Here is a 45,985-nt window from a genome sequence, read left to right on the forward strand (position 1 = left end):
CTTTTAATATTCTGTCAAGCTTCTTTTAAAATTTGTTTCAACAAGTTAACTGGGTTAGTTATATGTAATCTACATATAAGTTGTCCTGTCCGTCTTGATGAGGGCGTATTATAGAGATTTTATACTCAGTGTCAACCGCTTTTATTAATGTTTTTAGGTTTATTTTGAGAGGTGAATAAATTTCTATTTTTTTCAATGGGTTATGGTTTTATCTTAATTATCCTTTTAAAAACTAGCGCGAGGTATAACCTAGTTCACTACCTTTTAATAATAGGAATCTTTGTTTCATTCTTACGATTGGAGCTTTCCTTTATGCAATCTGTCGATACTTTTTCCAATCAAATTGCCACTCCTACTTTTAATTGTTGATATTTATATAAGTAGCACTATATAGAAGCTAAGTTACTTATATTCGCATGGATTCACATGCTGTCTTCAATATTGTGACTTATCTTATATAGTGCCTTATCTAAGAATACCTTCATTATATAACATAGCTTTTGCCTATTACTCGTTATCGCTTAATCCCTTGGTATGTAGTGTTGAGAGATGGTTTTTGCTATAATAGATATTTTACTGCATTACTTATATATGTTGGCTGTTGTATTATTCTTATAGCGAAATGAACTTTGCTACAATGCTATGAATTAACCGGCTTTTAGCCCTATATCAGCTCTAGCATACATAGTCATAGTAAGACTCTAGGTAATGCGTCCCTTTCACAACATATCACGATGATTAGATATAATTGATGTGGTCTCACGGTTATATGATTGATGGTTGCAGTCATCACTGCCAACGGACCCAATAATAGGCGAATAGATTATGGTAGCGATTACTTTACCCGATGGTAGTGTAAAAGACTTTGAAGGTCATACAACAGTCATGGAAGTGGCGCAAAGTATTGGGACAGGACTCGCTAAGGCGACAGTTGCTGGACGAGTAAATGGTCATCTAGTAGATGCACATGATCCTATTGTTGCTGATGCCAATGTTGAAATCGTGACGCCAAAAGATGATGACGGTGTTGATATTATCCGTCACTCATGTGCTCACCTATTAGGTCATGCGGTTAAGCAGTTATATCCCGATGTGAAGATGGTCATTGGTCCTGTTATTGATGATGGCTTTTATTACGATATCTTTAGTGAAACACCATTTACGCCTGAGCATATGGAAGCGATCGAAAAGCGCATGATGGCGCTGATCAAGCAGGATTATGACGTTATCAAAAAGATGACGCCGCGTGCCGAGGCGATTGAGATATTTGAGTCACGTAATGAAGACTATAAATTAAAACTTATTAATGATATGCCAGGCGAAGAAGCGTTTGGTTTATATCATCATCAAGAATACGTCGATATGTGCCGTGGCCCGCATGTGCCAAATACACGCTTTTTGAAAGTATTCAAATTAACCAAAATGTCAGGTGCTTACTGGCGCGGCGATGCCAAAAACGAGCAACTGCAACGTATTTATGGTACAGCGTGGGCAGATAAAAAGCAGCTAAAAGCTTATATACAGCGTATCGAAGAAGCAGAAAAGCGTGACCATCGCAAAATTGGTAAAGCCTTGAACCTATTTCATATGCAAGAGCAAGCGCCAGGCATGGTGTTCTGGCATGCAAATGGCTGGACGATTTATCAAGTACTTGAGCAGTATATGCGCAAAGTACAATACGATAACGGTTACGAAGAGATTAAAACACCTCAAATCGTCGATCGCAGCCTGTGGGAGCGTTCGGGACATTGGGGTAACTATGCAACCAATATGTTCACGACTTCTAGTGAAAACCGTGATTATGCTGTAAAGCCGATGAATTGTCCTTGCCATGTGCAAGTGTTCAATCAAGGCCTAAAGTCTTACCGTGATTTACCATTACGTATGGCTGAGTTTGGCTCTTGTCATCGTAACGAGCCATCAGGTTCATTACATGGTTTGATGCGCGTACGTGGTTTTACTCAAGATGATGCGCATATCTTCTGTACGCAAGCTCAAATTCAACAGGAAGTTGCTGACTTTATTAAGCTAACGCTTGCTGTCTATGAAGATTTTGGCTTTGACAATATCATTATGAAGCTGTCTACTCGTCCTGAAAAACGTGTTGGTAGTGATGAGTCTTGGGATTTTGCAGAAAAGGCGTTAGCAGATGCGCTTGATAGCTCAGGGCTAGACTGGGATTACCTACCTGGTGAAGGTGCATTCTACGGACCAAAGATTGAGTTTAGTCTAAAAGATTCGTTAGGACGCATTTGGCAGTGCGGCACGATTCAGGTTGATCCAAACATGCCTGATCGTCTCGATGCCGAGTTTGTTAATGAGCAAAATGACCGTGAAGTACCTATTATGTTGCACCGTGCAATCTTAGGTTCGTTTGAGCGTTTCATCGGTATTTTGATCGAAAACTACGCGGGTTGGATGCCAGTATGGCTAGCACCGCAGCAAGTTGTGGTCATGAATATTACTGATAAACAAGCGGATGCATGTGAAAACGTGGTTAGTGAGCTTAAAAATGTAGGTTTGCGCGCTATTAGCGACTTGCGTAACGAAAAGATTGGATTTAAGATACGAGAGAAAACATTAGAACGTATTCCCTATATGCTAGTATTAGGGGATAAAGAAGTTGAATCGGGCAGTGTTAACGTCCGAACTCGCGAAGGTGAAAACCTTGGCGTCATGAGTATTTCTGAATTTATTACATTAGTACAGAACGCTGTCAGTAAAAAAGGCCGACAGACCCCAAAAACAGATGAGGAGTAATACCTATTAAACAGTCCAACCGTTTGAACATCAACGAAGATATCAATGTCAAAGAAGTCCGTCTCGTCAAAGAAGATGGCGAGCAAATGGGCGTGGTTGATATCGCAACCGCGATGAAAGCGGCACGTGATGAAAATCTAGATTTGGTTGAATTAGTTCCTGAAGCTAAGCCGCCAGTATGTAAGATCATGGATTACAAACATTTCCTTTATGATCAAAAGCAAAAGGCTAAAGAAGCTAAGAAAAACCAAAAGCAGACTCAGCTCAAAGAGATGAAGCTCCGTCCTAGTACTGAAGAGGCCGATTATCAGGTTAAACTGAGAAAAATCGTGAGCTTCTTAGAAGACCAAGACAAAGTCAAAATCAGCATCCGTTTCCGCGGACGTGAAATGGCGCACCAAGATATCGGTCGCAAACAACTTGATCGTATCATTGAAGATACGGCTGATATCTCAAATGTCGAACAGTACCCTAAGATGGAAGGTCGTCAGATGGGTATGCTGCTTGGACCCACTAAGAAAAAGTAATCTGAATTATTGGATTCCTTTGAGTGGTCGCTATTAATCTATATAGCTGTTTATAACTCTAACCATCAATATGCTGCGGGATATTGATGGTTTTTTATTATTTGGGCTCAAAAACGGATGTAATGAACATAGCTATACTAAACATAATAGCCTAGCATCATTGACTGACGCTATTTTACAAAATCTACCTTCTCAACTTTCTGATTACACGGTAATCTAAAGGTCTATTTTATATTTACTAATCAGCATTTAGCGATAATGAATAACTGTTTTATAAAATCTAATATGAGCCAAAGACAATTTATAAGTGTATAAAAACAATATCTACCACGGCTGCTAGAGTCGTTAACAACAAACACTTCCTTTCTCCGATATCAGAGGATATTTCATGCAAGAATTGACGCCGCCAGAAAACGCCACAACTCCTAGTATCTCGCTAACAGCACCTGAACCTGTGAAAGAAATACAGAAAAGTGAAGCAGATCAGATGGTCAAATTGGATGAAAACCAGATTCCTGAGCTCGATGCCAAGGTTGATGCTTTTGTTGATCATGTACTTACTAATTCTGTGCATAGCGATGAATTTCGTCAAAACGTTCAATCTATCCATAACTTAGGTACCAAAGAGATTCGTGAATCTGCACAAGTATCTAATCGAATGTTAGATTTACCAGCAAAAAGTCTGAATGACAGTTTGTTTGACAACTCCCCTATTGCCAAATCGCTAACAGAGCTTCGCGGTATTGTCGAAGACTTAGATCCAAGTAAAAAAGAGCTAACCAACTCACGCAAACTATTTGGTCTTATTCCATTTGGTAACAAAGTGCAAGATTATTTCCGTCAATATGAGTCGGCACAATCACATATCAATGCGGTTGTTACCAGTCTCTATAATGGTAAAGACGAACTGCTCAAAGACAATGCAATGATTGAGCAAGAAAAAGTCAATATGTGGGAGCTGATGCAGTCTATTCGTCAATATGTCTATGTTGGCAAAAAGATTGATGAGCAACTAGAGCAAAAGGTTTACGCAATAGAAGCAACAGATCCAGAAAAGGCTCGCATCATTAAAGAAGAGATGTTGTTTTACGTCCGTCAAAAAAACACGGACTTTCTAACTCAGTTAGCAGTGAATGTACAAGGTTACTTGGCGCTTGATACCATTCGTCGTAATAACTTAGAGCTGATTAAAGGTGTTGATCGCGCAACCACGACGACTGTATCTGCACTGCGCACGGCTGTTGTTGTTGCCCAAGCGATGACCAATCAAAAATTGGTATTAGATCAAATCACTGCGTTAAATAAAACCACCAGTAGTTTGATTGAATCAACCTCAGCAATGCTCAAGCGTCAGTCAGGTGAAATCCATGAGCAAGCGACCAGCAGTAGCATTGAGCTTGATAAGCTACAAAATGCCTTCAATAATGTTTATGACACTATGGATATGATTAGTAATTATAAAATTGAAGCGCTAGATAACATGAAGCAAACGGTCAATACTTTGACCACGGAAGTAGATAAAGCACAAAAATACTTGGATAAATCAAATCAGACTACAGTATTAGAAGTCTCAAAAGAGCTGGATAGTAAAAAAATCACTAACCAGTCAAGCAATGTCGATATCGATATTTGATTTGTCTCTATAGCGGTCGTTAGTAAACTGACCACTTTTTGCTATCAGATACACATAAGACAATTGACGCAAGATATTGCAACGTCGTTCGTGTTAAGATAGCCACTATTAATAATTTTAAAAATAGATACGGTAATTTATGAGTTGGAATGATCCAAACGCCTCAAGTGAGGCAAAAAGATACGACAATCCTATCCCTAGTCGTGAGCTGATACTCAGCACGATTGCTGAGCATGGTGAAGTCACACATCAACAGTTGGCAAAAGCCTTTAACATCGATGATCCTGATCAGTTTGATGCTTTGGGCAATCGCCTAAAAGCGATGGCGCGTGATGGACAAGTAAACCGAGAAGGTCGTCCTTATCGTTATCGTACGGTGACCAAGCAAGATATCGTTTCAGGTACAGTGTCTGCACATCCAAAAGGTTTTGGATTTGTGGTGTTAAGTGATATGCCAGATTTGTTTTTGCATGAAAAACAAATGCGTTGGGTATTCAATGGCGACACGGTAGCAGCTGTTGGTACTTCAACAGACAATCGTGGACGTACCGAGGGCCGCATCGTTGATGTTGTCGAACGTCGTCAAAATAATTTTATTGGTACACTTGCTCGTGATGAAGACGGCTACTGCGTCGAGCTTGGTAGTCCAAATAGTCATCAACCGATTACGGTTACTGATGACAATGTGCAAGCGTTTGATGTCAAACAAGGCGCGCCTGTTAAAGTAGATATCATTGATTGGCCAAACCAGCATGAATTTGCCACTGGTAAAATCACTGAAGTGCTATCTGATGATAATGATCGTGAGTTGATTATTGAAACGACTCTGCTCAACTATGATATTCCATCAGATTTTAGTGAGGCTGCGCTTAAGCAAGCTGATGACTATAAAGAACCAACTGAGAAAGATATAAAAGGTCGTACAGATTTACGTCATCTACCACTTGTCACTATCGATGGTGAAGATGCACGTGACTTTGATGATGCTGTATTTGCTGAAAAACGTTCAGGCGGTAATTATCGCGTGGTCGTTGCGATTGCAGACGTTAGCCATTATGTGACACCGAACTCACCGCTTGACCAAGATGCTTATGAGCGAGGTACATCTGTGTACTTCCCTCATCGCGTGATTCCAATGTTGCCTGAGGTACTATCCAATGGTCTATGTTCACTGAACCCAGACCTAGATCGCTTGTGCATGGTTGCTGATATCAAAATATCGCGCGCAGGTAAAGTGACCGGCTATGAGTTCTATCCATCAGTGATACACTCGCAAGCACGCTTGACCTATAATCAAGTGAACGATTATTTCGTTAATCCAACTGATAAACGCTTGCCTAAGTCGTTGACTGGTAATAAAGACGTTAAAAAATCTATCAATACGCTACATCAATTGTATGAGTTATTGCTCAAGAAACGTGAAGAACGTCATGCAATGGAATTTGAAACGGTTGAAACGTATATTAAGTTCAACGAGAAAGGCGGAATTGAAGCGATTTTACCGCGTACTCGTGGTGACTCTCAAAAGCTTATCGAAGAATGTATGCTCCTTGCTAACACTTGTGCCGCAAACTTCGCACTTAAACATGAGCTACCAGTCTTATATCGTAACCATGATAAGCCTGATGGTGAGAAGTCGATGCGTATTCATGAGTATGCGAAAAACTTTGGCTTACCATTCCCAGAAGAGAATCCGACTCAAGCAGATTATCAGCGGATTATCGAAGCGACCAAAGATAGACCAGATGCGATTAGTATTCATAGCATGCTACTTCGTTCGATGATGCAAGCAAACTATGCACCTGACAATATTGGTCACTTTGGTCTGGCCTATGACGAATATAGCCACTTTACTTCACCTATTCGCCGTTACCCAGATCTCATGCTGCATCGCGGTATTAAAGCTCAAGTAACGAATAGCAAGCAGCCAGTCATGGACTTCTCGCTTGAAGGTGCTGGTACGCAAACGTCAGATACAGAACGCCGTGCAGAAAAAGCATCACGCTTTGTAGAGTCTTGGCTCAAGTGTCACTATATGAAAGACCATGTCGGTGAAGAGTTCGAAGGCGTGGTAACGACAGTTACTAGCTTTGGTCTATTTGTGACGCTAACTGACTTATATATCGATGGTTTGGTCCATATCTCAAACGTTGGCGATGATTTCTTTGTCTATGATGAACAGCAACAGCAGCTCATCGGTAAGGATAAAGGCACACTATTCGGGCTTGGCGATTCGGTAAAAGTACAAGTCGCTGGGGTCAACATGGACCTGTTGCAGATTGATTTTGATCTAAAAGAAAAACTGCAGTCTAGCGCTATGAACCAGACCAAAAAACAGCCTGCTAAAAAAGAGCAGCCTAAAAAAACCCCTGCGAAAAGAAGTAGTAATCGCAGAGGGTCTAGTAAAAAAAGTTAAGCGTAGACTGATATCAACATACCAATATTATAATACAATAAAAAGGCTAACGTGTTCGTTAGCCTTTTTTGTGCTTTGTACCTTTCAACTATCAATGATATAGCTACTTATTGAGCCTATTGTGCATCGTCTAATTGAGCGACACGCTCTTGCTCAGCTTGTTGTGCTTGGTTAATTTTGCTAGTAGCACTATCTACGATTGCTTTTGGCTGTTGACTAAGTGGCTGGCTAGTAATATCTGTTTCAGAGGCAACTATTGTAGTTTCAGTCTGTTCAGCGGCTACGCTACTGGCTGCAACCTCTCTGTGTTGTTCGTGACTATTACCGTTAATAATATTGAAGCCAAGCAACGCTACGATACCAATTACTGCAAAAATAATAACGTGTTTCATTTCCATAAAAAGTCCCTTATTTGAATAACCACCAAATATAGACTTTGTTGCACTTTTTATGCCTAAATTTTATTTAACGTCTAATACCTATTCTTGCGGGCTATTATTATTCAATAAATCAGTCTCATCTGAGCTTTGAGCAATTTCTTGTTCAACCTTTTCCATCAGCTTATCGTCAGGACGGGCATCGAGTACATCATTGGCGCTGCGACCTTGTAAAATAGTCTTAGCTCGAGCCTTTGCCTGCTTTTTATCTTGGTCATCCGACTGATTGTTTTCATTCTGATTGTTTTCAGCAGATTCAGGAGTAGTTGGGGTAACGGTTAGATCAGATTGAGTGTTATCTGCACTACCTCGTATGTGTTCAAAAGCTTTCTCTAACTTATTGTTAAAGCGTAGACGATAGATCGGTTCAGGTAAGCTAAAGCCTTCATTTTCTAGTGCATGTTTGGTTTCACGAATAGCGATACTGCGGGCTTTAGCAAAGTCGGTTTCTGATTGATCTACCCAAATCTGAAACTCCAAAACAATATTAGAATCACCCACATTAGTAATGATAGCAATTGCCTTAGGCTCATCTAAAACAAACGTTAGCGTATGTATCGCATCTAATCCTACTTTAATCGCTGCTAATGGATCATCATTGGCATCAACGCCCAATTCAAAAGTAAATCGCCGCTCAGGGTTTTTGGTATAATTTAGGATTGTACCTTTAAAAACTTCAGAATTAGGAATACGTAGTTGATTGCCATCTAATGTCATCAGTATCGTCGCGCGCGAGGTCAAACGAACCACAATGCCCTCCTGCCCATTAATCACAATATGATCGCGGGCGCGAAAAGGTTGGCGAATACTCAGCATTAATGAGGCAATGTAATTTTCGATCGTATCTTTGACTGCGAAACCAACCGCAATACCAATAACACCTGCCCCGCCAAGCAATGTACCTAAAATAGTCTCTGCGCCTATCAGACTTAGTCCTAGAATAAGACCAAAAATAATAAAAATGACTTTGACCGTTTGTGACAATAGCTCAGCGACAAATGGATTGGGCGTCAGACGTTGCCACATCTTTTTGCGATTAGATAACCAACTGCCAAACCATGCGACCAAACCAAATATGACAAAACCAACCAATAGTAGCGGTAGCGCTTTCACAAGATTGATCACTTGCGCCTTTAGACCTTGATAGACCGTTGAGACATTCTCTTGAACATCAAGCGTGCGATTAATTCTGTCTTCTACAGTGACGACATCTGTTATACGGTTGGTTAAATTAATTGCTTGCTGTGCTTTTCTTTCGTTAGCCGTCTCTCCCGTTAGGGTAACGACCCCTTGGGTAACACTAATATTGACAGCTTGTAGGCCTTCGATTTCAGAGAAGATACTGCTGATACGTTGACGGATGTCATTGTCTTTCTGCGGTGTAGGTGTGGTTTCGATTTGAGCATTGTTAGTGCTTTCGCCACTGATTACTGGCGGTGGGGCAGACGTTGGCAATGAGCTGTCAGGTTCTGCAATCTCCCCTGTTGATATCTCATTTTCTGATGTAGCAGAATTATCGTTAGATACGCTTTCCTCTGTTGTGTCTACACCTTCAGCCGTCTCTAAACCTAACGCTGCTGCAATGCCAGAAGTTTCTTCATCGGCAGCATGCGCTGAAAAAGCAAAAAGGATACTTATTAGCAACATCATTTGACCCCACGCTTTTATAGAACTGCGTACTATTGGACGGTCAATATAAGTGGCCATAAGCATCCTTTGTTTTTTAAGATTCTTTCTCGCTTAGCTGGTTGCTGATAATTAGCTGTCTGACTTTGACTATCTACCTTTAATTATCTAAGTAAAGCTGCGCTTCGCTCAAGTTCAGCGTACCTTCATAGATAGCTCGGCCAGTGATGATACCTTCAATACAATCACCATACGGCTTTAACAGCTCAATATCTTTTATATCGGTAACGCCACCTGATGCAATCACAGGTAAACCGCCTTCACGCGCCAAGTTAACAGTTTGCTCAACGTTGACACCTTGCATCATACCGTCACGAGCGATATCCGTATAAACAATTGATGACACGCCTACATCGGCAAAACGCTTGGCAAGCTCGGTCGCTTTGGTATCAGTCACGTTTGCCCAGCCATGAGTGGCTACCATACCGTCTTTGGCATCGATACCAACGATGATATGCCCTGCAAATTCACGGCAAGCCTCGGCGACAAAATCAGGATCTTCGACGGCTTTTGTACCGATAATGATATATGTCAAACCTGCAGTAATATACTGCTCGATAGTGTTCATATTACGTACACCGCCACCTAGCTGAATTGGCAAGTTCGGATAGGCTTTAGTGATGTCATTGACCACTTGTCTATGTACTGGTACGCCATCAAAAGCACCATTCAAATCAACCAAATGTAAGCGACGCGCGCCTTCATCTACCCAACGCGCTGCCATGGCAACTGGATCATCAGAGAACACCGTATCATCTTCCATACGGCCTTGTTTTAAACGTACACACTTGCCATCTTTTAAATCAATAGCTGGGATAATGACAGGCACAGCACACATATAGCATTCCTTATAAAGCACAAGATTGGCAATAAAGTTAGTAAATTAAAATTTTGAGAATGAAACGTCATCGAAGAATCAAATAACGAGAGAACATGTTGCTTGAAAGTAGCATAAATCATAGACAGATCGAAAACCAAGACATTGCCAGGTTAGCAATCTGTTTGAATACAAATAAAAAAAACAGAAACTAGAAAATCATAACCATAAGTTTTAGTAAATAGAATTACTACCAACAATCGTTAAATTGTATTACTGACTGGCAATTTTAGGTCAATTTAGCGTATAATCCTAGGTAAATTTTTATTTGTTTCTATGTGATAGTAACCATGTGTTACGCTTTTTGTTGAGTTGTTACGACTCACTAATACAACATGGTGATCAGGATGGATCGAGCAATCGCTCAATAGACCAATAAAATATTGGCTAAGAAATTGCTAAAAAGGGCTATCTGAAAAATCTCAACCAATAGTCTCTAAACCATCGATTCTGCGGTATTTAACCTCAATTAGATGTCTTGCAAGTCCCTATCACTAGCTAACTATATTAAAACCGTTACGATTAAAACTATAGCAGCTTGTAATAAGTGATGTTTGCTTATCAATTGCTTAGCTAGTTTGTCTCTTAATCAGTATATCATCTACCTTAATAGATCGTTATTTGGTCACACTCTTATTATATTGAATATCTTTAAACGGTATTAGTGAACGAGAGACGGTCAAACATACTGGTGTTACAAGTTTTAAATTTCAATGAAACGTGTGATAAAGCCATTTTACTCAAACCAATCTCTTTTAGCCATGCGCTGTAGCGATTGTTTTTGACGAAACGGTTTTAGCATACACCTTGGTAGCCAGTCGCCACTTTGGTAATTCGAATAAGACGTTAACGTGTTGTTAAGGAGTCTAAGGTCAGCGTTAATACTCTTACTAGTAGTTATGATCATGTATTGTTTTCACAGAGCTTTCATCCCTATTTTGCTATAAAAGAAATAGACGATTGAAGGCTTTATTGAGTGATACAAATGTTCATGCTATCGATATACCAAACAGGACGTCTGGTATCGTTTTAGACTATGGACTAAGTTTTCGCTTATGATTACCATCAAAAAAGGTTTGGATTTGCCCATCACTGGTGAACCCTCCCGCGAGATATCTGAGCACCAACCGACACATGTAGCACTTGTTGGCTATGATTATGTGGGTATGAAGCCCACTATGAATGTCAAAGAAGGTGACATTGTAGCCAAAGGTCAGCCCGTTTTTGAAGACAAAAAACGTGTTGGCGTGATCTACACTGCCCCTGCTGCCGGTAAGGTCGTCGCTGTTAAACGTGGCGAACGTCGAGTGTTTGAGAGTCTTGTGATTGCGGTCGACCCAAATGGTGAAGAAGTAGACTTTGAGCGCTATGACTCACAGCAGCTTGCTGACCTAGACTCTGAAGTCGTTGAAACCCAACTGATTGCCTCTGGCGAATGGACAGCGTTCCGTACGCGTCCTTATAGCCGCGCACCTGAAATCGGCGCTCGTCCACATGCCATCTTTGTCACAGCGATGGATACCAATCCACTCGCCGCTGACCCAATGCTTGTGATCAATGAGCAGCTACAAGCGTTCAATGATGGACTTGCTGTATTATCTACGCTTAGTCCAAAGACCTTTGTATGCCATCATGGCGATACCCAACTGACGCCAGTTGCGAAAACTGCAGCGAATAACGTCACTGAGTATCATGGTTTTGCTGGTAAGCATCCAGCTGGTCTTGCTGGTACGCACATTCATTTCTTGCATCCTATCAGCCGCGGTGTGACCGTATGGACGATTGGTTATCAAGACGTGATCGCAATCGGTAAATTGTTTACGACAGGTCGTCTATATACGCGCCGCATGGTGAGCTTGGCAGGACCTGCTGTCACTAACCCGCATTTGGTTATGACTGAACGTGGTGCTGATATTACTGCATTAACCAAAGGTAAGTTGGCTGCTGGCGAGAACCGTATCATTTCAGGTTCAGTACTGTCTGGTCGCAAAGTGTTTGAAAACATCGCATATATTGGTCGTTTTCACAATCAGATCAGCGTATTGACTGAAGGCCGTGAGCGTCCCGCATTCCACTTCTTTTCTCCAGGTAAAAACCGCTTCTCAAAACTGCCTATCTACATCTCGCAGTTTTTTGGTGGCAAAAAATACAACTTTACCACCACAAGTAACGGCTCACCACGAGCCATGGTACCAATCGGTGTCTATGAAGAAGTCATGCCACAAGATTACCTACCAACTCAATTATTACGTGCATTGATTGTTGAAGACATCATTAGCGCAGTAGATTTGGGTGTGCTTGAACTGGACGAAGAAGATTTGGCACTATGCACCTTTGTATCTCCTGGCAAATATGAATTCGGTGATATTTTGCGTGATAACTTAACGCGCATTGAGCTGGAGGGCTAACCACGATGAAATTTTTACACAATATGTTCGATCGTATGGAGCCATCTTTCACCAAAGGCGGCAAACACGAAAAGTACTACGCTATTTTTGAGATGTTTGATACGTTCTTACGTCAACCAAGCTCAACTACCTATGCGTCATCGCATGTACGTGACGGCATTGACTTAAAACGTATTATGATTACCGTATGGCTATGTACCTTCCCAGCGATGTTTTGGGGTATGTACAACATCGGTCATCAAGCACTAACCGCTATCGCTCAGCTTGGCTTGCAGCCTGAAGGCTGGCGTACTGTGATCACTAGCATGGCAGGCTATAACCCAGATAGTATTTGGGCAAGCTTTGTTTATGGTGCGATGCAGTTTTTACCTATTTATATCGTGACGTTTGCAGTAGGTATTCTCTGTGAGATTATCTTTGCTGTTGTCCGCGGACACGAAGTTAACGAGGGTTTCTTTGTAACTTCAGTTCTATTTGCATTATGTCTACCACCTGATATTCCTTTATGGCAAGTTGCCTTAGGTATTATCTTCGGTGTAGTCGTTGCAAAAGAAGTGTTCGGTGGTACGGGTAAAAACTTCCTTAACCCTGCCCTATCGGGTCGTGCATTCCTATACTTTGCTTATCCAGCCTATATGTCTGGTGACTCAGTATGGACGGCAGTAGACGGTTTCTCAGGCGCGACACCACTTGGCCTTGCAGCTCTTGGTGTGGTTCCTCAGGATTTCGTTGATGTCTATGGTAATGCGATTACTTGGAGTGATGCATTCTTAGGTAACATGCAAGGTAGTATCGGTGAAGTATCGACACTCGCTATCCTTATGGGTGCGGCAGTGTTGCTATGGACGCGTATTGCTTCTTGGCGCATTATGGCAGGTTGTGTGGTCGGTCTGATTGCCACCTCGCTTGTATTCAACATGATTGGCTCTGAAGACAACATGATGATGAGCTTGCCGTTCTACTGGCACTTAGTTATTGGTGGCTTCGCTTTCGGTGCTGTATTTATGGCAACTGATCCAGTATCAGCTGCACATACAAACAAAGGTCGCTGGGCTTACGGTATCCTAATTGGTTTTATGACTGTATTGATTCGCGTCATCAACCCTGCTTTCCCAGAAGGCATCATGCTGGCCATTCTATTCGCCAACTTATTTGCTCCATTGTTTGATTACTTTGTGACTCAAGCAAATATTAAACGCCAAACCGCTCGGAGGGTTCGCTATGTCCAAGCCCAAAAGTAATAACGCGAAAACCATCAGTGTGGCTTTGACGCTATGCTTGGTGTGTTCAGTATTGGTCTCAGCAGTGGCTGTTGGTCTAAAGCCTGCACAAATTGAAAATGCACGTCTAGACCGTAACAAGAATATCTTGGTTGCTGCTGATCTATACGATGCTGAATCTGATACTGCAGATGATGTCGCTGAACGATTCAAAGATTTTGACGTAGAAATTATTGACTTAAACGAAGGTAGTTATGTCGATGATGCGACACTAGCAGAGGCAGGTATTCCTGATCGTAATGCTTATGACGCCAGTCAAGCGACGAAAAACCAAGCATTAAGTGAAGACTTGGGTGACAACGATCCTGCTGGTATTGGTCGTAAACCAAAATATGCCAAAGTCTATGTCAAAAGCGATGACGCAGGTCAGCCAGAAACGGTTGTATTACCAATTCAAGGCTACGGTCTATGGGGTACTATCTATGGTTTCTTAACGCTCGAAAGTGATATGAATACCATCAAAGGTATCAGTTTCTACGAGCATAAAGAAACCCCGGGTCTTGGTGCTCGCATTGAAGAGCCAGAATGGCGTGCAAAGTGGAGCGGTATCGAGTCTTATGACGAGAATGGCAACGTTGCCACTGGTGTAACCAAAGCTGGTAATCCAAAAGAGAACTGGGTTGATGGCATCAGCGGTGCAACATTGACTAGCCGCGGCGTTAGCAACATGATTCAATTTTGGTTAGGCGAGCAAGGTTATAAGCCTTATTTAGACACGCTACGTGAAAAGAGTGGCCAAACGGTTGAAGATGCAGACACACAAGCAAATCAACCAAAGCCGGCAGCTCAACCTGAAACCGAATTGGCAGCCAAGCTACCAGTAGCAAACGGCAAGGAGGCATAACATGGCTGACACTAAAAGCATTTTAACCACGCCTATCTTTGATAATAACCCTATTGCCCTACAGATCCTTGGTATCTGTTCGGCATTGGCTGTCACCACCAGCATGGCTAACGCTATGGTCATGTGTGTGGCATTGACCTTGGTAACGGCATTTTCAAGCTTCTTTATCTCGATCATCCGTAAACAGATTCCATCAAGCATTCGTATCATCGTACAGATGACAATTATTGCTTCGTTGGTTATCTTGGTTGATCAGGTACTAAAAGCAGTCGCTTATGACGTCAGTAAAGGTCTATCTGTCTTCGTTGGTCTGATCATCACTAACTGTATCGTTATGGGCCGTGCTGAAGCATTTGCTATGAGCAATCCACCAATCCCAAGCTTTTTAGATGGTATTGGTAACGGTCTTGGTTACTCAGCAGTACTGCTATTCGTTGCAACTATCCGTGAACTATTGGGTGCTGGCACTTGGTTCGGTATGACTATCTTGCAGCCAGTCACTGATGGCGGTTGGTACATACCAAACGGTCTATTACTATTACCACCTTCAGCGTTCTTTATCATTGGTTTGTTCATCGCTATCGTCCGTATCTGGAAGCCAGAACAAGTTGAAGAAGCTGAGTTTGTAATGAAGCCGCAGTCTAAAGGCATGGCACATGGAGGCGGTCACTAATGGGACATTATGTTAGTTTATTTATAACCTCAGTCTTTATTGAGAACATGGCGCTTGCCTACTTCTTAGGCATGTGTACTTTTTTGGCCGTATCCAAAAAAGTCTCTACAGCGATTGGTCTAGGTGTTGCGGTTGTTGTCGTGATGGCAATTACCGTTCCACTAAACAACTTACTATTCCAGTTCATTCTAAAAGATGGTGCGCTGGCATGGGCAGGTTTCCCTGATATCGACTTGAGCTTCTTAGGATTGCTAAGTTATATCGGTTTGATTGCAGCCACCGTACAGATCCTAGAAATGTTCTTGGACAAGTTTGTACCGAGTCTATATAACGCACTTGGGGTATTCTTACCACTAATCACCGTAAACTGTGCCATCTTGGGTGGTGTACTATTTATGGTTGAGCGTGATTATAACTTTGGTGAATCTGTTGTCTATGGTGTGGGTGCAGGCTTCGGTTGGGCACTTGCTATTACAGCATTGGCGGGTATCCGTGAAAAGCTAAAATACTCAGACATTCCAGCTCCGCTGCGTGGTCTTGGTATTACTTTTATCACGGTTGGTCTTATGTCGCTCGGCTTTATGTCGTTCGGTGGTATGTCCATCTAAACCGCTAAGCTCAAAGCTTTCATTAGCTATTTGACTTATTTAATTCATTTATTCGGTAGAGGTTTGGGTACAGCATAGATTATGCCCCCACACCCCTACCCCATAGATTAAGGATACCTACCATGGATTACGCTACGGCGATTGGTGGCGTTGCTATGTTTACCTTGATCATCATGGGCCTCGTCGCTATTATTTTGGCGGCGCGCTCAAGACTGGTCAGTTCAGGCGATGTCACTATCCATATTAATGATAATCCCGATAATGATGTGGTGACACCAGCTGGCGGCAAACTACTACAAACGCTAGCGGGCGAAGGTATATTTTTATCTTCAGCTTGTGGTGGTGGTGGTACTTGTGCGCAGTGTCGTTGCCGCGTTATTGAAGGTGGTGGTTCTATTTTGCCCACCGAAGAAGGCTATTTTACTCAAGGTGAAATTCGCAATCACATGCGCTTGGCTTGTCAGGTAGCTGTTAAGCAAGACATGAAAATTGAGATTGATCCTGAGTTCTTTGATGTACAAAAATGGGAATGTGAAGTTATCTCTAACGATAACGTTGCTACCTTCATTAAAGAGCTGGTACTAAAAATTCCAGAAGGCGAAGAAGTAAACTTCCGCGCTGGTGGTTATGTACAGTTGGAAGCGCCACCGCATGAAGTACACTACAAAGACTTTGTGGTTGATGAAGAGTATAGAGAAGACTGGGAAAAATTCGGCATCTTCAACTATGTTTCAAAAGTTGATGAGCCAGTTATCCGTGCTTACTCAATGGCTAACTATCCTGAAGAGAAAGGCCTCATCAAATTTAATATTCGTATCGCAAGTCCACCACCACGTGGTCCTGACGGTATCCCACCAGGCAAAATGTCTTCATGGGTATTTAGCTTAGTACCTGGTGACAAAGTAACGGTTTCAGGTCCTTATGGTGAATTCTTTGCCAAGAAGACCGAAGCTGAAATGATCTTTGTCGGTGGTGGTGCTGGTATGGCCCCAATGCGCTCACATATCTTTGATCAGCTCAAACGCCTGAATACTGATCGTAAGATTAGCTTCTGGTATGGTGCTCGTTCTATCCGTGAGATGTTCTACGTTGAAGACTATGATCAGCTAGAAGAAGAGTTCGATAACTTTGAGTGGCATGTTGCACTGTCTGACCCACTACCAGAAGATAACTGGGAAGGTCCAACAGGCTTTATCCACAACGTATTGCTCGAAAACTATCTGAAAGATCATCCAAACCCAGAAGATTGTGAATACTACATGTGTGGGCCACCGATGATGAACGCTGCCGTAATCGACATGCTACACAGCATGGGCGTGGAAGACGAAAACATCATGCTTGATGATTTCGGTGGTTAAGTTAGAAGATTAATCTGACACAACAAATCTAAGAATAAAAAAGAGAGTCTCAATTGAGGCTCTTTTTTTGTGCGATTTCTACACCTAGTGGTGGTGGCTTTAAAGGCTACAAATCTAGCTAGTAGAGTCGCTTTATTATCCTATATCATGGACTATCTAAAAATTGAGAAAGGACTCTTATGAAAACGAAATACAAAGATCTGACCATTTGGATTACAGGTGCTTCTAGCGGTATTGGACAAGCATTAGCCGTTGCGTTCGCCAAGCGCGGCGCTAGAATTATTCTAAGTGGACGTGACAGCGATAAGTTAGAGGTGGTTAAAAATAGCTGCAAACGTACTAACAAACATATTGTCATTCCTTTTGATATTGCTGATGCCAATCAAACCAAAGAAGCCTACGCTACTGCTAAAGCTCAGACTGGAAAAATCGATTGGCTCATCAATAATGCTGGCATCAGTCAACGCTCACTTATCATGGACACGGCTGAAGAAGTTGAACGCCAACTCATGGAAATAGATTACTTTGCCCAGACGCGTCTTACTAGGTTGGTGTTGCCTGATATGATTGCACAAGGCGGTGGCAAAGTAGTGATGGTTTCAAGTGTGGCAGGTTTATTAGGCACACAATATCGCGGTGCTTATGGGGCAGCCAAGGCAGCGCTGCATATGTGGGCAAATAGTTTGCGGGCTGAGCTACATGACCAAGGCATAGAAGTAGCTACGATATTCCCAGGGTTTATCCAGACCAATGTCTCTATTAATGCGTTGACTGGCGACGGTAGCGCACAGGGTACGATGGATGAAGCGACTAATAACGGCTTGACTACAACTGAATTTGCTAAACAAGTTGTTAAGGCGCTTACCAAAGGAGAGGAATATATCATCGTCGCTGGGCGCAAAGAAAAGCTGGCCACGCGGGTCAACCGCATCTCTCCACCAAAACTCTATAAGCTCATACGTGAGTCAGAAGTGAAATAAGCCGCTCAACCGAACGAATTGTCGCTGAATAGTGCGTTCGTTGGTATTTTGGGGTTTAAGGGGTGTAAAATGAGCGTGGCTTGTTTTACACCCTACTCATTTCTACGCCATACCGAAAATATTATGAAAAACACAATATCCAGCTCAACCTCCAAAAGAACTATGCACCTTACCTTAGTAAGCGTCGTTGGTCTTGCCAGTATTTTAGGTCTTAGTGCTTGCCAGCAAACCCCGGACTATAATTATCTGATCGGTGAGACGATGGGGACGAGCTATCATATTAGCTATCAGTTGCCTGATGATGCAGACGAAGCTGCCATACAAGCTGCGGTAGACGAACGCTTAAAACAAATTAACGATAGTATGTCGACTTATCAAAACGACTCAACGATATCTACATTCAATCGTTTGGGCAAAGACAAACCTATTACTATCGATGCTGATTTTAGTCGCGTGTTAGATGTGTCACAAACTGTTTATCAACAATCTGGCGGCGCTTTTGATCCTACCGTTATGCCATTAGTAAATACCTGGGGCTTTGGAAGCACCATGACTGTTGAGCGTCTGCAAAGTCCACCGACCGCCGTTGAGATTGCACAAGCCGAAGCACTGGTAGATTTTGAGAGCATTATAAAAAAAGACAATACTATCTACAAAACCAAAGACGGCGTTGGTTTAGATTTTTCTGCTGTTGCCAAAGGTTATGGTGTCGATGTCATCGCTGACGTACTGAGAGATGATTATCAGATTCGTAATTATATGGTTGAGATTGGCGGTGAAATTGCCACTTCTGGTGTGAATAATCAGCAGCAGCCATGGCAAATTGCTATTGACGCCCCTATTGAAGGCAGCACTGTCAGCGAGCGTCAAACCATATCTGCTATTCGCCAACCAAGAAATACAGCAAGCCAAATGCATTTAGCCACCTCTGGCAACTATCGAAACTCTGTCATATTCGACGGCAAACGCTATAGCCATACTATTGATCCGACAACGGGCAACCCTATTGCAGGCGGCGCCCCTTCAGTCACTGTCGCCGCAGATTCTGTTGCGTTGGCGGATGCATGGGCAACCGCTCTTACCGCAATGCCTTACCAAAAAGCGCTAGACGTTGCTAAAACGCAAAATCTAGCAGCCATGTTCGTCGTACTAGCTGATGATATAGAGGAAAGCGGCTCTAACGAAACACCTAATGACAACATTGACGACTGGCAAGTGGTACAGACCCCAGCGATGCAAGCTTTACGTGCTGACAAAAAGCTTTAATCATATTCTAAGGCTTTAAAGTTACTGGTGAGTGATAGATGTGAAACAAGAGAATACGTTAACGCATAACGAGTTGCACTAAAATTTGTTATACTATTATACAGTTGTTATTAAAGGTGCTTAACTGTCGTTAACTCAAGTAGCACTACTAATGACTGCCCTACTTTTAAAAACGAGGTTTCCTCTATGCTTAGCCAACTGCTTCCTATGCTTGCCATTACCTTCACCGTGTTTGTCCTATTCTTCATTTTTATGGGCGTCGGTTATATGGTCAAAAAAAAGCCGCTTAGAGGATCTTGTGGCGGTGTTGCCAAATTGATGGGCGATGAAAATTGCTCGTTTTGTGGCAATGATCCCAATAAGTGCGATTCATTGATTGCTGAGCAACAAGAGAATGCCTTAAGAGCTGCTCAATTGGGTAAATCAGTTTAAAAGACTATTAGTTACCATATGCTGGTAGCATTTACTTAACATATGTTCTTATAATAGCGTCAAGTCATCCAAAAGTGACTTGGCGCTATTTTTGTTGTTCGATAAAACTTCCTATTATCGCAATCTCTTATTATCACTGCTCTAAGGCAGTAATTCGAAGTAACCACACCTACATTTTGACTAACCTGCCTACCAACTTATCAAAGTCAGTTCAGCAAATTGTATGTCTTACGCGCTACACATATTTTTCGGTCTGATTTACGATATGGTTTACCGTCTGGGTAAATGCTCTCTGGTGTTATTTTATAAGCGGCTATTTTTTAGCGCTGATGAATAACGTGTTCTTTTCCGCTGTTATCGTTGTGCTGCTATGTCTACCTCGTCCAATCTATCTTCTACATCTGGTCTACCCTCGTCACGCTTTACCTTTTGGTTGGTGCTGTGTGCCATGGTTCTGCTAGCCATCAATATGCGTGCACCTATTGTCGCGCTAGGTTCTATTGCCCCAGTGGTCAAAGACGCGCTTGATATCTCTGAGTTCCAGATAGGTTGGTTAGGGGCTATTCCTATGCTGAGCTTTGCCATTGGCGCTTTGATTTCTCCAGCAATTGGTAAGCGGTTCGGGCTAGAGAATACGCTGATTGCCATGATTGGGCTGTTGACGGTAGGGATGGTTATTCGTACTGCTATCCCGACATGGGGTGGGTTTCTCATTGGTACCTTGTTGCTTACCCTCGCCATCGGCTTCGCTAATACGTTAGCAGCGCCTGTTATCAAACAGCGTACCCCGCAACATATTCCGCTGATTACTGGTCTGTTAAGTCTCACGATGACCATAGCAGCAGGTATTGTCGCAGGTGTGGTACTCCCATTATCTGAACAGGTAGGTTGGCAGTGGGCTTTGGGTGGTTGGACGATTTTAAGTATTTTTGCTTTTGTAATTTGGCTATTCTTGCGGGTTCGTTTGGGTTCATCTAACCATCAAGCAGTTATCCCTGCTGCATTAGACGCTTCTGAAATCTCCATGTGGCGAACCACCTTTGCGTGGCAGATAGCTATTTTTATGGGATTACAGTCTTTGCTGTTTTACACCATCGCCAGTTTTTTACCGTCAATTTGGGTTAGCAAAGGGTTATCGGCTGTCAGTGCAGGGCAAATGAATGCCGTGTTCCAGTTTATGGCGCCTATTTCTATTTTAAGCCTAACGTGGCTGGTCAATCGCGGTCGTCCTATTCAAGCGCTAGCAGTGTTTGCCGCTGTGCTAAATGTCGTTGGTATATTGGGCGTCAGTTACCTCTCAACTGACTTAGCGTGGCTATGGTCGGGCATGATGGGCATGGGCTGTGCGGCAATTTTTACCCTTTGTATGATGTTGTTCTCTATGCGCACCTATACGACCAATCAAGCAAGTGAGCTGTCAGGTATGGCTCAAGCAGTCGGTTATGTCATTGCGTTTTTTGGACCGTTAGGTACAGGCTGGCTGCATGAAATGACAGATAGCTGGAGTATGCCACTTTTTATCCTGCTGATACTGATGATTGCCAACGTAGTGATTGCTTGGCTTGTTAGTCGTCCAGTGATGGTCGATGGCAAAACTATTTGAGTTGAAGCAGTCTTTTGCAATTAGCCTTTGCTGTCTACAAGACTATGATTGCTAAAGCGCAATAAAGCGGTCTTAAATTAACCTTAGGGCAATATTGGTCGCTGTCTTATTTTGCTACACTGGCTTGATTGCACATAGGACACAACACTCATGATAAAAATTCCTACTCATTTTGCTCAGCGCTTGCCTGCTATTGTCACACTTACAGCTGTCATAGCTATCAGTGGCTGCCAAAAAGAGGCTGAAACTACCGCTGCTAATGATACGCAGAGTACCAATACTGAAACGATCAACAGCCAAACCAGCACTGCGCCAGTAGCAACTGAAGCTGCATCGTCAACTGAACAACAGATCAATTCGCCACTGACGATATTGGCGCTTGGTGACTCACTGACTGAAGGGCTAGGAGTCGATGGTGACGCCAACTACCCTGCGCAGTTAGAAGCCAGCCTAAAAGAGCTCGGCTATACCAATGCCAAGGTCATCAACTCAGGCTTGAGTGGTGAAACCAGCACTGGTTTGGTCAATCGCTTGGATTGGGTGGCGCAAACTGAACCTGATATTACTATCTTGACGATTGGTGCCAATGATGCCATGCGTGGCCTAGATGTAGCGACCATTGAGGAGAATATCCGTACTGCAGTTAAGCGTCTGCAAGATAATGGCAGTGAGGTCATCTTGGGCGGCATGTCGATCTATGACAATCTAGGCAATGACTATGTTTCCGCGTTTTCAGACATCTACCCTCGTGTGGCAGAAGATATGAATGTCCCTCTTATTCCTTTCTTTTTAGAAGGTGTGGGCGGTGATCCTGATCTCAACCAAGCAGATGCCATTCACCCGACCAAAGATGGTTATACGATTATCGTCAATGACAATATCCTACCTATCTTAAAGCCTGAGCTTAAAAAGCTGCAAGCCAGCAATACCGCTGATGCAACAGCGTCAACAACTACTAACGCGTCAACTGAGACCACGAAATGACCTCATCAAATTCAGCTGATACAGCGCCGCCTAGCACAACAGAAAAAGCCTTATTGACCGCCACGCATTTAAACAAAACTGTGCAAGTCGGTGAACAAACATTATCCATCATTAAAGATGTGAACGTTTATATTAATGCAGGCGAGTTTGTGGTCATCATGGGCAAATCTGGCTCTGGTAAATCGACCTTATTAGGACTATTAGCGGCATTAGATTACCCAGACAATGGCACTGTCGAGCTGGCAGGTCAAATGCTCAGTAGCCTTGATGAAGACGCACTAGCAGCTATCCGTCAGCGTGACATGGGCTTTGTGTTTCAGTCATTTCACCTATTGCCAACCTTAACGGTAGCTGAAAATATTGCATTTCCACTTGATATCGCACGGCAGCCAAACCCTGCACGAGTCGATGAGTTAATCGACGCTGTTGGACTCGGTCACAGACGAGACAGTTTGCCCAACCAATTATCTGGCGGTGAGCAGCAACGTACTGCTGTCGCTCGCGCATTGGTGTCGCATCCAAAAATCGTATTCGCTGATGAACCTACAGGCAACTTGGATGAGCAAAACGCCGACCAAGTGATGCAGCTGTTGTTGGATTTAAGACAAAAAGTTGGCTCGGCATTGGTGGTCGTGACCCATGACCCTGCATTAGCTGACATGGCAGACCGCGTCATTACGATGCATGATGGCATCATAGATGGATCAGCTGCTAATGGATAAACCTTCTATAGACACCAATGGTAGCACCGACGCTATGACGCAAGACAAAAGTAGCAATCCTTTTAGTGCTCGTACATTAGGCGCACAGGCTTTGTCTCGCAGTTGGTGGCGACGCTGGGTATACCCGCTGCTGTTTTTGCTCACATTGATGCTATCGCTAGCCACTTATCTGACCTTGGACTCTATCCAACAGTCAGTAAACACCTATGTCAATGACAACCAGCTGGCACTCGTCGGTGGCGACTTAATACTAGAAAGTAAGCAAGATTGGCCTGAGGAAGTCTTGGCGCAAGTCCAGACGTTGCCTGATAGCCAAACGGTCTATGATTATCAGTTCAATGCCATGCTAGTCGCAGCCGACCAAACACTATTGGCGCGTATCAAAGGCGTAAGCGACGCTTATCCTCTATACGGTAACGTCGAGCTGGCGTCAGGCAAGCCACTATCCGAGCAGCTGAGTACCGATAGCGTGGTCGTCGCGCCGGAAGTATTGAGAAGCCTGAACGTCGATATCGGTGACAACATCACTATTGGTGAGGGGAAATTTACCATCAGTGATGAGTTAATTAGAGAGCCAGATCGCCCGCTGACCGCCTTTGGCTTCGGTGGTCGCGTCATGATGCAGCAAGACGCATTAGAATCAACCAACCTCATGGGGCAACGCAGCCGAGTCAGTTACCAAATCGAGATGGCAGGTACGCCTGAAGCGATCGCCACTCAGCGTGAGCAGCTGACACAGATGCTGGTCAATTATCCTGAGATTGAGCTATCTGACTCTACCTCAGAGGAGACATCTGTCTCACGCATCTCTGACAATGTATTGATGTTCTTAAAATTGCTAGTCATTGCTGTTCTATTATTATCTGCGGTTGCCATGTATGGGGTGATTACTGCGTTTGTGTCCAAGCAGCAATCCAACGATGCCATACGCATGGCGCTGGGTGAGACCAACCGTTCGATTAAACGTAGCTATTATTGGCTGCTATTAATCATGGCAGCTTTGGCCTGCGTCGCTGCCGTGTCACTGAGCCTTGTACTGCTCAAGATTGGTCAACCGTATCTGACGGCCATACTGCCAGCAGATTTGGGACTGGCTATCAATCCGATTAGTATCTTCAAAACCATCGTCATCGCCCTTGTCATGACCCTACTCATTACCCAGCGTAGTCTACGCGCACTTGATGGTACAAAGCCTGCGGTACTGCTAAATCAAGCGTCTGATCAATCATCAAAACGCCTGTCTTGGCAGCAGCGGATACCATTCTTACGCTATGGATTATTACTCATCGGACTCTACGCCTTCCTCGCTTACGAGGTGAATTCTTTAACGTTAGGGGCACAGATACTGGTTGGGTTGATTGTATTCATTGCGGTATTTTGGGCATTGGCACGTGGTTGGCTCAAGCTACTAGCGCGCATCGCCACTGGCAAAAAAATCAGCTGGATGCAGCGCATTGCGATTCATAATCTGGCGCGCAAAGGCAATCAATCAGCGCTATTCTTTGTGACACTATCATTATCCGTTGCGGTATTGACCCTTATCACGTCGATCAATCACAGTATCAATGAGCAGTTTATCAATGCCTATCCTGAAGACGCGCCAAATCTGTTTTTATTGGATGTGCAGACCGAGCAGCACGATAAGATCGACAGTATTATCAAAGAACCTGTCACTTATTATCCAGTGATTCGCGCACGTATCGGTACGGCTAATGGCGTGGAGCCGAAAGATATCGACGCGCCAGAAGGCGAAGACGACCCTACTCGGGTGTTCAATTTGAGTTATGCTGATACCATCATGGACACAGAGTTCATTACTGAATCGCTGACTGACGATGCGCTGTATACCCCGATTGAAAATCAAGATCATAGCGCCTCTGCCCTTGAGCAAGTGCAGCCATTATCTATTTTGGATACGGCAGCCGAGATGCTAAACGTCGGTATGGGCGATCAGATCAGCTTTAATATTCAAGGGATTGAGCTGATTGGAGAGATTACCAGTATTCGCTCGCGTTTCGAGCGTGGTCCGAGTCCGTTTTTCTACTTTTTGTTTGAGCCTAAGATACTGACTAGCGCACCGCAAATTCAGTTTGCGACGGCGCATGTCTCTGCTGATGATATCCCTGAATTGCAAGGTAATCTGGTACGCGAGTTCCCCGCTGTGACCAGCATCGACGGTACGATTATCGCTGAGCAAGTCCAAGGATTAGTCGCGCAGATGAGCCGCTTGGTGTATATCTTTACTTTGCTTGCTTTGCTGACTGGCATCATGGTGCTCATCAGCTCGCTACTGTCTACTTCACAAGATCGTATGAAAGAGAGTGCGTCGTTTAGACTACTCGGTATGCAAAAGCGTGACTTGTATATGCTCAATATTTTAGAGCTGGGTGTGCTTGGAATTAGCGCAGCGACATTTGCCGTGATTATCGCTACTGGCGGTGCTTGGCTGGCGGTTACTCAGTGGTTTAATCTGCGCTTTAGTGTGCCGTGGGCAAACTTAGGACTTGGCGGTATTGCGTTAGTGGCTTTGCTATTTGCCATTGCCATTATTTATGTGAAATTGGTGGTTGGGCGCGGGATTATGGCGCGGGTCAGGGCGATGGTTTAAGCGTATTGGATTTTGGCTTTAAACGAAAAACCCCTTAATAGGGGTTTTTTAGTTCTATATTATCTATCAGTTTGGATGCAGTGGTAGCTAGTTCGCTAAGAGTAATTTTTTTATTAGGGCTAGACTGCTTTTATCTACGTCAGGTTAAACTCAAGAAATATTAAGTTCATACTCTTTCATTTAAATACTCTTTGAACAGTTTAAAGTGACCTTTCACCTGTCTTTTAACATTCTTAGATTTATGCACTTCTGAAACCCTGAAGACGTAACTAATATAATTTCTTTTGCCTATATAGGTAAACCTAGAATGAAGCGTTCTTCTATAAATTTTAGTGCCGTTCTGATTATTATTTTCTTCAAGTTTCCTGTAATGTGCTGAACGCATGCGAATAGCTTTTCTCAATTTACGGTTATATCTAGAAATACCTGTATCTCTGAGAAATACTTGCTCGCCATCGTATAATAACCCTAAATACTGAAGTTTACTTGGATGGTTGTAACTAACGTTATTAATATCATAGTCCACAACTCCATTTTTGAAAGCAACTCTTTGAGTCTTTTTGCTATTGAGCTGGATTTTTAATTTCGCTATTTCATTGAGTATGAAATTCGTGAGGTGAGGTTCATATTCTTTTCTTACAATAAAAATCATGTCATCACTGTATCTAAAATATTTACCATTAATGCTTTCCAAATAGTTGTTTATATTTTTATCAAAATCCATCATATAAATATTTGATAATAATCCACTTAGAGAAGAGCCTTGAGGTATTCCTTTTAGAGATGTGTTAGTACTAATTAATCCTTTACCTCTAACCCTACTTCGGAAATCTTTGGAGTTACAAAGCACCCTATGACGTTTATGTAAAGTTTTGGAGTTTAAAGAGAGTCCAAACTCATCGTAAAGTAATACTTTATCCACAGCTGCAAATCTAGTAAGAGATTTATAAATTTTATAGTGATCATCTGGTAAACGACCCTCACCTAATAGTAAGCGCCAGTTATCTATAAGTATTTGATGATCAAGGTTATCGAAAAACTTCGAGACATCGTAGCATAGTACAATACAATTTTTTTGTTGAGAAATGATAGAAAAAACATCTCTACTGAAATGAATATTGCATTTAGAAACTACTTTATTATTGATGACTCTTTCCACTTTCCTATAAGCTAAAATGCAATCTTCTAAACCATTTCTAGAGAGATAATCCTCGTAAGGCCCTTCTAGCAATTTCGCATAATATGCATATATATCACTATCAAAATGACTGGCATAACTTATGAGTCTAGTTTTAGATTTGGTGACAGCATATTTCTTAGCTTTTTTATATGAAATAAATGGATAAAGAGAAGACGACATAAGTCTAGGTGAACTGATGACAGGTTTATAGTTTAATTTAGGATGTAGATAGCTTTTCTCAATTTTTTTATCGATTAAATCGTACGATATGAAAGGATAAAAAGAGTGCTGAATGATGTTAGAAGGGTGTGTGACATAGTCGTATAAATAGGCAGGTGAACGCTTTTCATCAAAATGTAAATAATTACGTTCTTTTTGCTTATTTTTAAAAAAAGATTTGTCTATTGAGCTCATTAGCTTATTGCCAACTTAAGAGGGTCGGATGACTGTAATCCTTAACTTCTTTAGAAGCACCCCTCAAAAGTCTACGTCTCCTTCTAAAACTACAAAGGCGACCTCCTCGCGGTACAGTCCAACATGTAAGAGGAAATGCGATATGCTCAACATAATAATCTTGATAAATATACTGGTCGTATACATAACAAATGATTATACAGCGGCTCAAATTAGCATTCTAACGTTAGAATGGTCATTTGGGACGTTCATCCGAAAATTGACATATGCAACCATCTAAGCTAAACCTAGATGCACGTCTATTCTCAAATATTTCCCTATTTTTGTCAAGAAATATCTATTTGAGAACGTAGGTAGAATTCGTAATAGTGAATAAATGATGTGGTAAATTGCATAAGTTACTAAACTTGCTTATCAGAAAACCATATTTTTCTTAGGTCAGCATAAAAAATAATTAAATACAAAATTCTAAGCTAGAACACCTTTTTTACTTCACTCAACGTACAAGAATATAAACCAATATCAGCCATGCAGTTTGCTTATTTATTGGGGGGATTACCTAGCCCTCATTTGCTATACTAACCTAACTTTTATCAATCAAATTTTTTCTTATACATTCCTCCAAAACAGCACGGTAGTCTTATGAAATTCTCAAAGTTCGGTCAAAAATTCACCCAGCCCACTGGCATCTCACAATTAATGGACGATCTAGGCGATGCGCTAAAAAGCGATCAGCCAGTCAACATGCTGGGTGGTGGCAACCCTGCCAAAATTGATGCCGTGAATGAGTTGTTTCTGGAGACTTATAAAGCGCTTGGTAATGACAATGACGCAGGTGTGCCCAATAGTAGCGCCATTGTTAGCATGGCGAACTACTCTAATCCACAAGGGGATGCCGCCTTTATCAATGCCTTGGTTGGCTTCTTTAACCGTCATTATGACTGGAACCTGACAGCAGAAAACATCGCCCTGACCAATGGCTCACAGAACGCGTTTTTCTACCTGTTTAACCTATTTGGTGGCGCTTTCACTAATGAGAAGAATGAGTCTGTCGACAAATCTATCCTGCTGCCATTGACCCCTGAGTATATCGGCTATAGCGATGTGCATGTCGAAGGTCAGCATTTCACAGCCGTACTGCCACATATCGATGAAGTAACTCATGATGGCGCAGAAGGCTTCTTTAAGTATCGTGTGGACTTTGATGCATTAGAGAACTTGCCAGCGCTACAGGAAGGTCGTGTCGGCGCGATTTGCTGCTCACGCCCAACCAACCCAACTGGCAACGTGTTGACCGATGACGAAATGGCGCATCTGGCCGAGATTGCCAAACGCTATGACATACCGCTTATCATCGATAATGCCTATGGTATGCCCTTCCCTAACATCATCTACTCTGATGTTAACCTAACATGGGACGACAATACGATTCTATGCTTTAGCCTATCTAAGATTGGCCTGCCTGGCATGCGTACGGGGATTATCGTGGCGACTCCTGAAGTCATCGCTGCTGTTAGCTCGATGAATGCCGTGGTCAATCTAGCGCCGACGCGTTTTGGTGCCGCGATTGCCACGCCATTAGTAGAAAACGACCGTATCAAGCAATTATCAGATGACGATATCAAGCCGTTTTATCAACAGCAGGCGAGCCTAGCTGTGAAGCTGTTAAAAGAAGCATTGGGGGATTACCCACTGATGATTCATAAGCCTGAAGGCGCAATTTTCTTATGGTTATGGTTTAAAGACTTACCGATTACCACGGTTGAGCTATACGATATTTTAAAAGAAAAAGGTACACTCATCGTACCAAGTCAGTACTTCTTCCCTGGTGTCGATGTCAGCGATTATCAGCACGCGCATGAGTGTATTCGTATGAGTATTGCGGCTGATGAGCAGACACTGACTGATGGTATTAAAGTGATCGGTGAAGTGGTACGTGAGTTGTATGATGAAGCCAAAAAATAAGATTGGCTGCTAAAATAATAATTTCAAATAGCAAAAAAAACGGACTTTAATAGTCCGTTTTTTTATGGCGTTTGGTCAATGAAGTCGATTTGTTGGTTGGTCGAAATATGGTCGTCCATTTATTTAAGCCATAAAGCACATAAGATAGCATACAAGTATTGATCAAATCACGAATACTCGCGATAATCTGTTTACGGTTTAAACCCGTCAGACCTAGCGATTCAATCGTCTCTCGATTGTCCAAGTACTCACCCAACAGCGCAATACAAGTCACAACGATCACAGCGATAAATGACCGAATACCTTGGCTTTTGATGATAGGTCGCAGCAGCACTAGACACATCAAATACACACCGACACCGACATAGATATGCAAGGCATCTTTCGCCAGCCCTGTCGCTTCGATAATACTCATTTTAAAGGCGGTAAAATCCACGATATATTCCAAATATAAGCGAGCATAAAAAAGGCAGATTATACAATTGATAATCTACCTTCTACTACATTAAATAGTCACTTCACGTCTATCAACTGCTTACACATTCCACTCTACAAAGTTCTTGAGCAGTTGCAAGCCCGCAGTGTGGCTTTTTTCTGGATGGAACTGGGTGGCAAATAGATTGTCTTGGATCACACTGGCACAGAACGGTTTACCATAGTCACATACCGCCGCCACTTGTGAGCGATCGGCAGGCTCACAGTAATAACTATGTACAAAATAGAAGTGGGCATGGTATTCGATACCATCCCAGAGCGGATGGTCCAAATCCATACCGCTAATGGTGTTCCAGCCCATATGCGGTACTTTTATCGTCGCACCCTGCTTGTCTTTCCACGTAGGGTTAAACGCTTCTACAGTACCGTTTAAGATACCCAAACAGTCCGTGCCACCATTTTCAGCTGACTGCTCAAACAACGCCTGCATGCCTACACAGATGGCCATAACGGGCTTGTTAAATACAGCGTCGCGTATGACCTCATCAATGCCTGCCTCGTGCATACCAACGATACAGTCACGCATCGCACCCACACCAGGAAAGACAATCTTGTCTGCCGCCGCGACGACTTTTGGGTCATTGGTGATAGATACTTCTGCTCCGACTACCGATAGGGCTTTGCTAGCAGAGTGCAGGTTGCCCATACCATAATCTAATAGTGCTACTTTAGTGACTTTAGCCATTAAAAAGCCTCTTTAGTAGATGGCAAGGTGTTTAGCGCACGCTCATCATATTCACAAGCCATACGTAACGCACGAGCAAAGGCTTTAAAGGTTGATTCGATTTGGTGATGGCTGTTTTTGCCTTTGAGGTTATCCAAATGCACCGTCATCCATGAGTGGTTGACGAACCCATAAAAGAACTCACTGAACAAATCAACATCGAAATTACCCACATGCGAGCGAGTAAAAGGAATCTCCATATGCAGACCTGGACGGCCTGATAGATCGACAACCGCACGGCTAAGCGACTCATCGAGTGGCGCATAAAAATGCCCATAACGACGGATGCCTTTTTTATCACCCAGCGCTTTGTTGAATGCTTGCCCAAGCGTAATACCAGTGTCTTCCACACTATGGTGATCATCAATAAAGGTGTCGCCATTACATTTAATCTCTAAGTCAAACAAACCGTGACGCTTGATTTGATCAATCATATGATCCAAAAATGGTACGCCAGTATCGACCGTGCCTTTACCTGTACCATCAAGATTAACGGTACAAGAAATTTGCGTTTCGGCTGTATTACGCTCAACGGTCGCGATACGTTCAGGGCGACCATATAGGTTTACGTTTTTTGACTCAGTTTGCTCAGGTGTGGCAGCAGTCGTCGTTGCATTGGCTGTCATGGCTACTCTCTATCAGTTTTTTATCAGTGAAAAGCGGTCAATAAATAAGGCAAAAATATGCCCAAAATATTTTACTAGTGTCTGGGTCCGCCCCTAGCAAAAATGTATTAGAAAATGATATATACAAAAGATATCAACATATTAGGGCTTATATACCCTACATATTATATAACCTCATCATAGCAAACCCTAACATTTACTGCCACGACCAAGCGGTAAACCACGCACAAAATCACTTCATTCTGCTAAAATAGTGTGTTCAGTATTATCAATCATCACTCGCACTGACTTTAAAGACCTTTACTTGCGGCACTACACGCTATGACACCGTGCTGTGCCATGTCATACTGCTATTTTATATGATAAAAACCATCTGTTTATAGGAACTGCTATGCCTTTAGAAGCGATCGCCATTAATAGTTTGGATGCGCCACTTATCAAAAAACCTGCTCGCGACAATGAACTGTCAGAGCGCTTGCAGGCATTATACGATAGCGATGATGCGCAGCCTGATGGTCTAGAAGTACTAGATATCGTTAAGCAAGGGTTTCAACGTGGACAGTATCTCTATGTCGGTATGTTCAATGACAAGCCTATCGCTGCGGTCGCTTGCTTTGATGATGGGCAAACCAATGCTAAGCGTCTGCAATATCTCACCGTGCATCCAGAGAACCGTAAACGTGCTATCGATGCTAAGTTTATTAAATTGGTCTATGATTGCGAAGTAAAAAAAGGCGTACGTGAATTTGTCCCTGCGGACGCTGATATTCATCGCATCATGAGCGAGTACGAACTATTACGTGTAAAGGACTAAATCGAGTGCTAAAACGATTAATTTTGCCAATATCTGATTATTTATCGTCTTTTATCAGATATTATGCAAAAACAGCTTGACAGAAGCGCGTATATTTAGTTTAATAGCGACCTCAACGAAGACGGCTCGATAGCTCAGTAGGTAGAGCAACGGATTGAAAATCCGTGTGTCGGCAGTTCGATCCTGCCTCGAGCCACCATTCGTTAATAGAATTCTAAAAGCCCTGAACAGCAATGTTCGGGGCTTTTTTTATTAGCAAGTTTTACTGTATTCTTTAGCGTTCATTCTATCCATGCACTTCTCTTACGCCTATAGCCGACCACGCAAAAGTAAATCACAGCGCTCACGCGAATCCAAGTCATAGATAGTCGCGCGGTAATCAATACCATGACGCCCTTCAAAAAATATCACTCGATCACCCACTGCTAAAAAACAAGACGTGCGCGCATCGTAGATAAAGCCATCTATCACAAATGCCAAATCACGATCTATCTCGCGTACCGTATAAGTTTCACTTTGTGGGACTAAACGTTCAAACCACGCGCTATGAGCAGTCGTATTGGCTAGTACGCTTATTGTTAGCAACAGCCATACTGCCGATATATTGCTAGGTAATAAAAAACGGTTCGGCTTCGTGACACTTATCTTATTTCTGAACATAACATTTCTCGTAGCGCTCATCATATTAATAGCTTTCATACGTCTCAAAGCTAACTTTATCATAACCATTTTCACTTATCGCTTTTGATGCTAAATACCTACTGTCACGGTTGTATAACATTTCTATCCTGTTTTCTAAACAGCTTGGCTCAGTATACTCAATAACCATATATGAGTAGATAAAAATAATAGGTCAGAGATATGAGAGAGTTTGATTACGACTTGGATTATAAGCATTTAGATTTGCGCGCTCAGCCTGAGTTGTACCGTGTCGGTCGCGGTGAGCAAGGCGTATTACTGGTAGAACCTTATAAGTCTGAGATTTTACCCCATTGGCGGTTTGCGACTCCTGACATTGCCACAGAGAGCAGTGAGGCTATCTATCAGATGTTTTTAGATTACTTGGCTGACGATGACTTCGTTGGTGCAGATATGGCGCGCAAGTTTATTCAAATGGGCTATACCCGCGCTCGTCGCTATGCCAATCATAAAGGCGGCAAAAAATATAAAGGCGCGGTACCTGATGATAAAAAAGGTCAAAGCGGTGCCCATGGCCGCGAAGAGTTACCGCGACAAGAGGAAGATCCAGTCAAAGCAGAGTCAGCACGAATTTTTAAAGTTAAATGGGACGAGTGCCGAGAGAACGAAAATTATCTAAGAATGAAAAAAGAGCATCGTGAACGCTACAAAGATGTCGATTAATTGCTGGTACTCAGAACACTAAGCACAACAGATAACTAATTTGTCTGGTCTTAGAACGCCACTGTGCTAAGGTATGCTCAGTATAATAAATATAACGATATCCAATAGTGAGGAACAATGAATAAGCAGCTTTTAATTTTTGATTTTGATGGAACGCTCATTGATAGCGTACCCGATCTGGCCGATGCAACCAACGCTATGCTAACCACATTGGGAAAAGATACCTACCCTATCGAAACGATACGTAACTGGATAGGCAATGGCTCACGCTTGCTCGTGGAGCGCGCTTTGGTTGGTAAAGTAGAAGTAGCAGACGGCGAGCTCACGGTCGAGGAAGCCGATCACGCAGAGCAAATATTTTTTGAGGCTTATAAGAATCTCAGTGGTAGCAAAACGGTTGCCTATCCAGATGTCGATGACGGACTCAAAAAGTTGCACGAAGCTGGCTATACTCTCGCCTTAGTCACCAATAAACCTATTCGATTTGTACCGAAGATATTGCAGTCATTTGGCTGGCAAGATTTATTTAGTGAGGTAATGGGCGGTGACAGTTTACCTTTCAAAAAACCAGATCCTACACCCCTGCTACACGTCTGTGAGGCTCTTAACTTTAGTGCCGAGCAGGCAGTTATGATTGGAGATTCTAGAAACGATATGTTGGCTGGTCAAAACGCCAACATGGACACGCTCGGTCTGTCTTATGGTTATAACTACGGGCAAGATATTCGCGAATTAAACCCAACTGAAGCATTTGATCACTTCACTGACTTGGTTGATTGGATTATGAAACATAAAATCTAGTCTATAAACAACCTATCGAATCGTCATGGTGTCACTTGCTCAAACAAAGATTATGTTTTACTGCGATAGCTCAGCGCCTCAGATACATGAGCGCTATTGATATCGGTACTGTTGGCCAAATCTGCGATTGTACGCGCAACCCGCAATACTCTGTGATAGCCACGCGCAGACAAATTCAAACGCTGCTGAGCAAGTTGCAATAACTGCTTTTCATTGTCGCCTAGCTGGATATATTCATCAATTTCGCTAGGGCTAAGCTCATTATTAACCTTTTGCTGGCGCTGCATTTGATGCTGATGCGCAACGACTACGCGAGCCCGTACCTGTTCTGACGTTTCACCTACCTGACTGTTTTGCAAATCAGCAATCGGTAATGCAGGTACGGTAATATGCAAGTCGATACGATCTAAGAGAGGTCCAGATAATTTGTCTTGATAGCGTTTGATTTGCTCAGGTCGGCAACGACATCGTCCTGATGTATCGCCGTCATAGCCACATGGACAAGGATTCATCGCGGCGACCAGTTGAAAATTCGCCGGGAAGGTCATTTGAGAGTTAGCACGACTAATAGTAATTTGCTTGGCTTCTAATGGCTGACGCAATACTTCCAGTACACTTCGATCAAATTCTGGTAACTCATCAAGGAATAACACGCCTTTATTGGCAAGTGTAATTTCACCTGGCTTCGGTCGTGAGCCACCACCGACTAATGCTACAGCTGATATCGTATGATGTACTTGCCTAAACGGCCGCGTCCCATAGTCATAATCGCTGTCTGCCACCGAATAGGTACTGGCAACTTCTAGCGCATCCTCATCACTCAAGTCTGGCAATATCGTTGGTAGTCGTGATGCCATGAGCGTCTTTCCAGAACCTGGTGGCCCTGTAAATAACAATGAATGACCACCAGCGGCGGCTATCTCTAACGCACGCCGAGCATGATGCTGTCCTTTGACATCCGCTAAGTCCACTTGATAGCCGATATGTTGCGTTGCAGGGCTTGGCTGTACCACTGACAAACTCTCATAGTTTGCACTTGGGTCAACGAGCGACTGTAGATGGTCACAAACTGCTTTTAGACTCTGTACAGCTAGTATCGTTACGCCATCAACGCGGCTGGCCTCACGGCCATTATCAATCGGTACGATCAGCTGCGGTGTTGTCGGCGGCGAGGTATTTGGATTGTTTTGCCCTTGCTCATTCGCTGCTACCTGCGACAATGCTAATGCCAATTTCTCAGCTTTGATTGCTCGTGCGACTGCCAAACTACCAGTTACTTGTCGCAATTGACCATTGAGCGCTAATTCGCCAATAAATTCAAACCCTGATAGCACCTCTGGCTCAAGCTGTCCGCTTGCTGCCAGTATGCCGATAGCAATCGGTAAGTCTAGACGCGCACCATCTTTGGGTAAATCGGCAGGGGCTAGGTTAATTGTAAGGCGGCGATTGGGAAACTGGAAACCTGAATTAAGAATGGCAGAACGCACCCTGTCTTTACTCTCACGCACGGCGGCCTCAGGTAGCCCAACGATAGTCAGTGCAGGCAGTCCTTGCGATAGATGCACTTCAATGATGACCTTAGGTGCATGTAGGCCAACCACCGAACGGGTATAGACTTGGGCAAATGACATCAGTATCTTCCTAATACAGAGTGTCATTGATAATAAAGTATTATTTATCAACGCGCAAACGTCGTGTTTTATTGCCGGTATAGAAGAACTATCAAAACCTCAGCATCGTTCTGGTTTTGAGGTTTTGATGTGTAAATAAAGCTCTACTTTAATGTTTAAGAATACTCACCGACCACCACACTATCAGCAAGGATTTGCTATACTAGCTACTATATATTTAGCAATACATACTGCTGCCGATGATGTATTCAAATCTTATTATTAATCATTGATTCAAGCGAAAACGAATACCAAATTCGAAATCATTGATAATATATAAACCAGTAGTAACTAGAGTCAAAATGAGGAATACCGCATGACAGACTATCCAGAACAGAACACTCAGCAGCCCTACAACCGTGCGGATGAGGCTCCTACAACTGTGCGCCCTGTTACGCAGCCTGACAACCCTTATGCCAGTACACGTGGCAGCATTACTAGTAAGCAGCTACCAGCTTTTGATGAGGCAATTATCAATAAGTACAATCGCTCGGGACCGCGTTATACCTCTTATCCGACTGCTCTAGAGTTTACCCCCATACCGGATAGTCTTGAAACAAGTAGTCTTGAGACTGTCAACCTTGAAGCAAAAATCTTACAGAATCGTGAAGCGCGTGCGCCCTTGTCGCTATACTTTCATATTCCATTCTGCCGCCACCTTTGCTACTACTGTGCTTGTAATAAAATTATTACTAAAAAAAATAGCGACTCTGGTGACTATCTGCAGTATTTAATCGCTGAAATCACCCATAAACGCCGTTTGTTATCTGCGCCAGAAGGTAGCGACAAACCATTGGTCAAACAGCTACATTTGGGCGGTGGTACGCCAACGTTTCTACGTGATGAAGAGATGGTACAGTTGTGGGAGTTTTTGCAGACTCAGTTTGAGTTTTTACCAGAGGATGAAGGTGATTACTCTATCGAAATTGACCCTCGTGAGCTGAGTGAAAACACCCTAAAGATATTGCGTAACCTTGGCTTTAATCGTATCAGCTTAGGCGTACAAGATTTAGATGAAACGGTGCAAATCGCCGTTAATCGTGTGCACTCAGCAGAGCTTATTGAGAATGTTTTAACAGAAGCACGTGAGCTGGGTTTTCATTCTATTAATATCGATTTAATTTATGGTTTGCCGCATCAAACCCCTGATACTTTGAACAAAACCGTCAATCGTATTATAGAGATGTCACCAGATCGCTTGTCTGTCTTTAACTACGCGCATTTGCCTGAGCGATTTAAAGCGCAGCGTCAGATAAAAGATGAAGACCTACCTAGTCCAGCTGCCAAACTTACGATGCTCGGCAGTACTGTCAACACACTAACCGAAGCTGGCTATCAATATATCGGTATCGACCACTTTGCCAAACCTGATGACGAGTTGGCTATTGCACAGCGCGAAGGTAAGTTACATCGTAATTTTCAGGGCTACACCATCATGGGAGACTGTGATTTATTGGGCTTTGGTGTTTCTTCCATTAGTCAGATTGCCAATGCCAATACCCGCTATATTTTGCAAAATGATACTGATCTACAGGACTATCAGACCAAAGTTAACATGGCAAAAATTAACCCGACGGTTATGCCAGCGGTCAAGTACATTAAAACCTCCATCAAAGACCGCTTGCGTGAATATGTCATCATGAACCTACTGTGTCATGATTATCTCGACTTCAAAGATGTGAATCAAAAATTTGGTATCGATGCCATCACATACTTTATTGATGAGATTCAGCAGTTAGGCACTATGCAAGACGATAGACTAATCGATATGGATGCAGCAGGTATCCGTGTCTTACCTAGAGGCCGCTTGCTGGGTCGCAATGTCGCCATGGTATTTGATGAGTACTTAGAAAAAAAACATAAAAACCGCTTCTCAAAAGTTATCTAAACTAGAGAGCTTTTAGTTTAATCATTAGGTATAAAAAAGACCTCACTTGAGGTCTTTTTTAATATTACGATGATTTTTTAAACTTTAAATTTATCGCCCACCATACCTTTCACAGTACTTAGGATATCTGCTGGCAACACTACCATTTTTGAGTTGTCAGACTCCGCCAGTTGGCGAATAGACTTGATGTACTGCTCGCCAAGTAAGTAAACAATAGGCATTTCTTCATCCCCCATCGAAGCTGTAATAAGACGGATCGACTCCTCTGAACCTCTGGCCAGTACCACCTGCGCTTCAGCATCGCGGCGTGACGCTTCAAGACGTCCATCTGCTTCCAATATAGCCGCTTGTTTCTGACCGTCAGCACGGGTGACCGTCGCTCGACGTAAACGCTCTGCTGCTGCTTGCTCTTCCATAGAGGCTTGCATGGTTTGCGATGGGTTAATATCTTGAATTTCTACCGTCTTTAAAGTAATACCCCAATCTGCGATGTCTTCTGAAATTGCTTGTTTGAGTAATGTCTTGATCTCATCACGACTCGATAAAGCATTATCAAGGTCCATCTCACCAATAATCGAACGCAATGATGTTTGTACTAGATTACGGATACCATGCTCATAATCTTCAATACCGTAGACCGCTTTGTCTGGACGTATAATGTTGATATAAGCGACAGCATTAGCAATGATGACCACGTTATCGCGGGTAATAACCTCTTGCGATGGGATATCTAGTACGATGTCTTTGGTAGTGACTTTATAGGCGATTCTATCCACAAAAGGAATAATAAGGCTGAAGCCAGGCTCTAGGGTTTGTTGATATTTACCTAGACGCTGCACGACCCACTTGTACCCTTGCGGGACAATGCACACGCTTTTAAAGACAGTAAAAACCACCAATGCTGCCAATACCAGCATCACGATACCGCCGCCATTTAAAATATTTAAGATGCTACTCATAAGACTCTCCTTGATCTTCGCCTTGTTTGCCAGCGACGTGATTTATGTCCTTTTTTATCTTGATTTAAAAATATTCGGTATATCATACGTATCATTTGCTAGTGCCTGTCTCTGCGGGATCAGGTTTGTGCAAACTCAGTTTATTCCCGTTAGATTTTTCGGTAGACATTTGGTTATTTGCAGGCACTTGATTATGTGCAGGTGCTTGGCTGTTGACTGTCGGTGTAATAGTTGGACGTACGGTTTTAGGGGCTTGGAGGCGCTGCGTAGGCGCAACGACTAGCTCATCACCGACTACCTTTAAGACAACCACACGATCGCCCATCTCGACATTTACGCCTGCTGTACGGCAAGGCCACTCATCTGCCCCCCAAATGGGCACGTTAAAGCGCACCATACCAGGGATACCTTTTTGTGGCTTAACGACGATCATACCTGTCTCGCCAATGACCAAATTACTGCTTTGCGCCGTCTTTTTTCGGTTCATAGACAGTGGCTTGATGTATTTGACCCAAGCAAACATAAACACAACCGAAAGCGTCAGCCATATCAGCACTTGAAACAATAATGGAATAGGAAGTAACCACGCTAAGGCGGCAATGCTTACAGCGGCTACGCCAAACCACAAACTAGCAAACGTCGGTACGAACATCTCAACGATTAGTAATGAAAAGCCCAATACCAACCAATGCCAAGGCTCAATCATCCAAAGTATCTCCATCCTTGCCACCATTCCTATCTTTGTCATTCCTGTTTTTAATGTAGCACATTTTTAAGGATAACAATGCTTTAACAGTGATGGTATATTGTTTGTTAGGTATTAGAAATTTGCTAAGTTAGAAACGTTATCATAATATTCAAGCACAAAAAAAACGACCACTTGAAGTGATCGTTTCTTTGTTATAGCTATCTAGCTAATTATTTTTTTTCTAAAAAATTAGAATTTTAGCTGTGCGCCAACAGTCATAAGATCTACATCATCACCTAGCATGTCGTATTCAGCTTCTACACTGAAATCAGAGTTTACTGCGTAACCTAGACCTACACCACCAGCAATGTTGGTATCATCGTCTGAGAAATCAGAGGCACCAACAAAGTTGGTATTATCAGCTTCGATCTCAGTTTTTGCAACACCTAACTTACCTTTAGCATATAGACCGCTGTTTGGGAATGCGTAACGGTAAGTACCATAAGCGCCATACGATTTAGCATCAATGTCGCCGCCTCTATAGTCAGCATCATCTGAACCTACATACTCAGCTTCGATACCGAAGTTAGGATCAAAGTTATAACCAGCAGTTACACCATATGCAGTTGGGTCATCAGCACCATCGACATCTAGATCGAATTGACCAACTTTAGCACCAACATACGGTTGACCTGTATAGCCATTACCATAACCAACGGCAGCTTGTGCACCTACAGTCAATAAAGAACCAGTTGCTAGTGCAAGTATTGTTTTTTGTAGAGTTTTCATAATTAGCTCCTTGAAAGAAATTTGGACAAACAAGTTATTTATTTATATTGGCCTTGTGGCCCTATCGCCTTGTCTGCTAACGATGAATACATAGTAACAAACTATTTCAGACACTCTGTCAGTGTTTAATGGTACGAGAGTTAAGATTTGAAAGCGTTTATCAGCGTGTGGGTTACAAAGGCTTAGATATGAAACCTTTTGTTACATCCACCCAGTTTATGCAATAATCCGTACTCATTTCACGGTTTTCTTACTAGGCAAGTCAGCTAAATATGACCTTTATAACGATAATCAGAGAGAAAAAATGCAAAATTCTATTAATGAGCGTTTGCAAACCGTACTTGGTGATCTAAAAACAAAGCAACAGTATCGTCAACTACCAGACTTGCAACATAATGGACGTTACGTGATTAGCAAAGGCAAAGCTCTACTTAATATCGCGAGTAACGACTATCTTGGCTTGGGTGGTGATACAGAGCTGCAAGCTGAGTTTCTTGCTCAAGTAGGACAGTTATCTGCTACACATGCTCCCAAAATGAGTGCCACCTCCTCGCGCCTACTTACAGGCAATGATATACAGTTGCAAGCCTTAGAAGAGGAACTGCAAGACTGGTATCAAAGTGCAATAGAAAAACAGAGTTTAACCGACTCAAAATCTGTGTTGGTGTTGAACAGTGGCTACCATGCCAACCTAGGTATCTTGCCAGCATTGACAGCTTTGCCAGTCAAGACGCTTATTTTGGCTGACAAGCTAGTTCATGCCAGTATTATTGATGGGATGCGTCTAAGCCAAAACAAGCTTGTCGCCTATCGTCGTTACCGTCATAACGATTATGAGCACTTGGCAAAACTCATTGAACAAGCAGACGAGACGGTTGAACGCATCATTATTGTCACCGAGAGTGTATTTAGTATGGATGGTGACCGTGCTGACTTGCCTCAACTCGTACAACTAAAAGCCAAAAATGATCGTATTGAGCTGTATATTGATGAAGCTCATGCTGTTGGAGTGCTTGGCAATACAGGTCTAGGATTGGCGGAAGAAACGCATACCTTGGCTGATATTGATTATTTGGTGGGCACTTTTGGTAAAGCATTTGCTTCAATAGGTGCTTATATAATGTGTGATGAAGTCATCAAACAATGGCTGATCAATGCCATGCGTCCACTGATTTTTAGTACTGCACTCCCTCCGATAAATCATGCTTGGACACGATTTATATTAGCAAAAATGCCGACCTTAACTCACGAACGTGCGCATCTAGCACAGTTGTCTACTACACTTAGTCAAGCCATTGATCCACAGCACCGTGTGTTACCGTCCTTGCAGGATATACACTACGAGTCTCCTATCGTGCCTTATATATTAGGCGATAACGCAAGTACGCTTGCCAAAGCACAACAGTTGCAAGCTGCTGGATTTTACGCGCTCCCTATCAGGCCGCCTACTGTACCTGCAAATACTGCTCGCATTCGCTTAGTTATGAATGCCAACTTGACTAATAAAGACTGCGAGCGATTGATACAGCAGCTGTAGCGTCTCGTTTAACGCAAACATTATTTCTACTATTGGTAGATAACTGGCTCACTTGGATATCATAAAGCCTATGACAACACTCGACACCTCTAATGAACTCAGTGTTAGAAAACAGACCATTGCTCGCCACTTTGCTAATGCAAGCGACTATGACCAGCATGCCAATATTCAGCAGACCGTTTGTCAGTACTTACTAGAAAACATTGCTCATACCGAACAGAGCAGTGTGTTAGAAGTGGGTGCAGGCACAGGGCAAATGACGCAACTACTCACTGATAATATCCAAAGCCAGCATTGGCTTATTAATGAGTTATGTAGAGAACAGACTGCGACATTGCAATCAATACTACCTACTGCAAGAATCATTATTGGCGATGCTGAAACCATAAATTTAGCAGAAAATCATAGCTTGATAGTCAGTGCTAATGCGGTGCAATGGTTTGATAATCCATTGAGTTTCGTCACACAATCAGCGCAGCGTCTACAATCTGGAGGACAGCTAGTCTTTAGCACTTTTACGCCAAACAACTTTTTGCAAATTAAAACTCTCACTGGTCAAGGGCTTTACTATCCAGATATTGATGAATGGCAATTGGCATTGGACAGTACCAACTTTGAAGATGTCGAACTCTCGATTCAACGCTATGATTTACCATTTCTGTCCCCTTATGCTGTCCTAAAACATATGAAACTCACTGGCGTATCGACCAATCAAACACAAGTCAGGTCAGACGGCACTAAAACATTTATGTGGACAAAATCTCGTCTACAGCAATTTGAGTCAGACTATTGGCAACATTTTTCAGAAAAGGACGAAGCAGGACAGCTCGTGGTTAATTTAACTTATGAAGTGCTCACAGTGAGTGCGTTTAAATCATAAGCACGCATCTTAATTAATAAAAAAAATAGCTAGTAGGAATAGTAGCCGATAGGAAAAATAGCCATAAAAAAACGCACCCCGAAGGATGCGTTTTTTGATTTAATCAGTTAGTAGCCGTATTATTTCTTGTCTTCGTCTACTTCAGTAAACTCAGCATCAACGACGTCGTCATCTGCTTGGTTGTTATCAGCTGCACCTTCAGCACCTTGTTGGAACTGGCTTGGGTCCATACCTTCTGCACCAGCGCCGCTATCAGCGTAGATCTTCTGGCTGATTGGCAAGAATGCATTGTCTAATGCTTCAAGCTTAGCTTTGATTTCATCATGGTCATCTTCTTTCGCTGCTGCTTCAAGCTCAGTGACAGCAGATTCTACTGTTGATTTTTCTTCATCAGTTACTTTATCTTCTGCTTCTTTTAGTGCTTTTTGTACAGCATGAATACGACCATCTGCTTCGTTACGAACTTGCGCTAGGTTAGCGAACTTCTCATCTTCAGCAGCGTTAGCTTCTGCATCTTGTACCATTTGTTCGACTTCTTCGTCCGACAAACCAGAATCTGCTTTAATCTGGATACTTTGTGCTTTACCAGTACCTTTATCTGTTGCAGAAATGTTCATGATGCCATCAGCGTTGATGTCAAAAGATACTTCGATTTGCGGTAGGCCACGTGGTGCTGGTGGAATATCCGTCAAGTCAAAACGACCAAGCATTTTGTTTTGGTTAGCGATTTTACGCTCACCTTGATATACCTGAATCGTTACTGCTGGCTGGTTGTCTTCAGCAGTTGAGAATACCTGTGATTTCTTAGTAGGAATCATGGTGTTTTTCTCAATAACTGGCGTCATAACACCACCCATCGTTTCGATGCCTAGCGTCAATGGTGTTACATCAAGTAGTAGTACGTCAGTTTTGTCACCAGACAATACGGCACCTTGAATCGCTGCACCAGCTGCAACTGCTTCATCAGGGTTCACATCTTTACGTGGCTCTTGACCGAAGAAATCTTGTACTTTTTGCTGTACTAGTGGCATACGAGTCTGACCACCGACTAAGATAACGTCATCGATGTCGCCAATTTTTAGACCAGCATCTTCAAGTGCAGTCTTACAAGGACCCATAGTGCGCTGTACTAGGTCTTCAGTTAAGCTCTCAAGTTTTGAGCGGCTGATAGTCACAACCAAATGCTTAGGACCACTGCTATCAGCAGTGATGTATGGCAAGTTCACTTCAGTGCTTTGTGCACTTGATAGTTCAATCTTCGCTTTTTCAGCCGCTTCTTTTAGACGCTGCATCGCAAGAGAGTCACCCTTTAGGTTTACATCTTGCTCTTTTTTGAATTCAGCAACTAAGAAGTCAATCAATGCTGAATCAAAGTCTTCACCACCTAGGAAAGTATCGCCGTTAGTCGCTAGTACTTCGAACTGTTGCTCGCCGTCTACGTCTGCGATTTCGATGATTGAGATATCGAAAGTACCACCACCCAAGTCATATACAGCAACCGTGCTATCGCCTTGCTTCTTGTCCATACCATAAGCAAGTGCAGCAGCAGTTGGCTCATTGATGATACGTTTTACATCAAGACCAGCAATTTTACCAGCATCTTTAGTTGCTTGACGCTGCGAGTCATTGAAGTAAGCAGGTACTGTTACAACTGCTTCAGTCACACTCTCACCAAGATAGTCTTCTGCTGTTTTTTTCATTTTCTTCAAGATTTCAGCAGAAACCTGTGGTGGTGCAAGCTTTTTGCCGTTGATTTCTACCCATGCATCGCCGTTGTCTGCTTTAGCGATTTTGTAAGGAACCATGCCGATATCTTTTTGTACAACTTTGTCATCAAAACGACGGCCGATCAAACGCTTGATCGCAAACAAAGTGTTGCTTGGGTTGGTTACTGCTTGACGTTTAGCTGACTGACCAACAAGCGTTTCGTCATCTTTATAAGCGACGATTGATGGTGTTGTACGGGTACCTTCAGCATTTTCGATAACTTTAACTTTGTCACCTTCCATTACTGCTACACACGAGTTAGTAGTACCTAAATCAATACCAATTACTTTACCCATAATCAATTGCTCCTAATTTGTTTTTAACAATAAATACTTATTTATCCAGACCGTAGTCGGTCACTTGTTGCTATATATCGGTTTACCCGTTGTATTTTTCAAGGCGATAATCACGCAAAAACTATGTTTCATGTGATTTTTTGTGAAAAGCCTTCATATTAGTAGGGTTTAGCCCTAAAAATATTACTGACCAACACGAACCATAGCTGGACGCAGTAGACGACCGTTTAGGCTATAGCCTTTTTGTAAGACCGTACCAACCGTATCTGCCGCTGCGTCTGGATCGATACCTACTGCTTCATGGAAGTCAGCATTGAATTTTTCGCCTTGTGGATCGACCACTTCTACGCCATGTTTGGTCAATACTGCTACCAACGCTTTGTGCGTCAACTGAACACCTTCAGCAACTGGATCATTGGCATCAGCGTTTTCGATAGCACGCTCTAAGTTATCAACGATGTCTAACAATTCTTTAGCAAACTTCTGTAGCGCAAATTTTTTGCTCTTATCCGCTTCTTGTTCCATGCGTTTTTGCGCATTATAAGCTTCAGCATTAGCGCGTGCAGTACCTTCTTTAGCTTGCTTTACTTCGCCTTCCAGCTCGGCAATACGTGCTTTGAAAGTATCAAGGTTGATTTCGTTTTCGATAGTCGCTTCTTCACCTGAATTATTCTGTGGATCAAACTCTTTCATGGTTTCTTCTAAGATACTGTCATTCTGATCAATATTCTCATGTGCCACATTCTGGTCAAGATTTTCGTGGTTCGGGTTTTGCTCGCTCATGATAGCTCCTTGGAATTTCAATAATGAAGATTAAGATACGGCATAGTAGACCGAATAATTGCTGATCATACTATGCCATTATTAAATGCTCGATAATTCTGACTCATTGTTTTTTTAATACGCTCTAATAGCTGCTTGATAAAGGTGATGAAGACAAATTTCAAGCCTAAAGCAAAGGATTTTTTACCATTTAGGACAAATATTAGTGAAGTATTATCTTGAACGTAAATTTAAGATTTTGCTTC

38 protein-coding genes and 1 tRNA gene are annotated in these 45,985 nt (G+C 42.7%); 25 read left to right on the plus strand and 14 right to left on the minus strand.

Translation table 11 applies throughout. From position 1 onward, the window contains the following. Positions 1 to 825: 825 nt before the first annotated feature. The 4 genes from thrS (at position 826) to rnr (ending at position 7,336) form a co-directional block, all read left to right on the plus strand. Positions 826 to 2,760, plus strand: a complete 1,935-nt coding sequence (gene thrS, locus ACT3QN_RS11985; RefSeq protein ID WP_444523330.1) for a threonine--tRNA ligase — start codon at positions 826 to 828, stop codon at positions 2,758 to 2,760. A gap of 23 nt (positions 2,761 to 2,783) precedes the next feature. Next, positions 2,784 to 3,287, plus strand: coding sequence for a translation initiation factor IF-3 (infC, locus tag ACT3QN_RS11990; protein ID WP_057762155.1), 504 nt, complete (start codon positions 2,784 to 2,786; stop codon positions 3,285 to 3,287). 388 nt (positions 3,288 to 3,675) lie between these two features. Then, complete coding sequence (locus ACT3QN_RS11995; RefSeq protein ID WP_444523329.1) at positions 3,676 to 4,920, plus strand: toxic anion resistance protein; 1,245 nt, start codon at positions 3,676 to 3,678, stop codon at positions 4,918 to 4,920. A 139-nt stretch (positions 4,921 to 5,059) separates the two neighbouring features. Then, positions 5,060 to 7,336, plus strand: coding sequence for a ribonuclease R (rnr, locus tag ACT3QN_RS12000; RefSeq protein WP_444523328.1), 2,277 nt, complete (start codon positions 5,060 to 5,062; stop codon positions 7,334 to 7,336). Positions 7,337 to 7,452: 116 nt separating this feature from the next. Here the strand turns inward: rnr and ACT3QN_RS12005 are convergent, their stop codons facing one another. The 3 genes from ACT3QN_RS12005 to hisA form a co-directional block, all read right to left on the minus strand. Then, on the minus strand, positions 7,453 to 7,734 hold the full coding sequence (locus ACT3QN_RS12005) for a hypothetical protein (RefSeq protein ID WP_444523327.1): 282 nt from the start codon (positions 7,732 to 7,734) through the stop codon (positions 7,453 to 7,455). A gap of 81 nt (positions 7,735 to 7,815) precedes the next feature. Beyond that, a complete protein-coding gene (locus ACT3QN_RS12010) occupies positions 7,816 to 9,480 on the minus strand; it encodes a mechanosensitive ion channel domain-containing protein (protein ID WP_444523326.1) in 1,665 nt (554 codons plus the stop codon). 79 nt (positions 9,481 to 9,559) lie between these two features. Beyond that, positions 9,560 to 10,297: a 1-(5-phosphoribosyl)-5-[(5-phosphoribosylamino)methylideneamino]imidazole-4-carboxamide isomerase gene (gene hisA / locus ACT3QN_RS12015; RefSeq protein WP_444520092.1), complete on the minus strand. Its 738-nt coding sequence runs from the start codon at positions 10,295 to 10,297 to the stop codon at positions 9,560 to 9,562. 1,094 nt (positions 10,298 to 11,391) lie between these two features. Between hisA and ACT3QN_RS12020 the strand changes: the two genes are divergently transcribed. From ACT3QN_RS12020 to ACT3QN_RS12080, 13 genes are all read left to right on the plus strand, one after another. Then, the gene (locus ACT3QN_RS12020) at positions 11,392 to 12,744 is read left to right on the plus strand and encodes a Na(+)-translocating NADH-quinone reductase subunit A (RefSeq protein WP_444523325.1); all 1,353 of its coding nucleotides are present in this window, start codon (positions 11,392 to 11,394) and stop codon (positions 12,742 to 12,744) included. 5 nt (positions 12,745 to 12,749) lie between these two features. Further along, entirely contained in the window at positions 12,750 to 13,985 is a 1,236-nt protein-coding gene (locus ACT3QN_RS12025; RefSeq protein WP_057762164.1) for an NADH:ubiquinone reductase (Na(+)-transporting) subunit B, read from the plus strand. After that, positions 13,966 to 14,868 carry a Na(+)-translocating NADH-quinone reductase subunit C gene (locus ACT3QN_RS12030; RefSeq protein ID WP_444523324.1) on the plus strand — a complete coding sequence of 301 codons (903 nt, stop codon included), beginning with the start codon at positions 13,966 to 13,968 and terminating at the stop codon, positions 14,866 to 14,868. The genes ACT3QN_RS12025 and ACT3QN_RS12030 overlap by 20 nt, the downstream gene beginning before the upstream one ends. A 1-nt stretch (position 14,869) precedes the next feature. After that, entirely contained in the window at positions 14,870 to 15,541 is a 672-nt protein-coding gene (locus tag ACT3QN_RS12035; RefSeq protein WP_444520089.1) for an NADH:ubiquinone reductase (Na(+)-transporting) subunit D, read from the plus strand. After that, positions 15,541 to 16,149: an NADH:ubiquinone reductase (Na(+)-transporting) subunit E gene (gene nqrE, locus ACT3QN_RS12040; protein WP_011281361.1), complete on the plus strand. Its 609-nt coding sequence runs from the start codon at positions 15,541 to 15,543 to the stop codon at positions 16,147 to 16,149. The genes ACT3QN_RS12035 and nqrE overlap by 1 nt, the downstream gene beginning before the upstream one ends. Positions 16,150 to 16,271: 122 nt before the next feature. Then, positions 16,272 to 17,507: an NADH:ubiquinone reductase (Na(+)-transporting) subunit F gene (gene nqrF / locus ACT3QN_RS12045; protein ID WP_102078341.1), complete on the plus strand. Its 1,236-nt coding sequence runs from the start codon at positions 16,272 to 16,274 to the stop codon at positions 17,505 to 17,507. Between the two features lie 179 nt (positions 17,508 to 17,686). After that, entirely contained in the window at positions 17,687 to 18,487 is an 801-nt protein-coding gene (locus ACT3QN_RS12050) for an SDR family NAD(P)-dependent oxidoreductase (RefSeq protein WP_444523323.1), read from the plus strand. A 162-nt stretch (positions 18,488 to 18,649) separates the two neighbouring features. Next, a complete protein-coding gene (locus tag ACT3QN_RS12055) occupies positions 18,650 to 19,753 on the plus strand; it encodes an FAD:protein FMN transferase (protein WP_444523322.1) in 1,104 nt (367 codons plus the stop codon). Between the two features lie 186 nt (positions 19,754 to 19,939). Continuing rightward, a complete protein-coding gene (gene nqrM / locus ACT3QN_RS12060) occupies positions 19,940 to 20,185 on the plus strand; it encodes a (Na+)-NQR maturation NqrM (protein ID WP_057762175.1) in 246 nt (81 codons plus the stop codon). Between the two features lie 370 nt (positions 20,186 to 20,555). Beyond that, positions 20,556 to 21,788, plus strand: a complete 1,233-nt coding sequence (locus ACT3QN_RS12065; protein WP_444523321.1) for an MFS transporter — start codon at positions 20,556 to 20,558, stop codon at positions 21,786 to 21,788. A gap of 150 nt (positions 21,789 to 21,938) precedes the next feature. After that, a complete protein-coding gene (locus ACT3QN_RS12070; protein WP_444523320.1) occupies positions 21,939 to 22,772 on the plus strand; it encodes an arylesterase in 834 nt (277 codons plus the stop codon). After that, positions 22,769 to 23,494: an ABC transporter ATP-binding protein gene (locus tag ACT3QN_RS12075; RefSeq protein WP_444523319.1), complete on the plus strand. Its 726-nt coding sequence runs from the start codon at positions 22,769 to 22,771 to the stop codon at positions 23,492 to 23,494. Before ACT3QN_RS12070 ends, ACT3QN_RS12075 begins: the two co-directional genes overlap by 4 nt. A 34-nt stretch (positions 23,495 to 23,528) precedes the next feature. Beyond that, positions 23,529 to 26,102, plus strand: a complete 2,574-nt coding sequence (locus tag ACT3QN_RS12080) for an ABC transporter permease (RefSeq protein ID WP_444523333.1) — start codon at positions 23,529 to 23,531, stop codon at positions 26,100 to 26,102. Positions 26,103 to 26,268: 166 nt separating this feature from the next. Here the strand turns inward: ACT3QN_RS12080 and drt2 are convergent, their stop codons facing one another. Beyond that, the gene (gene drt2, locus ACT3QN_RS12085; RefSeq protein ID WP_444523318.1) at positions 26,269 to 27,696 is read right to left on the minus strand and encodes an antiviral reverse transcriptase Drt2; all 1,428 of its coding nucleotides are present in this window, start codon (positions 27,694 to 27,696) and stop codon (positions 26,269 to 26,271) included. Positions 27,697 to 28,338: 642 nt separating this feature from the next. Between drt2 and ACT3QN_RS12090 the strand changes: the two genes are divergently transcribed. Beyond that, on the plus strand, positions 28,339 to 29,661 hold the full coding sequence (locus tag ACT3QN_RS12090) for a valine--pyruvate transaminase (RefSeq protein WP_444523317.1): 1,323 nt from the start codon (positions 28,339 to 28,341) through the stop codon (positions 29,659 to 29,661). Positions 29,662 to 29,707: 46 nt separating this feature from the next. On the opposite strand, the gene ACT3QN_RS12095 is transcribed toward ACT3QN_RS12090, so the two are convergent. The 3 genes from ACT3QN_RS12095 to hisB all read right to left on the minus strand — a co-directional run bounded on the left by ACT3QN_RS12095 (position 29,708) and on the right by hisB (position 31,506). Further along, positions 29,708 to 30,097 (minus strand): hypothetical protein, encoded by a 390-nt coding sequence (locus ACT3QN_RS12095; protein WP_444523316.1) that lies wholly within the window; start codon positions 30,095 to 30,097, stop codon positions 29,708 to 29,710. Between the two features lie 99 nt (positions 30,098 to 30,196). Next, positions 30,197 to 30,841, minus strand: coding sequence for an imidazole glycerol phosphate synthase subunit HisH (gene hisH, locus ACT3QN_RS12100; RefSeq protein ID WP_444523315.1), 645 nt, complete (start codon positions 30,839 to 30,841; stop codon positions 30,197 to 30,199). After that, on the minus strand, positions 30,841 to 31,506 hold the full coding sequence (hisB, locus tag ACT3QN_RS12105) for an imidazoleglycerol-phosphate dehydratase HisB (protein WP_444523314.1): 666 nt from the start codon (positions 31,504 to 31,506) through the stop codon (positions 30,841 to 30,843). Before hisB ends, hisH begins: the two co-directional genes overlap by 1 nt. A 391-nt stretch (positions 31,507 to 31,897) precedes the next feature. Here hisB and ACT3QN_RS12110 point away from each other — a divergent pair, with 391 nt between their 5' ends. Further along, positions 31,898 to 32,320, plus strand: coding sequence for a hypothetical protein (locus ACT3QN_RS12110; protein WP_444523313.1), 423 nt, complete (start codon positions 31,898 to 31,900; stop codon positions 32,318 to 32,320). A gap of 123 nt (positions 32,321 to 32,443) precedes the next feature. Beyond that, positions 32,444 to 32,519, plus strand: a tRNA-Phe gene (locus tag ACT3QN_RS12115). A gap of 110 nt (positions 32,520 to 32,629) precedes the next feature. Here ACT3QN_RS12115 and ACT3QN_RS12120 read toward each other — a convergent pair. Beyond that, positions 32,630 to 32,980 (minus strand): hypothetical protein, encoded by a 351-nt coding sequence (locus ACT3QN_RS12120; RefSeq protein WP_444523312.1) that lies wholly within the window; start codon positions 32,978 to 32,980, stop codon positions 32,630 to 32,632. A 201-nt stretch (positions 32,981 to 33,181) separates the two neighbouring features. Between ACT3QN_RS12120 and ACT3QN_RS12125 the strand changes: the two genes are divergently transcribed. Both ACT3QN_RS12125 and ACT3QN_RS12130 read left to right on the plus strand, forming a co-directional pair. Continuing rightward, entirely contained in the window at positions 33,182 to 33,682 is a 501-nt protein-coding gene (locus ACT3QN_RS12125) for a DUF4385 domain-containing protein (protein ID WP_444523311.1), read from the plus strand. A gap of 117 nt (positions 33,683 to 33,799) precedes the next feature. Continuing rightward, on the plus strand, positions 33,800 to 34,483 hold the full coding sequence (locus tag ACT3QN_RS12130; protein ID WP_444523310.1) for a phosphoglycolate phosphatase: 684 nt from the start codon (positions 33,800 to 33,802) through the stop codon (positions 34,481 to 34,483). 50 nt (positions 34,484 to 34,533) lie between these two features. Here ACT3QN_RS12130 and ACT3QN_RS12135 read toward each other — a convergent pair whose 3' ends face one another. Beyond that, the gene (locus ACT3QN_RS12135) at positions 34,534 to 36,114 is read right to left on the minus strand and encodes a YifB family Mg chelatase-like AAA ATPase (protein WP_444523309.1); all 1,581 of its coding nucleotides are present in this window, start codon (positions 36,112 to 36,114) and stop codon (positions 34,534 to 34,536) included. 355 nt (positions 36,115 to 36,469) lie between these two features. Between ACT3QN_RS12135 and hemN the strand changes: the two genes are divergently transcribed. After that, positions 36,470 to 38,041, plus strand: a complete 1,572-nt coding sequence (gene hemN / locus ACT3QN_RS12140) for an oxygen-independent coproporphyrinogen III oxidase (RefSeq protein WP_444523308.1) — start codon at positions 36,470 to 36,472, stop codon at positions 38,039 to 38,041. Between the two features lie 77 nt (positions 38,042 to 38,118). Here hemN and ACT3QN_RS12145 read toward each other — a convergent pair whose 3' ends face one another. The 3 genes from ACT3QN_RS12145 to ACT3QN_RS12155 form a co-directional block, all read right to left on the minus strand. Next, the gene (locus ACT3QN_RS12145; protein ID WP_444523307.1) at positions 38,119 to 39,000 is read right to left on the minus strand and encodes an SPFH domain-containing protein; all 882 of its coding nucleotides are present in this window, start codon (positions 38,998 to 39,000) and stop codon (positions 38,119 to 38,121) included. Positions 39,001 to 39,091: 91 nt separating this feature from the next. Next, entirely contained in the window at positions 39,092 to 39,721 is a 630-nt protein-coding gene (locus ACT3QN_RS12150; RefSeq protein ID WP_444523306.1) for an NfeD family protein, read from the minus strand. Positions 39,722 to 39,937: 216 nt separating this feature from the next. Continuing rightward, on the minus strand, positions 39,938 to 40,477 hold the full coding sequence (locus tag ACT3QN_RS12155; RefSeq protein ID WP_444523305.1) for a porin family protein: 540 nt from the start codon (positions 40,475 to 40,477) through the stop codon (positions 39,938 to 39,940). 304 nt (positions 40,478 to 40,781) lie between these two features. Between ACT3QN_RS12155 and ACT3QN_RS12160 the strand changes: the two genes are divergently transcribed. Both ACT3QN_RS12160 and ACT3QN_RS12165 read left to right on the plus strand, forming a co-directional pair. Further along, complete coding sequence (locus ACT3QN_RS12160; protein WP_444523304.1) at positions 40,782 to 42,014, plus strand: 8-amino-7-oxononanoate synthase; 1,233 nt, start codon at positions 40,782 to 40,784, stop codon at positions 42,012 to 42,014. Between the two features lie 70 nt (positions 42,015 to 42,084). Beyond that, positions 42,085 to 42,894: a methyltransferase domain-containing protein gene (locus ACT3QN_RS12165; protein WP_444523303.1), complete on the plus strand. Its 810-nt coding sequence runs from the start codon at positions 42,085 to 42,087 to the stop codon at positions 42,892 to 42,894. Between the two features lie 119 nt (positions 42,895 to 43,013). Here ACT3QN_RS12165 and dnaK read toward each other — a convergent pair whose 3' ends face one another. Beyond that, positions 43,014 to 44,957 (minus strand): molecular chaperone DnaK, encoded by a 1,944-nt coding sequence (gene dnaK, locus ACT3QN_RS12170; RefSeq protein WP_444520068.1) that lies wholly within the window; start codon positions 44,955 to 44,957, stop codon positions 43,014 to 43,016. Between the two features lie 183 nt (positions 44,958 to 45,140). Beyond that, positions 45,141 to 45,740 (minus strand): nucleotide exchange factor GrpE, encoded by a 600-nt coding sequence (grpE, locus tag ACT3QN_RS12175; RefSeq protein WP_444520067.1) that lies wholly within the window; start codon positions 45,738 to 45,740, stop codon positions 45,141 to 45,143. Between the last annotated feature and the right edge of the window lie 245 nt (positions 45,741 to 45,985).

Origin of the sequence: Psychrobacter sp. AOP7-C1-14 (assembly GCF_052376135.1) — a bacterium.
Lineage (GTDB): Bacteria > Pseudomonadota > Gammaproteobacteria > Pseudomonadales > Moraxellaceae > Psychrobacter.

Coding starts and splice junctions, on each gene's coding strand:
- nqrM (WP_057762175.1), top strand. CDS start 19,940: ATGCTTAGCCAACTGCTTCCTATGCTTGCCATTACCTTCACCGTGTTT.
- ACT3QN_RS12070 (WP_444523320.1), top strand. CDS start 21,939: ATGATAAAAATTCCTACTCATTTTGCTCAGCGCTTGCCTGCTATTGTC.
- ACT3QN_RS12080 (WP_444523333.1), top strand. CDS start 23,529: ATGACGCAAGACAAAAGTAGCAATCCTTTTAGTGCTCGTACATTAGGC.
- ACT3QN_RS12055 (WP_444523322.1), top strand. CDS start 18,650: ATGCACCTTACCTTAGTAAGCGTCGTTGGTCTTGCCAGTATTTTAGGT.
- ACT3QN_RS12110 (WP_444523313.1), top strand. CDS start 31,898: ATGCCTTTAGAAGCGATCGCCATTAATAGTTTGGATGCGCCACTTATC.
- ACT3QN_RS12125 (WP_444523311.1), top strand. CDS start 33,182: ATGAGAGAGTTTGATTACGACTTGGATTATAAGCATTTAGATTTGCGC.
- ACT3QN_RS12075 (WP_444523319.1), top strand. CDS start 22,769: ATGACCTCATCAAATTCAGCTGATACAGCGCCGCCTAGCACAACAGAA.
- ACT3QN_RS12090 (WP_444523317.1), top strand. CDS start 28,339: ATGAAATTCTCAAAGTTCGGTCAAAAATTCACCCAGCCCACTGGCATC.
- drt2 (WP_444523318.1), bottom strand. CDS start 27,696: ATGAGCTCAATAGACAAATCTTTTTTTAAAAATAAGCAAAAAGAACGT.
- hisH (WP_444523315.1), bottom strand. CDS start 30,841: ATGGCTAAAGTCACTAAAGTAGCACTATTAGATTATGGTATGGGCAAC.
- ACT3QN_RS12050 (WP_444523323.1), top strand. CDS start 17,687: ATGAAAACGAAATACAAAGATCTGACCATTTGGATTACAGGTGCTTCT.
- ACT3QN_RS12020 (WP_444523325.1), top strand. CDS start 11,392: ATGATTACCATCAAAAAAGGTTTGGATTTGCCCATCACTGGTGAACCC.
- ACT3QN_RS12155 (WP_444523305.1), bottom strand. CDS start 40,477: ATGAAAACTCTACAAAAAACAATACTTGCACTAGCAACTGGTTCTTTA.
- ACT3QN_RS12145 (WP_444523307.1), bottom strand. CDS start 39,000: ATGAGTAGCATCTTAAATATTTTAAATGGCGGCGGTATCGTGATGCTG.
- hisB (WP_444523314.1), bottom strand. CDS start 31,506: ATGACAGCCAATGCAACGACGACTGCTGCCACACCTGAGCAAACTGAG.
- ACT3QN_RS12005 (WP_444523327.1), bottom strand. CDS start 7,734: ATGGAAATGAAACACGTTATTATTTTTGCAGTAATTGGTATCGTAGCG.
- thrS (WP_444523330.1), top strand. CDS start 826: ATGGTAGCGATTACTTTACCCGATGGTAGTGTAAAAGACTTTGAAGGT.
- ACT3QN_RS12160 (WP_444523304.1), top strand. CDS start 40,782: ATGCAAAATTCTATTAATGAGCGTTTGCAAACCGTACTTGGTGATCTA.
- ACT3QN_RS11995 (WP_444523329.1), top strand. CDS start 3,676: ATGCAAGAATTGACGCCGCCAGAAAACGCCACAACTCCTAGTATCTCG.
- ACT3QN_RS12035 (WP_444520089.1), top strand. CDS start 14,870: ATGGCTGACACTAAAAGCATTTTAACCACGCCTATCTTTGATAATAAC.
- nqrF (WP_102078341.1), top strand. CDS start 16,272: ATGGATTACGCTACGGCGATTGGTGGCGTTGCTATGTTTACCTTGATC.
- ACT3QN_RS12165 (WP_444523303.1), top strand. CDS start 42,085: ATGACAACACTCGACACCTCTAATGAACTCAGTGTTAGAAAACAGACC.
- ACT3QN_RS12030 (WP_444523324.1), top strand. CDS start 13,966: ATGTCCAAGCCCAAAAGTAATAACGCGAAAACCATCAGTGTGGCTTTG.
- dnaK (WP_444520068.1), bottom strand. CDS start 44,957: ATGGGTAAAGTAATTGGTATTGATTTAGGTACTACTAACTCGTGTGTA.
- ACT3QN_RS12065 (WP_444523321.1), top strand. CDS start 20,556: ATGTCTACCTCGTCCAATCTATCTTCTACATCTGGTCTACCCTCGTCA.
- ACT3QN_RS12130 (WP_444523310.1), top strand. CDS start 33,800: ATGAATAAGCAGCTTTTAATTTTTGATTTTGATGGAACGCTCATTGAT.
- hisA (WP_444520092.1), bottom strand. CDS start 10,297: ATGTGTGCTGTGCCTGTCATTATCCCAGCTATTGATTTAAAAGATGGC.
- grpE (WP_444520067.1), bottom strand. CDS start 45,740: ATGAGCGAGCAAAACCCGAACCACGAAAATCTTGACCAGAATGTGGCA.
- ACT3QN_RS12025 (WP_057762164.1), top strand. CDS start 12,750: ATGAAATTTTTACACAATATGTTCGATCGTATGGAGCCATCTTTCACC.
- nqrE (WP_011281361.1), top strand. CDS start 15,541: ATGGGACATTATGTTAGTTTATTTATAACCTCAGTCTTTATTGAGAAC.
- ACT3QN_RS12150 (WP_444523306.1), bottom strand. CDS start 39,721: ATGGAGATACTTTGGATGATTGAGCCTTGGCATTGGTTGGTATTGGGC.
- ACT3QN_RS12010 (WP_444523326.1), bottom strand. CDS start 9,480: ATGGCCACTTATATTGACCGTCCAATAGTACGCAGTTCTATAAAAGCG.
- hemN (WP_444523308.1), top strand. CDS start 36,470: ATGACAGACTATCCAGAACAGAACACTCAGCAGCCCTACAACCGTGCG.
- ACT3QN_RS12135 (WP_444523309.1), bottom strand. CDS start 36,114: ATGTCATTTGCCCAAGTCTATACCCGTTCGGTGGTTGGCCTACATGCA.
- ACT3QN_RS12120 (WP_444523312.1), bottom strand. CDS start 32,980: ATGTTCAGAAATAAGATAAGTGTCACGAAGCCGAACCGTTTTTTATTA.
- rnr (WP_444523328.1), top strand. CDS start 5,060: ATGAGTTGGAATGATCCAAACGCCTCAAGTGAGGCAAAAAGATACGAC.